This window comes from Streptomyces sp. NPDC098781 (assembly GCF_044759995.1).
Lineage (GTDB): Bacteria > Actinomycetota > Actinomycetes > Streptomycetales > Streptomycetaceae > Streptomyces.
Genome location: NZ_JBIWAK010000003.1, coordinates 687905 through 743682, shown reverse-complemented (window position 1 = coordinate 743682; position 55778 = coordinate 687905). Strand labels below are relative to the sequence as shown.

The 55778-nt window shown below is 71.4% G+C and carries 52 protein-coding genes and 1 pseudogene (2 of these 53 running past the window's edge); 27 read left to right on the top strand and 26 right to left on the bottom strand.

Annotated features, from left to right (window positions below):
* The 3 genes in view from ACIQWG_RS15095 to ACIQWG_RS15085 are tightly spaced (at most 50 nt apart) and all read right to left on the bottom strand, a layout consistent with a single transcriptional unit that may run on beyond the window.
* A protein-coding gene (locus tag ACIQWG_RS15095) for a tetratricopeptide repeat protein (protein WP_404095026.1) crosses the window boundary here: on the bottom strand, positions 1–39 show its beginning. It extends 309 nt beyond the left edge of the window; 39 of the gene's 348 nt are visible here — the first part of the coding sequence; it begins with the start codon at positions 37–39; its stop codon lies off the left edge, out of view.
* Between the two features lie 50 nt (positions 40–89).
* The gene (locus ACIQWG_RS15090) at positions 90–536 is read right to left on the bottom strand and encodes a MarR family winged helix-turn-helix transcriptional regulator (protein ID WP_404095024.1); all 447 of its coding nucleotides are present in this window, start codon (positions 534–536) and stop codon (positions 90–92) included.
* Entirely contained in the window at positions 533–1024 is a 492-nt protein-coding gene (locus tag ACIQWG_RS15085) for a MarR family winged helix-turn-helix transcriptional regulator (protein ID WP_404095021.1), read from the bottom strand. The genes ACIQWG_RS15090 and ACIQWG_RS15085 overlap by 4 nt, the downstream gene beginning before the upstream one ends.
* A 134-nt stretch (positions 1025–1158) precedes the next feature.
* Here ACIQWG_RS15085 and ACIQWG_RS15080 point away from each other — a divergent pair, with 134 nt between their 5' ends.
* On the top strand, positions 1159–2124 hold the full coding sequence (locus ACIQWG_RS15080) for a pirin family protein (RefSeq protein ID WP_404095019.1): 966 nt from the start codon (positions 1159–1161) through the stop codon (positions 2122–2124).
* A 27-nt stretch (positions 2125–2151) separates the two neighbouring features.
* Here the strand turns inward: ACIQWG_RS15080 and ACIQWG_RS15075 are convergent, their stop codons facing one another.
* Positions 2152–2796, bottom strand: coding sequence for a GAP family protein (locus ACIQWG_RS15075; RefSeq protein ID WP_404095016.1), 645 nt, complete (start codon positions 2794–2796; stop codon positions 2152–2154).
* Positions 2797–3142: 346 nt separating this feature from the next.
* Complete coding sequence (locus ACIQWG_RS15070; protein WP_404095014.1) at positions 3143–3805, bottom strand: pyridoxamine 5'-phosphate oxidase family protein; 663 nt, start codon at positions 3803–3805, stop codon at positions 3143–3145.
* 274 nt (positions 3806–4079) lie between these two features.
* On the opposite strand from ACIQWG_RS15070, the gene ACIQWG_RS15065 reads away from it, so the two are divergent.
* Complete coding sequence (locus tag ACIQWG_RS15065) at positions 4080–4514, top strand: hypothetical protein (RefSeq protein WP_404095011.1); 435 nt, start codon at positions 4080–4082, stop codon at positions 4512–4514.
* A gap of 169 nt (positions 4515–4683) precedes the next feature.
* On the opposite strand, the gene ACIQWG_RS15060 is transcribed toward ACIQWG_RS15065, so the two are convergent.
* Positions 4684–5475, bottom strand: coding sequence for an endonuclease/exonuclease/phosphatase family protein (locus ACIQWG_RS15060; RefSeq protein ID WP_404095869.1), 792 nt, complete (start codon positions 5473–5475; stop codon positions 4684–4686).
* Positions 5476–5778: 303 nt separating this feature from the next.
* On the opposite strand from ACIQWG_RS15060, the gene ACIQWG_RS15055 reads away from it, so the two are divergent.
* A complete protein-coding gene (locus ACIQWG_RS15055) occupies positions 5779–6366 on the top strand; it encodes a 2'-5' RNA ligase family protein (RefSeq protein ID WP_404095009.1) in 588 nt (195 codons plus the stop codon).
* 19 nt (positions 6367–6385) lie between these two features.
* Here ACIQWG_RS15055 and ACIQWG_RS15050 read toward each other — a convergent pair whose 3' ends face one another.
* A complete protein-coding gene (locus ACIQWG_RS15050; RefSeq protein WP_404095007.1) occupies positions 6386–6850 on the bottom strand; it encodes a winged helix-turn-helix transcriptional regulator in 465 nt (154 codons plus the stop codon).
* Between the two features lie 88 nt (positions 6851–6938).
* On the opposite strand from ACIQWG_RS15050, the gene ACIQWG_RS15045 reads away from it, so the two are divergent.
* The gene (locus tag ACIQWG_RS15045) at positions 6939–7433 is read left to right on the top strand and encodes a PaaI family thioesterase (protein WP_404095004.1); all 495 of its coding nucleotides are present in this window, start codon (positions 6939–6941) and stop codon (positions 7431–7433) included.
* Positions 7434–7497: 64 nt separating this feature from the next.
* Here the strand turns inward: ACIQWG_RS15045 and ACIQWG_RS15040 are convergent, their stop codons facing one another.
* Positions 7498–8421, bottom strand: a complete 924-nt coding sequence (locus ACIQWG_RS15040; RefSeq protein ID WP_404095001.1) for an SDR family oxidoreductase — start codon at positions 8419–8421, stop codon at positions 7498–7500.
* Positions 8422–8531: 110 nt separating this feature from the next.
* Here ACIQWG_RS15040 and ACIQWG_RS15035 point away from each other — a divergent pair, with 110 nt between their 5' ends.
* Together ACIQWG_RS15035 and ACIQWG_RS15030 are read left to right on the top strand one after the other, a co-directional pair.
* Positions 8532–9101 carry a TetR/AcrR family transcriptional regulator gene (locus tag ACIQWG_RS15035; RefSeq protein WP_404094998.1) on the top strand — a complete coding sequence of 190 codons (570 nt, stop codon included), beginning with the start codon at positions 8532–8534 and terminating at the stop codon, positions 9099–9101.
* A 150-nt stretch (positions 9102–9251) separates the two neighbouring features.
* Entirely contained in the window at positions 9252–9998 is a 747-nt protein-coding gene (locus ACIQWG_RS15030; protein ID WP_404094996.1) for an SOS response-associated peptidase, read from the top strand.
* Positions 9999–10109: 111 nt separating this feature from the next.
* On the opposite strand, the gene ACIQWG_RS15025 is transcribed toward ACIQWG_RS15030, so the two are convergent.
* Entirely contained in the window at positions 10110–12860 is a 2751-nt protein-coding gene (locus tag ACIQWG_RS15025; protein ID WP_404094993.1) for a M4 family metallopeptidase, read from the bottom strand.
* Positions 12861–13178: 318 nt separating this feature from the next.
* Here ACIQWG_RS15025 and ACIQWG_RS15020 point away from each other — a divergent pair, with 318 nt between their 5' ends.
* The 3 genes from ACIQWG_RS15020 to ACIQWG_RS15010 all read left to right on the top strand — a co-directional run bounded on the left by ACIQWG_RS15020 (position 13179) and on the right by ACIQWG_RS15010 (position 15393).
* Complete coding sequence (locus ACIQWG_RS15020; protein ID WP_404094990.1) at positions 13179–13904, top strand: transcriptional regulator; 726 nt, start codon at positions 13179–13181, stop codon at positions 13902–13904.
* The gene (locus ACIQWG_RS15015) at positions 13901–14878 is read left to right on the top strand and encodes a threo-3-hydroxy-L-aspartate ammonia-lyase (protein ID WP_404094988.1); all 978 of its coding nucleotides are present in this window, start codon (positions 13901–13903) and stop codon (positions 14876–14878) included. The genes ACIQWG_RS15020 and ACIQWG_RS15015 overlap by 4 nt, the downstream gene beginning before the upstream one ends.
* Positions 14879–15036: 158 nt before the next feature.
* Positions 15037–15393: a cupin domain-containing protein gene (locus ACIQWG_RS15010; RefSeq protein WP_404094985.1), complete on the top strand. Its 357-nt coding sequence runs from the start codon at positions 15037–15039 to the stop codon at positions 15391–15393.
* A 21-nt stretch (positions 15394–15414) separates the two neighbouring features.
* On the opposite strand, the gene ACIQWG_RS15005 is transcribed toward ACIQWG_RS15010, so the two are convergent.
* On the bottom strand, positions 15415–16392 hold the full coding sequence (locus ACIQWG_RS15005; RefSeq protein ID WP_404094982.1) for an NAD(P)-dependent alcohol dehydrogenase: 978 nt from the start codon (positions 16390–16392) through the stop codon (positions 15415–15417).
* Positions 16393–16581: 189 nt separating this feature from the next.
* Here ACIQWG_RS15005 and ACIQWG_RS15000 point away from each other — a divergent pair, with 189 nt between their 5' ends.
* Positions 16582–17286: an SDR family oxidoreductase gene (locus ACIQWG_RS15000; protein WP_404094980.1), complete on the top strand. Its 705-nt coding sequence runs from the start codon at positions 16582–16584 to the stop codon at positions 17284–17286.
* Here ACIQWG_RS15000 and ACIQWG_RS14995 read toward each other — a convergent pair whose 3' ends face one another.
* Both ACIQWG_RS14995 and ACIQWG_RS14990 read right to left on the bottom strand, forming a co-directional pair.
* A complete protein-coding gene (locus ACIQWG_RS14995) occupies positions 17287–18645 on the bottom strand; it encodes a VWA domain-containing protein (protein WP_404094978.1) in 1359 nt (452 codons plus the stop codon).
* Positions 18642–19499 carry an AAA family ATPase gene (locus ACIQWG_RS14990; RefSeq protein ID WP_404095866.1) on the bottom strand — a complete coding sequence of 286 codons (858 nt, stop codon included), beginning with the start codon at positions 19497–19499 and terminating at the stop codon, positions 18642–18644. The genes ACIQWG_RS14995 and ACIQWG_RS14990 overlap by 4 nt, the downstream gene beginning before the upstream one ends.
* Positions 19500–19700: 201 nt before the next feature.
* Between ACIQWG_RS14990 and ACIQWG_RS14985 the strand changes: the two genes are divergently transcribed.
* Positions 19701–20270: a TetR/AcrR family transcriptional regulator gene (locus tag ACIQWG_RS14985; protein WP_404094976.1), complete on the top strand. Its 570-nt coding sequence runs from the start codon at positions 19701–19703 to the stop codon at positions 20268–20270.
* Between the two features lie 1012 nt (positions 20271–21282).
* Here ACIQWG_RS14985 and ACIQWG_RS14980 read toward each other — a convergent pair.
* The gene (locus tag ACIQWG_RS14980; protein ID WP_404094973.1) at positions 21283–22593 is read right to left on the bottom strand and encodes an FtsX-like permease family protein; all 1311 of its coding nucleotides are present in this window, start codon (positions 22591–22593) and stop codon (positions 21283–21285) included.
* A gap of 3 nt (positions 22594–22596) precedes the next feature.
* Positions 22597–23418 (bottom strand): ABC transporter ATP-binding protein, encoded by an 822-nt coding sequence (locus tag ACIQWG_RS14975; protein ID WP_404094971.1) that lies wholly within the window; start codon positions 23416–23418, stop codon positions 22597–22599.
* 164 nt (positions 23419–23582) lie between these two features.
* On the opposite strand from ACIQWG_RS14975, the gene ACIQWG_RS14970 reads away from it, so the two are divergent.
* From ACIQWG_RS14970 to ACIQWG_RS14960, 3 genes are all read left to right on the top strand, one after another.
* Positions 23583–24173, top strand: a complete 591-nt coding sequence (locus tag ACIQWG_RS14970; RefSeq protein ID WP_404094969.1) for a hypothetical protein — start codon at positions 23583–23585, stop codon at positions 24171–24173.
* A gap of 92 nt (positions 24174–24265) precedes the next feature.
* Positions 24266–25195, top strand: a complete 930-nt coding sequence (locus ACIQWG_RS14965) for a hypothetical protein (RefSeq protein ID WP_404094966.1) — start codon at positions 24266–24268, stop codon at positions 25193–25195.
* A gap of 169 nt (positions 25196–25364) precedes the next feature.
* Positions 25365–28484, top strand: coding sequence for a family 78 glycoside hydrolase catalytic domain (locus ACIQWG_RS14960; RefSeq protein WP_404094964.1), 3120 nt, complete (start codon positions 25365–25367; stop codon positions 28482–28484).
* Here the strand turns inward: ACIQWG_RS14960 and ACIQWG_RS14955 are convergent.
* The 6 genes from ACIQWG_RS14955 to rhaI form a co-directional block, all read right to left on the bottom strand.
* Positions 28457–29125 carry a lactate utilization protein C gene (locus ACIQWG_RS14955; protein WP_404094962.1) on the bottom strand — a complete coding sequence of 223 codons (669 nt, stop codon included), beginning with the start codon at positions 29123–29125 and terminating at the stop codon, positions 28457–28459. The genes ACIQWG_RS14960 and ACIQWG_RS14955 overlap by 28 nt on opposite strands.
* Positions 29122–30600, bottom strand: coding sequence for a LutB/LldF family L-lactate oxidation iron-sulfur protein (locus ACIQWG_RS14950; RefSeq protein WP_404094959.1), 1479 nt, complete (start codon positions 30598–30600; stop codon positions 29122–29124). Before ACIQWG_RS14950 ends, ACIQWG_RS14955 begins: the two co-directional genes overlap by 4 nt.
* The gene (locus ACIQWG_RS14945) at positions 30597–31352 is read right to left on the bottom strand and encodes a (Fe-S)-binding protein (protein ID WP_404094956.1); all 756 of its coding nucleotides are present in this window, start codon (positions 31350–31352) and stop codon (positions 30597–30599) included. The genes ACIQWG_RS14950 and ACIQWG_RS14945 overlap by 4 nt, the downstream gene beginning before the upstream one ends.
* 71 nt (positions 31353–31423) lie before the next feature.
* The gene (locus ACIQWG_RS14940; RefSeq protein ID WP_404094953.1) at positions 31424–32872 is read right to left on the bottom strand and encodes a rhamnulokinase family protein; all 1449 of its coding nucleotides are present in this window, start codon (positions 32870–32872) and stop codon (positions 31424–31426) included.
* The gene (locus ACIQWG_RS14935) at positions 32869–34908 is read right to left on the bottom strand and encodes a bifunctional aldolase/short-chain dehydrogenase (protein WP_404094952.1); all 2040 of its coding nucleotides are present in this window, start codon (positions 34906–34908) and stop codon (positions 32869–32871) included. The genes ACIQWG_RS14940 and ACIQWG_RS14935 overlap by 4 nt, the downstream gene beginning before the upstream one ends.
* A gap of 155 nt (positions 34909–35063) precedes the next feature.
* Positions 35064–36224: an L-rhamnose isomerase gene (gene rhaI / locus ACIQWG_RS14930; RefSeq protein WP_404094949.1), complete on the bottom strand. Its 1161-nt coding sequence runs from the start codon at positions 36222–36224 to the stop codon at positions 35064–35066.
* A 283-nt stretch (positions 36225–36507) separates the two neighbouring features.
* Here rhaI and ACIQWG_RS14925 point away from each other — a divergent pair, with 283 nt between their 5' ends.
* The 10 genes from ACIQWG_RS14925 (at position 36508) to ACIQWG_RS14880 (ending at position 47171) form a co-directional block, all read left to right on the top strand.
* Positions 36508–38025 (top strand): sugar ABC transporter ATP-binding protein, encoded by a 1518-nt coding sequence (locus ACIQWG_RS14925; protein ID WP_404094948.1) that lies wholly within the window; start codon positions 36508–36510, stop codon positions 38023–38025.
* Positions 38022–39062 carry an ABC transporter permease gene (locus tag ACIQWG_RS14920; RefSeq protein ID WP_404094945.1) on the top strand — a complete coding sequence of 347 codons (1041 nt, stop codon included), beginning with the start codon at positions 38022–38024 and terminating at the stop codon, positions 39060–39062. The genes ACIQWG_RS14925 and ACIQWG_RS14920 overlap by 4 nt, the downstream gene beginning before the upstream one ends.
* Entirely contained in the window at positions 39055–40047 is a 993-nt protein-coding gene (locus ACIQWG_RS14915; RefSeq protein ID WP_404094943.1) for an ABC transporter permease, read from the top strand. The genes ACIQWG_RS14920 and ACIQWG_RS14915 overlap by 8 nt, the downstream gene beginning before the upstream one ends.
* Positions 40048–40078: 31 nt before the next feature.
* Positions 40079–41158 carry a rhamnose ABC transporter substrate-binding protein gene (gene rhaS / locus ACIQWG_RS14910; protein ID WP_404094941.1) on the top strand — a complete coding sequence of 360 codons (1080 nt, stop codon included), beginning with the start codon at positions 40079–40081 and terminating at the stop codon, positions 41156–41158.
* A 17-nt stretch (positions 41159–41175) separates the two neighbouring features.
* The gene (locus ACIQWG_RS14905) at positions 41176–41496 is read left to right on the top strand and encodes an L-rhamnose mutarotase (RefSeq protein WP_404094940.1); all 321 of its coding nucleotides are present in this window, start codon (positions 41176–41178) and stop codon (positions 41494–41496) included.
* A 31-nt stretch (positions 41497–41527) separates the two neighbouring features.
* Positions 41528–42958 (top strand): BNR repeat-containing protein, encoded by a 1431-nt coding sequence (locus ACIQWG_RS14900; protein WP_404094937.1) that lies wholly within the window; start codon positions 41528–41530, stop codon positions 42956–42958.
* Between the two features lie 84 nt (positions 42959–43042).
* The gene (locus ACIQWG_RS14895) at positions 43043–44068 is read left to right on the top strand and encodes a LacI family DNA-binding transcriptional regulator (RefSeq protein WP_404094936.1); all 1026 of its coding nucleotides are present in this window, start codon (positions 43043–43045) and stop codon (positions 44066–44068) included.
* Positions 44069–44171: 103 nt separating this feature from the next.
* The gene (locus tag ACIQWG_RS14890; RefSeq protein WP_404094934.1) at positions 44172–45473 is read left to right on the top strand and encodes an alpha/beta fold hydrolase; all 1302 of its coding nucleotides are present in this window, start codon (positions 44172–44174) and stop codon (positions 45471–45473) included.
* Positions 45474–45501: 28 nt separating this feature from the next.
* Positions 45502–46245 (top strand): PIG-L deacetylase family protein, encoded by a 744-nt coding sequence (locus ACIQWG_RS14885; RefSeq protein ID WP_404094931.1) that lies wholly within the window; start codon positions 45502–45504, stop codon positions 46243–46245.
* A 29-nt stretch (positions 46246–46274) separates the two neighbouring features.
* On the top strand, positions 46275–47171 hold the full coding sequence (locus tag ACIQWG_RS14880) for a sigma-70 family RNA polymerase sigma factor (protein ID WP_404094928.1): 897 nt from the start codon (positions 46275–46277) through the stop codon (positions 47169–47171).
* Position 47172: 1 nt separating this feature from the next.
* Here ACIQWG_RS14880 and ACIQWG_RS14875 read toward each other — a convergent pair.
* A pseudogene (locus ACIQWG_RS14875) lies at positions 47173–47366 on the bottom strand (DUF5999 family protein).
* A gap of 43 nt (positions 47367–47409) precedes the next feature.
* Here ACIQWG_RS14875 and ACIQWG_RS14870 point away from each other — a divergent pair.
* Complete coding sequence (locus tag ACIQWG_RS14870; protein WP_404094925.1) at positions 47410–48240, top strand: pentapeptide repeat-containing protein; 831 nt, start codon at positions 47410–47412, stop codon at positions 48238–48240.
* A gap of 119 nt (positions 48241–48359) precedes the next feature.
* Here the strand turns inward: ACIQWG_RS14870 and ACIQWG_RS14865 are convergent, their stop codons facing one another.
* Entirely contained in the window at positions 48360–49868 is a 1509-nt protein-coding gene (locus tag ACIQWG_RS14865) for a cytochrome P450 (protein ID WP_404094922.1), read from the bottom strand.
* Between the two features lie 108 nt (positions 49869–49976).
* Here ACIQWG_RS14865 and ACIQWG_RS14860 point away from each other — a divergent pair, with 108 nt between their 5' ends.
* Together ACIQWG_RS14860 and ACIQWG_RS14855 are read left to right on the top strand one after the other, a co-directional pair.
* Positions 49977–50585, top strand: a complete 609-nt coding sequence (locus ACIQWG_RS14860) for a TetR/AcrR family transcriptional regulator (protein ID WP_404094920.1) — start codon at positions 49977–49979, stop codon at positions 50583–50585.
* A gap of 95 nt (positions 50586–50680) precedes the next feature.
* A complete protein-coding gene (locus ACIQWG_RS14855) occupies positions 50681–51406 on the top strand; it encodes a DUF2470 domain-containing protein (RefSeq protein ID WP_404094918.1) in 726 nt (241 codons plus the stop codon).
* On the opposite strand, the gene ACIQWG_RS14850 is transcribed toward ACIQWG_RS14855, so the two are convergent.
* The 4 genes from ACIQWG_RS14850 to ACIQWG_RS14835 form a co-directional block, all read right to left on the bottom strand.
* On the bottom strand, positions 51374–52591 hold the full coding sequence (locus ACIQWG_RS14850) for a lactonase family protein (protein ID WP_404094916.1): 1218 nt from the start codon (positions 52589–52591) through the stop codon (positions 51374–51376). The two genes, ACIQWG_RS14855 and ACIQWG_RS14850, sit on opposite strands and share 33 nt — an antisense overlap.
* Positions 52592–52716: 125 nt before the next feature.
* Positions 52717–53766 carry a hypothetical protein gene (locus tag ACIQWG_RS14845; protein ID WP_404094914.1) on the bottom strand — a complete coding sequence of 350 codons (1050 nt, stop codon included), beginning with the start codon at positions 53764–53766 and terminating at the stop codon, positions 52717–52719.
* Between the two features lie 46 nt (positions 53767–53812).
* Positions 53813–55078, bottom strand: a complete 1266-nt coding sequence (locus ACIQWG_RS14840; RefSeq protein ID WP_404094911.1) for an FUSC family protein — start codon at positions 55076–55078, stop codon at positions 53813–53815.
* A 547-nt stretch (positions 55079–55625) separates the two neighbouring features.
* Positions 55626–55778 carry the end of an ABC transporter substrate-binding protein gene (locus tag ACIQWG_RS14835; protein WP_404094909.1) on the bottom strand. It continues 957 nt past the right edge of the window, so 153 of the gene's 1110 nt are visible here — the last part of the coding sequence; its start codon lies off the right edge, out of view; the stop codon is at positions 55626–55628.

The window sequence follows — 55778 nt, the reverse complement described above, 5'->3', positions numbered from 1 at the left end:
CTCGGCCTGTGTTCCGTGGTCGTAGTACGTCGTGTCCACTCGTGACCTCCTTCGAGGCCGTCAACCGAGCGTGATGGTTCGCTATTCCACTACTCGGTCATGGCGGCGAGCTCCGCGTCGGCCCGCTCGGTGATGAGGGTCAGCACCCGGCCGGCCGCGGCCAGGTCCTCTTCCGGGATGCCGGCGTAGATCCGGGCGCTGATGGGGGCGGTCTCGGTGGACGTGCGGTCGTAGAGCTCCCGTCCGGCGTCCGTGATCCGTACTCCGGACGGGCCGTCAGGGGTCAACAGCCCGGTGGAGAGCAGCTCGTCGACGACGGAGTGGGCCTGCGAGGCGTCGATCTTCAGTGCGCCGACGACACCGCCGACCAGACGGTCCCGCTCCACCGGACCGTCCGCGACGGCGACGAGCCGGAGGGTGACGGACTGCGGGAACGTCGCGCCGTGGCGCGCCAGCACCTGTTCGAGCAGTGCGCGGCCGGCGTAGTGGGCCAGGGCTATGACTCGGGGGTCGAGCAGGGGAGTGGTGGTGGTCATGACTGCTCCTTGTCGCTCTCACTGTCCAGGACGAACGGGTCAAGAGGTGCGTCGAGCAGGGTCGCCAGATCGCGTGTGAACTCCCGTGTGCGCGCGCTGTCCAGCCCGCCCAGCGGTGCCAGCAACTGCTGGAGCAGCCCCTGGACGACCTTGATCGCGCGCAGGGTACGGGCACGGCCTTCCTCGGTCAGTTCCAGCTGCACCGCGCGCGGGTCGCGGGGGTCACGGGTGCGTTCGAGGAGGCCGGCGGTCTCCAGGGAGCGGGCCAGTTTGGAGACGTACAGCGGCTCCAGGCCCGTGTGGTCGGCGAGCCGCCGCTGGCTGGGGCGCTCGCCGTCGCGTTGCATGCCGTACAGCGAGGCCACCAGCGCGTACTGCGCGTGGGTGAGTCCCAGCGGGGTGACGGCCCGATCGACCGCGACCCGCCATTTCGTCGACAGGCGCCACACCAGGAACCCGGGTGTGGCGCTCTCGGAACCCTTGCTCATGGCGAATACAGTACATGGCGACTATATCCATGGCTACTATTTTTATGTCCATGGCTACTATTTTCTCGAACGCTTCGAGACAGCCCCGGGTTACCGACTGACGAGGCGCCCTCGGCGGGGCTAGGTTGGGCGTTATGAGCAATCTTGATCGCGAGGCGGTGCCCTCCGTCTGCGGCGGCCGCGGCTTCGTCGTGGCGGAGCCCGTACGCGAACTCCTCAGCCCGCGCCGCGTCCAGCTCGGCGAATCCACCGAGGTGCGTCGTCTGCTGCCCAATCTGGGCCGGCGCATGGTCGGCGCCTGGTGCTTCGTCGATCACTACGGTCCCGACGACATCGCCGACGAGCCCGGTATGCAGGTGCCGCCGCACCCCCACATGGGGCTCCAGACGGTGAGCTGGCTGCACGAGGGCGAGGTGCTGCACCGGGACTCGACGGGCAGCCTCCAGACGATCCACCCGCGCGAACTGGGCCTGATGACCTCGGGCCGGGCGATCAGCCACTCCGAGGAGAGCCCTAGGTCGCACGCCCGCTTCCTGCACGGCGCCCAGCTGTGGGTCGCCCTCCCGGACGGCCACCGCCACACCGACCCGCACTTCGAACACCACGCCGAGCTGCCGGTCGTCACGGCACCCGGGCTGCGGGCCACGCTGATCCTCGGCGGCCTCGACGGAGCGACGTCGCCCGGCACGACGTACACCCCGATCGTCGGCGCCGACCTCGCCCTGTCGCGGGGCGCCGACCTACGCCTCCCACTGGAACCGGACTTCGAGTACGCCGTCCTCGCCATGTCCGGCGAGGCCCACGTGGACGGCGTGCCGGTACTACCCGGCTCCATGCTCTACCTCGGCTCCGGCCGCACCGAACTTCCGCTGCGCGCGGAGTCGGACGCCGGTCTGATGCTCCTCGGCGGCGAGCCGTTCGAGGAGGAGCTGATCATGTTCTGGAACTGGATCGGCCGAACGCAGGACGAGATCGAGCAGGCGCGCCGGGACTGGATGGAAGGCTCGCGCTTCGGGGAGGTCAAGGGGTACGACGGGGACCCGCTGCCTGCTCCTGAGCTGCCGCCGGTGCCGTTGAAGGCGCGGGGAAGGGTGCGCTGACCTGAGGGTGTCGCCGCGGCGTCCGGGTCAGGCGACCAGCTCGGCGATGCTCCGCGCGGTCAGCCACAGGCCGAGGAGCAGGGAGAGCGTGACGACCAGTTGCTCCTGGTGCCGCTCCAGCCAGCTCCGCAGGGCGTCCAGGCGGGCGTTCGCGACCGCGGGCGCCCGGACCACGTACACCTCCATGGCGATCAGGCTGAGGGTGGCCAGCAGGCAGTAGCCGGTCAGAGTGAGCCAGTCGTTCAGGGTGGAGAGGTCGGCGTCGACGGCGGTCGCGGCGCCGGCGCCGACCAGTGCCCAGGGTTGCAGCACCCATGCCAGGCCGGCCGCCGTGACCGGGGAGAGGTCGTCGATTCGGGCGGTCCAGCGTGGCGGGCTGTGCGGCCGGGGTGGTCGGTGATGCCGGTATGCGCTGTACAGCACCAGTGCCACACCGACGGCGAGTTTCGCGGCGATGGCCGCGGTCGAGGGCGCGCTGTGCCGGGCCGGGGGCTGCCCGCCGGTCAGCAGCGCCACTACGGCGATCACCGCGATCAGGTTGGCCAGCCACGACAACAGGAATGCCAGGCCCTGGCGAACACCGCGTCGCGAGGAGAGCAGCAGAATGAAGGCGCTGTTGTGCAACGGGCCCAGGGTGATGGCCGTACCGATCACAACCAGGTCGAGGACCACGGGATCAGATGCTCCCGGCTGTCACCCGGTGCACCGGGGGCACCAGACGCTCCGCCGGAGAAGCCGGACAGGAGGTCGCGGATCGCGTCGGGAAGGAATCACCGGGAACCGACACCATCCGGCGGGCCGGCGCCTCGGAGGGGCACGGGGCGGTCGTCGTCATGACAACGACGGTGCACCAACGCGGCCGGGCCGCTCCGGCGACACGCCACGGTGACGTCCGCCGGACGCGGTGGCTCCGCGGGCCGTCACCGGTCGGCGGTGGCCTGCGTGGTGCCGGCAGCGCGGCATCGACGCCCATGTCGACGCCGTCGGCGGGAATGCGCGGCCCCCGCTCGTTCGGTGCTCAGCCCCCGCCCGGCAGTGCTCCGCCGGTCGTCGCCGGGGTCTGCTCGTCCTCGTAGGCCGGGGACCGATGTTCGGCGCCGTCGACGAAGTAGTCGGCGTCCTTCGGCCGCTGGGTCGCCGGGCGTGGGCGTGGGGCCGGTTCGAGGTGGGGTATGTGCTTGGAGCAGTGCACATACGCCTCCTCCACCGTGATGTGCACCCAGAACTCCGGCCTGCGTCCCGGGGCGGTGTCCACCGGCAGGTGGGGATAGGCCCGCCGCTGATCCTCGTCCCGGTGGAGCCGAGCCGCGCCATTGACGTGCAGGCCGATGTGGTCGTGGGTGAAGTCGACGAAGAGCAGGCCGATATGCGGGTTCTCGGTGATGTTCCCCGCGCTGGCGAGAACCCCGTTCCCCCGGTACTCGGGGTAGGTGAGGGTGCCGTCGTCCAGCACCGTGACGAATCCGGGAGGGCCGGCACGGAAGGTGACGTCACAGGCTCCGGCGGCGTCCGACGTGGACAGGAACGCCATGGTCTGCCGGCCTATGAAGTCCGCCATCTGCGGGGTCAGACGCGGATGCACCTGACGGTCGTAGAACGTGGCGGCCTGGTCGGCCGTGCCGAGAAGGTGCTGGAGGCGGCGCTCGCCGACGGAGCCGGTGGATTCGTGGGGGTGATTCACGGAACGAGCTGCCTTCCTGTGGCCTTCAGCTGGGCGTTGAGGAGCGACGGCACTCTAACGCTGTACGGCGCCCGGTGTCGTGGTGGGTGTGGGCAGGCGACTCCCGACGGCTTCGCGGCCACGCCGTGAGAAGTCGTTCTCGGGCGTCGGCTCGGACTCGGCGCGACATCAACTCGCGACATCAACTTTCGTGCGGATGAAGGGCTCGGGAGAGGTGCCCTGACGAAGGTGGTCTTGGTCGAACATGTTTGCTGCCGGAGTGAGTGGCTACGCGATGTCCATGAGCCCATCGAACAACGACACCAGTCAGAATTCCGTAGCCGCGAAGGCGGCCGCGTCCAAGGCCCGTGGCACTGCGTCGCGGGCGACTGCTCCGGCGTCGAAGGCGGCGGGCAAGGCCGCCGACAAGACCGGTGACGTGGCGTCAGCCGCAGCCGGTGCGGCGGAGCGGACGGCCGAGGTGACCAACTCGGTCGCCCATACGGCCGCCCGGCGCGTCGAGGCCGGCCGCCAGGCAGTCGTCTCCGCCTCGGGGCAGGCTGCCGCGTTCGCCAAGACGACTTGGACGATCATCGCCAACCGCAAGATCCTCGCCGCGGGTGTGGGCGTGGGGCTGACCGCCCTGAGCGCCATGTCGTTCGCGGCGGGCCGGCGTTCGGGCCGGCGCACGCTGGGTCCGATCACCCGGATGACCGGCGGGCGGATCTGAGCCACGAGGCTGCCCTGTCCGTGGAACGGGCAAGCGCACCAACGGGGTAGGGCGGTGGCGACTTCGTACGGGCCGTGAGGTCGCGTCCGGCGTCGCCGCCGCCCTACCGCATTGGCGCCGACGGCAGACACGCGGTCGGCACGCTCGACGTCGACCGCCCGGTGACCGTCTAGAGGTCCAGGTCGGTGTGCAGCAGGTGGTGGTCCGAGGACGGGGTCGGACGCACCCGGTGGTCGAGCGGGACGATGCCGCGCAGAAAGACGTAGTCGAACTTGGTCTGCCAGTCGGTGGTCGGCTCGCACGTGCCGGTGGCGGACGGGTGGCACTGGGGGTCCGTGTCCGTGGCCAGTGTCCACATCTTGGTGAGTTCCGGGGCGTCCGGCACGGCGTTGAAGTCGCCGAGAACGATCGCGCGGTCCTGCTGGGCGACCTCCTCGGCGAGTACGCCGATCTGCTCGGCTCGGACCGCTTCCTGGCGGCGGTGGGCGAGGTGGGTGTTGAAGACCCGGACGGACCGGCCGTCCACCGTGGTGGTGACCGCCAGATAGCCACGGTCCTCGGATCCGCCGTCGGGATACTCCACGCGGACGGGGTCGGTCATCGGCGCCGCGGAGAGAATCGCCTGACCGTACGCGCCCGGGTTCCACGGCACGCCTCCGCAACGGCCCCAACTCCGGAGAACCGTGCCGTACTCGATGTCGTAGACCAGTCCGTAGAGGTTCTCCAGATGCTCCCGGATCCGCTCGACGTCTCGCACACACGCCTCTTGCAGGCCGATGACCTGGGGTGCGTAGGCGGCGATCTCCGCCGCCCGGTCGACGTCGCTCGTCTCGCAGGGGTTGCAGATGTTCCACGTCATGACCCGGTTCGCCACGACATCCCTGACGGCCTCGACGGGCAGCGGCCCGGCGGCACCGCTCGGCGCACTGGGGCCGAGGAGCACCAGGCACACCGGCGTCATGGCACCCACGAGCAGCCGCGCACCCCGTCCGAGCACCCTCGCCTCCTCACAGCGGAACAGCGGAACAGCAGAACAGCAGAACAGCAGAACAGCGGAATAGCGGAATAGCAGAACAGCGGACACACCTGGCGTCCGGCGTCTCCCTTCACGAGGTTACGAGACAGGGTGGCCGGCAACTCATCGGCGGGTGCATCCAGTTGTATGTGGCGCTGCATCCAAGTGCGCAGGCCCAGCGGTCGGCGCTGGGTCGGCGTGGGGATCGAGGGCACATGACGTCCAGCACTGATCTGGGACCATGAGCTTGTGGACGGCCATCCGGACTTCGGGGCGGCCGAGCCGGTGGATGCCCTCGACGCGGCGCCCACGGCCCGGACGGCGGTGGCGTGGCTGCCGCCGCCCGGACTCTGGCCGGTGATCCAGGACATCCGCTGGGAGCATGATCCACAGGTACGGCGGTGGCCTCCGCATGTGAATCTGCTGTTCGGGTTCGTGCCGGAGGAGACGTTCCCGCGGGCGGTGCCGCTGCACTCCGCCTGGGCGGCGGCAAGCACCGCGTTCACGGCGCGCCTGGCCGGGGTGCGCTACTTCCGGCATCGGCACTACTCGACCGTCTGGCTCGATCCGGCCGCGGCCGACCCGGCGCCCTGGGCCCGCCTCCAGCGGGAACTGCGCCTGAGGTTCCCCCTGTGTCGCGGACGCGGCGACCGCTTCACCCCGCATCTGTCCCTCGGCCGCACCCAGACCCCCGAGGGCCTGGCAGCCGAGTGTGCCGCCCGGCTGGGCACCCTGTCGGCGGCGGTCGAGGAGGTGGTCGTGCTCGCCCGTCGCGGGGAAGCGCCCATGGAGCCGAGGGCCGTGATCCGACTGGGCACGGGCGAGGTCCGGCACTGACCTGCCCGCGCGCCCTCGGTCACAAGGCGTGCGCCGCCTTCCCCGGCCGTGTGTAGGCCTGCCGTGGATCGAGCGGTCCATGATCGCCCGTGCAGACGACGACCGTCTCCACCGGTTCACCGCAGTCACGGTGACGCACCTCCAGCGGCGGTCCGGCCGGGTCCGCCGTGTACCGGTCGCCCCACTGCTTGAGAGCGAGCATCACCGGCCACAGATCCCAGCCCTTGGGCGTGAGCCGGTACTCGTGACGAGTGCGGTGGCCCGGCTCCCGGTACGGGACGGTGTCCAGGACCCCCGCGGCGACCAGCTTGCGCAGCCGGTCGGCCAGTACCGCCTCCGACAGTCCCACGTGCCGACGGAAATCGTCGAAGCGGCGCACGCCGTTCATGGCGTCGCGCAACACCAGCAGCGACCACCTCTCGCCGATCAGGTCGAGGGTGCGCTGCACCGTGCAGTTCTCGGTGCTCGTCTCCAGCCAGGTCATGCCGCCATCGTAGGCTGGCTTCGTCATTGACAGCCAGCCTCGCGCATGGCTAACTTCGATTGTTGAAGCCAGCCGGGAGGAAGAGCACATGACGAGGTCACGCACGTACGAGTGGCAGGATCCGAGCATCTCCGCAGCCGATGTCGGCCAGGAGAGCGGCCTCGCCTTCCTGCGTGGCGTGCTGAGCGGGCGGCTGCCCGCCGCGCCCATCGGTGCGACCCTCGGATTCCAGCTGGAGCAGGTCGAGTTCGGTCACGTGGTCTTCCTCCTGGAGCCGGGGGAGGAGCACTACAACCCCATCGGCAGCGTCCATGGCGGCGTGTACGCCACCCTGCTCGACTCGGCGGCGGGCTGTGCCGTGCAGTCCGTGCTGCCGGCCGGCATGGGGTACACCTCGCTGGACCTGAGCGTGAAGTTCCTGCGTCCGATCACCGTCGACACCGGCAAGGTCCGGGCCGTCGGCAGCGTGCTCAACCACGGCCGCCGCACGGCCCTGGCGCAGGCCGAGTTGTTGGACTCCGAGGACCGTCTGCTCGCCCACGCCACGAGCAGCTGCATGCTCTTTCCCGTCTCGCCGAGCTGAACTTCGGTGTTCCGGGCGGCGGGCCCCCGGCTCCAGGAGAATCCGGGACCGGCTCCGGCGTCGGTCAGCCGGTGGTTGCGGGGGTCCGGAAGTAGTGCCCCTTGTCGAGGTCTTCGATCAGGCCGGGGTGCGTGGGCTCCCAGCCCAGGAGTTCGCGGGTCCAGGTGCTCGATGCCGGGACGTCGAGGGCCAGGAAGCCGCCGAGCCAGGTGAAGTGGCCGGCTGCGGCCTCGGGGGCGATGGGGGCGACCGGTAGGTCCAGGTGGCGGCCTATCGCTTCGGCCATGTCCCGGATGGTGACGCCCTCCTCGGCGGCCCCGTGCAGCACGGCTCCCGCGGGAGCCTTCTCCACCGCGAGACGGAACAGTTTCGCGGCGTCCAGGCGGTGGGTGGCCGGCCAGCGGTTGGCGCCGTCGCCGAGGTAGCCGGAGACCCCCTTGGCGCGGGCGATCGCGACCAGGGTCGCCATGAACCCGTTGTCTCCGTCGCCGTGGCAGGTCGGGGCCAGCCGCACCACCGAGGAACGCACCCCGCGTGCGGCGAGCGCGAGAGCGGCCTCGGCGGTGGCCGAGCGGACGGACGCCGGGGAGCCGTCGACCGTGGGCCGGTCCTGCTCGGTCGCGACCTGCCCCGGCTTGAGGCCGGCCAGCCCGGAGGCGAGGACGAAGGGGCGGCCGGTGCCGGCGAGGGCGTCGCCGAACGTGTCGACGGCGCGGCGGTCCGCCTCGGCGGCGCCCCGGAAGTCGCCGGTGAAGGCGAGGTCGTGCTTGAAGGCGAGGTGGATCACGGCGTCGGACGCGGCGGCGGTGGCGCCGAGGACGTCGAGGTCGTCGACGGTGCCGCGGACCACTTCCGCTCCGGCGGTGGTGAGGTCGGCGGCGGAGCTGTCCGAGCGGGCGAGGCCCACGACCTGGTGGCCCGCGTCGATGAGTTCGGGAACGAGGGCGGAACCGATCCAGCCGGAGGCGCCGGTCACGAAGATGCGCATGGGAGTGTCCCTCAACGATTGATGTCAGTGACTGTCATCGACCCTAACACCTGATGTCAGTGACTGTCATCGACCGGATGTCAGTGACTGTCATCGCGTAGGATCTGCGCATGGGCAGATGGGAGCCGAACGCGCGCGAACGCCTGGCGACAGCCGCGCTGGACCTTTACAGCGAGCGCGGCTACGAACAGACCACGGTGGCGGAGATCGCCGGACGGGCCGGACTCACCGAGCGGACCTACTTCCGGCACTACGCCGACAAGCGGGAGGTGCTGTTCGACGGCTCCGGCGCCCTACAGGAGCTGTTCGTGAACGCCGTCGCCGAGGTTCCCGAGTCCGCCCCGCCGATCGACGCCGTGACGGCGGGACTCGACGCCGTCTCCACCGTGTTCGTCGGCCGTCGCGAGCACGCCGTGAGGCGACAGGCCGTCATCGTGGCCAACGCTGAACTGCGGGAGCGCGAGCTGATCAAGCTCGCCTCGCTGTCGGCCGCGCTCGCCGACGCCCTGCGGCTGCGCGGCGTCACCGAGCCGGCCGCGAGCCTGACCGCGGAGGCCGGAGTCGCGGTGTTCAAGGTCGGCTTCGAGCGGTGGATCGCGGCGAACGAGGAGCGCACCCTGGCCGAGCTGATGCGGGAATCGGTGGGGGAGTTGAGGGCTGCCATCGGAGTGGGCAGCTAGGACGGCGACGGCGGGGGGAGCAAAACGACGGTGGCGCGCTGGAGCCCGACCCCGCCGCCGAGGCGAGGAGGCGTCCGGGGCCGCAGCCGTACGTCACTCCGCCCACCACCTCACCAGGTCCGCCCCGCCACCCCGTGGCACAGTGGCCGTATGTGCGGCCGTTACGCGTCCACCCGTAGCCCCGAGGATCTCGCCCAGCTGTTCCAGGTCTCCGAATGGCACCCGGAGGAGACCCTGGCGCCGAGCTGGAACGTGGCCCCGACCGACGAGGTGTGGGCGGTCCTGGAGCGCAGGCCGCGCGGCGCCGACGAGGACGCCCCGGTGCGGCGTCGTCTGCGGCCGCTGCGGTGGGGACTGGTGCCGTCCTGGGCGAAGGACATGAAGATCGGGGCGAGGCTGATCAACGCGCGCGTGGAGACCGTGCACGAGAAGCCCGCGTTCCGCCGCGCGTTCGTCAAACGCCGCTGTCTGCTGCCCGCCGACGGTTTCTACGAGTGGGACCAGGTCACGGACCGGAAGTCGGGCAAGGTGCGCAAGCAGCCCTACTTCATCCACCCCGAGGACGGCCAGGTCCTGGCCCTCGCCGGCCTCTACGAGTTCTGGCGCGATCCGACGGTCAAGAACGACGACGACCCTGCCGCCTGGCTGCTGACCTGCACGATCATCACCACCGACGCAACCGACGCGGCCGGCCGCATCCACCCCCGTATGCCGCTCGCCCTCACTCCAGAGCACTACGACGCCTGGCTCGACCCCCGTCACGAGTCGACCGACGACCTGCGCGCCCTGCTCGTCCAGCCGGCGGACGGCCACCTGGGCGCCCGCCCCGTCTCGCCCGCCGTCAACAGCGTCGGCAACAACGGCCCTCAGCTCCTGGACGAGGTCCCCGCGCCCTGATCAGGGGACATCCGTCTTTTCAAGGCTCGTACCCGCCGTCCCCCGTAGTGGCCGGGGCCGTCGGCAGCCCGGTGGGGCGGCCGACGGCCCGGGTCACTCCGCTTCTCGGGGTCAGCCGCAGCGGCCCGCCGGTCTGGTGCGGGTCACCACGTTGGTGATGCCGGTCGTCGAGTCCAGCCACACCACCTGGGCGCCCGCGACCGCGGCGGCCGACGACTGCTCACCCCGGTTGCAGGAGACGCGGCCCTTGCGGGTGCCCGGGGCGTCGGGCGAGCCGGTCGCCGCGAACTGGTGGAGCTTGGGCAGCGATTCATTGCGGATCTCGGTGTCCGGGGCGTACGCGCCGACCGTCACCGTGTCCTCGGACGCCGTCAGGGCGTAGGCGTTCAGCGCGTCCGGCCCGGTCTCCGGGCTGAGGTCGACCACACCGGTGCCGTCGAGCGCGGCCCGGCGCACGGTCGTCGTCCCGTCCGCCGTGTCGGCGTCGAGCAGCCAGAAGACATGCGTGCCGTTGACGGCCGTCGGGCCGAGACTCGAGCCGTCCGCGGCCGGTTGGATCTGCCGGTTCTCGCCGGTCGCGACATCGATGACCCGCGTACCGACCGCGTACTCGGCACGCACCCGACGCCGCTCCTGGTAGGCGACCCTGCCATGGCTCACCGACGGGGCCCAGGCCCGGTAGTAGGTGCCCCCGCCGATCGTCTCCACGTTCGCCGGGTCCTTGATATTGAGATAGGCCACCGCCCGGCGCCCGCCGTAGGTCACGTAGTCGAAGGCCACGAGGTCCCCGTCGACGTCGACCGAACTGCCCGGGTTGCTGCCGTGCCAGAGCTTTTTCACCGGGCCGCCCGCGAGCGGCCGGGCCAGGACGTCGACGCCGCCGGCGCCGTACGCCTGCCACACCACCGTCCTGCCGTCGGTGGCCGGATTGACGTGAAAACGGCCGTCGTTGGGGCTCATCAGCTTCGGGGAGCCCTCGCCGTCGGCGCGGCCCGCCCACACCGAGTACGGCTCCGAGCCCTCCTCGTTCGACTTGGACGCCGCCCACCAGCCGCCGCCCCCGCCCAGGTCCGTCCTGCTGGTGTTCACCCGGTCGAGGAGCAGGTCGGAGTCCACGCCGAGGGCCGACTCCCAGCCCGGCACTATGCCGTGGGCCGTGAACGCGCGCTGGAGAGCACGCCGGCCGGCGGCCGGGATCCCCAGGTCCGCCGCGGCCGCGAGCACCGCGGCCCGTGCCTCGGTGAAGCCGTCCAGCGGTGTCATGTACTCGGTCAGCGCCCGGTAGACGATCCGGTCCGTCACATCGGCGCCCAGGTCCTCGCGGGCGTCCCACAACGCACCGCCGAAGATGGTGGAGTTCAGGTGGACGCCGCCGTTGTCGGTGGCGAACCCGACGCCGAGGAACGACTTGGCCGTGGTCCGTCCGTCGGCCAGGTCGCGCAGCGCGCACTCCCGGGGGGACTTCGTCCGGCACAACCGCTCGCCCAGCAGGCCCGAGTCGGGATCCGTCACCGGGACGCCGTACACATCCGCCTCGATGGCGTTGCCGAAGTAGTCGGCGACGGCCTCGTTCACGGCGCCGGGCTGGCCGGCGTACACGAGATTCGCGGTGTGCTCGATCACGCCGTGCGTCATCTCGTGGCCCACGACGTCCATGGCCGCCGACAACGGACGGTACTCGGCGTCGCCGGTGCCGTACACCATCTTCTGGCCGTCCCAGAAGGCGTTGACGTACGGCTGCCCGTAATCGGTCACGCCCACCAGGGAGTTCACCGTCATGCCACGGCCGTCGAGGCTGTCGCGGCCGTGCTTGTCCCGGAAGTAGTCGTAGACCTTCCCGGCGGCCCAGTGCGCGTCCACGGCGCCCGAATCGGTGGCCTCCGGGCCGAACGCGGGGGTCGGCGAGCCGAACTCCTGGAGGCCCTCGGGCCACTGTCCCGCCACGTCGGTGTACCACCGGCCGCGGGCGTCCCAGGTCGACAGGGCGGCCTCGTCGGAGGGTATTCGGGAGCGGTCGCGCAGCACGTACAGGCCGCGGTCGGCGTCGTGGTCGACGGCGAGGCCGACGGACGTGCCGTCGAGCCGGAGGCCGGTGCCCTGCTCGGCCGCGCCCGCCGCCCTGGCGGTGGTGTCCGGCGTCGACGTCGCGGTGGGCGTGCGGGGTGTGCCGAACGTCTGGACAGCGCTGTACTGAAGGACCGGGTATCCGGCACGGGCGTCGACGTAGACCTCGCGGCGCACGGGTTCCCCGCTCGCCGGGTCGCTGCCGTGCACGGTGACCTGCCGGGTGAGGACGCCGCTCCCGGCGGGCAGCACGACCGGTCCGCGTGCGGTGCCGGTGAGCTCGGGCTCCTCGTCATGCGACCGCGGCGCGGTGAAGCGGCGGTCGCCGAGCTCCGTGCGTACGGCGTTCACCGCGCGCTCGACGGCGAGCGCCTCGCTGATCTCGGGCGTCGTGCCGGTGCTCAGCCCGGTGAAGTACTTGCCGGAAGTGCCCGTGACGACACGCTCGCCGCCCTCGCGCTCCATGCGGACGACGTACTGGCCGCCCAGGACGGGCACGCCCCGGTGCCGCTGCTGGAGCCGGACGGTCTCACGGCCGTCGGCGGCCATGGTCCCGGCGGGCACCAGGTCGCGCTGCGGGTCCGCGATCCGGTACCGGCTCTGCCTGGTGTCCAGATGGGCGCGGGCCGCGGCCGCCGCGCTGCCCGAGGCGGGTGCCTGTTCCCGGATGCCCCGCACCAGTGCGGGAGTGTCCGTCTGCTGCCCCGGGATCACCTCGGCCGGGCCGGGTGCCGGTGGCGCCGTCCGTGTCGCGGCGTCGGCGGGAACCGCTGAGACGACGAGTGCGACGACGCTCAACAGCGCCGCCGCACCCGGTAATCCGCTCAGTTGTGTTCTGCCGCCGGTTCTGGCTCTTCCGTCTCTTCTGGGGTGACGCACGGTCTCCCAAACCCCCCTCGGTCGCGGTGCCGGGAGTGGAGCGCCGCCCGGCCAGGGGCCATCGAAGCGGCGATGCGCCGTTCCATCAACGGGGCCGCCGCGCCGACGGACGACTTCAGGCCCCCGCTGGGGATGCGTCGAAGAGGTTCATTGGACATTCAGTACAGACTCTGGACGTGTAGTCTAGATATCGAGCCGGTGGTGGTCGCCGGGACCGGACCGACACGGGAGTGCGCCATGGCCGCCGAACAGACCCTGGAATCGGAGCGGGACGCGATCGTCGCCGCGCTGAGGCCGGTGGTCGACGGGCTCGCGGCGACGTTCGGGCCGATGTGCGAGGTGGTCCTGCACGACTACCGGCGGCCGGACGAGTCCGTGGTCGCCGTGGCCGGTTCGGTGACCGGGCGGGCCGTGGGCGGGGCGATGAGCGAGATCGGCATGCGGATCGTCGCGCGCGGCGACGAGGCGGACGACGAGCTGAACTACGTCACCCGGGCCCGGGGCGGCAAACTCGTGAAGGCCTCCACGATGGTGCTCCGGGACTCCACGGGCACCGTGTTCGGCGCTCTCTGCGTCAACGTCGACGTCACCGCGGTGAGCGACGCCCATGCCCTGCTCGGCGCGCTCGCCGGCTTCGGCGCCGCCCCGGCCGACGTTCCGGTCACCACCTTCGGCAACGACATCGACTCCGTGGTCGACGCCATCCTCGACGCCCACCAGCTGCGGGGGAACGGGAGTTGGGCCGCTCTGGACCGCGCCGAGCGGCTGGAGCTGTTCCGGGGCCTGGACGAGCGGGGCGTGTTCGCCGTGCGGCGCGCGATCGAACAGGTCGCGGGCCGACTCGGCATCTCCCGTGCGTCCGCCTACAACTACCTGGCGCAGTCGCGGGCCGGAGCCGGGACGACGGCGAGCGCGACGGACCCGGCGGCGACCGCCAAGACATCACCTGGAGGAAACGCGTGACGACCACCACCCCACCGGTCACCCTCGACGACGTCCGTGACGCCGCCGCGCGTCTCAAAGGCGTCGCCCACCGCACCCCGGTGCTGCGCTCGCGCACGCTCGACGAGCTGGTCGGCGCCGAGGTCTTCCTCAAGTGCGAGAACTTCCAGCGCGTCGGCGCCTTCAAGTTCCGCGGCGCCTACAACGCGGCGTCCCGCCTCACGCCGGAGCAGCTCGGCCGAGGCATCGCCGCCTACTCGTCCGGGAACCACGCCCAGGCCGTCGCCCTGGCCGCCCGTGAACTGGGCACCACCGCTGTGATCGTCATGCCCGAGGACGCGCCGCCGTCGAAGCGCGCGGCGACCGAGGGTTACGGCGCCGAGATCGTCACCTACGACCGTTACACCGGCGACCGGGTCGCCCTCGCCGAGGCCCTCGCCGCCGAGCGCGGACTCAGCGTGATCCCGCCCTACGAGCATCCGCACATCATGGCCGGACAAGGCACCGCCGCGCTCGAACTCCTCGAAGAGGTGGGGGAGTTGGGCGCGCTGCTGACACCGGTCGGCGGGGGCGGGCTCATGGCCGGCAGTGCCACCGTCGCCAAGGGCCTGCACCCGGACATCCGGATGATCGGCGTCGAGCCGGAGGCCGGGGACGACACCAAGCGCTCCCTGGAGGCGGGACGGCGCATCACGATCCCCGTGCCCCACACCATCGCCGACGGACAGGCCCTGCACACACCCGGCGAGCTGACCTTCTCCGTGAACCGGCGGCTCGTCGACGAGATCGCGCTCGTCAGCGACGACGAGATCCGGGACGCGATGCGGTTCGCCTTCGAACGCCTGAAGATCGTGGTCGAGCCGAGCGGTGCCACGCCGCTCGCCGCACTGCTCAACGGCCGGACGGGTGCGCTGCCCCGCCGGGTCGGAGTGATCGTCTCCGGCGGCAACATCGACGCCGGACGATTCGCCGAGCTGTGCGGGAACGGCGGCTGAGCGAGTCGGCCCTCCCGTACGAGCGTCCCCCGGTTGGCGCCCCTGGTTGGCCGGGCGGACGATTGAGTGGTAGGAGGCCGGCCGCCGACGACGGTGACCAGGGCCGCCGGGGAGACCGGCTCCGGCCGCGGTGAGGCGCGGCCGGAAGGGAGCGCGTCATGTTGGAAGTGAAGACGCTCGACAAGCCCGACGAGCGGCGTGATTTTCCCCGCGGCCACCTCGAAGCGATCCACATGACGGACCTCGACTTCGCCGTCGCGACTTTTGAGCCGGGCTGGCGCTGGACGGAGTCCGTGGCCCCGATCGCGGGAACCGAGACCTGCCAGATGCACCACAACTGCTACATGGCCCAGGGCCGAATGCACATCCGCATGGACGACGGCGGAGAGAGCGAGGTCGGCCCGGGCGATGTCTTCGTCTGCTCCCCGGGGCACGACGCCTGGGTCGTCGGCGACGAACAGGCCATCGTCTACGACTTCCAGGGACAGACCGCCAGGGAGTACGCGAAGGAGTGACGCCCGGCCGGTCCGCGCCCGTCACACGGTGACGACGACCTTCGCGCGGGCGTGCTCCACCTCCAGGTACCGGATGGCCTCGGCCGCCTCCTTCAGGGGATACGTCCGCTCGACGACCGGGGCGATCCGCCCGGACTCGGCCAGCTCCCGCAGCGCCGCGAGGTTCGCCCGGCTCTGCCGCGCGGATATTTCGAGTAGTCGCTGGTGGCGCGCGAAGGGCGCCACCAGCCGCCGCTTGATGAACAGCGCCATCGGACCGACCAGACTGCCGCCCTCGTACACTCCGCCCCCGGACAGCACGAGCGTCCCGGTGGGCTTCAGCACGCGCCGGAACTCGGCGAGGGAGTGGTTGCCCACGAGATCCAGCACCACGTCGTACCGCGTGCCGTCCAGGGTGAAGTTCTCCTGCGTGTAGTCGATGACCCGGTCCGCGCCCAGTGAGCGGACCATGTCCGCGTTCCGGGGGCTGCACACCCCCGTGACCTCGGCGCCGTACGCCTTGCCGAGCTGTACGGCGAAGGTGCCCACTCCGCCCGACGCGCCGTTCACCAGCAGCGTCTGGCCGGGCTGGACCCGCGCCACGTCGCGCAGGCCGATCAGGGCGGTGTTGCCCGCCAGCGGTATCGCCGCCGCCTGCTCGAACGTGAGGTTGGCCGGCTTCGGGCCGACCTCGCCGTCCCGCGCGCAGACGTACTCCGCGAACGCGCCGTCGGCCTCGCCGTACACCTCGTCGCCGGGCTTGAGCCCCGTCACTCCGGAGCCCACCGCCTCCACCACGCCCGCGAAGTCCCTGCCGCGCACCGGCGCCTTGGGCCTGCGGAAACCCATCATGGTGCGGCCGATCACCGGGTCGCCGTGCATGAGATGCCAGTCGTACGCGTTGACCGAGGCCGCGTGCACCCGCACCAGCACCTCGTCGGCCGCCGGCACCGGCCTGTCGATGTCCCTGAACTCCAGGACATCCGCCGAGCCGTACCGATCCTGAACCACTGCCTTCATGGGATCCCCCTCCGCTCTCGCCGAGCGTAGGAAATCCCCGCTGTGCGGACCATCCGGGACGAACCCTGATTTTCGCCGGGGTCCGGCCCTCCCCTTGCCCTGAGGAAACCGATCGGTTTACGATGCAGGCGCTGAAACCGATCGGTTTCCGTGTCTTGTGAGACGTAGCGCATTGCGAGGGAGAGTCCCATGACCGCCATCGAAGGTTCCGTTGCCCTGGTCACCGGCGGCAGCCGCGGTATCGGCCGCGCCCTGGTGGAGGCCCTGTACGAGCGGGGCGCGAAGAAGGTGTACGCCACCGCCCGCGACCCGCGCACCGTCACCCATCCCGACGCCGTGCCGCTCGCGCTGGAGGTCACCGACCCCGCCTCCGTCGCTGCGGCGGTCGAGCAGGCGCAGGACGTCACCCTGCTGATCAACAACGCGGGCGCCGCGGTGAACGCGAACTTCCTCGACTCGCCCGTCGACGACATCCGGCGCGAATTCGAGACCAACTTCTACGGACCGCTGCTGGTCACGCGGGCTCTCGTCCCCGTCATCGAGCGCAACGGCGGCGGCCACATCCTCAACGTCCACTCCGTGCTGTCCTGGATCGGCCTCGCCGGCTCCTACAGCGCGTCCAAGGCCGCCTTCTGGTCCCAGACCAACTCGCTGCGACTCGACCTGAAGCCGCGCGGCATCGACGTCACCGGCCTGCACGTCGGCTGGGTCGACACCGATCTGGCCGCCCATGTCGACGGGCCCAAGGCCACCGTCGAGAGCGTCGCGGCCCAGGCCCTCGACGGGATCGCGGCGGGCGCCTTCGAGGTGCTGGCCGACGATGTCTCGCGGCAGGTCAAGGCCGGTCTTGCGGCCGACCTCGGCGCCCTCTACCCGCAGCTCGACGCCGCCTGATCACACCGGCAGCAGCCGCGCCACCAGAGCGCCGAGCTGCCGGGCGGTGCGGCACTCGTGCATCTCGACCAGCTCGGCGTAGGCGGGCGCGGCGGAGTCGCCGGTGCCCCAACTGGAGCGCTGCTCCGGGTTCAACCAGTAGACGCGGCGCGCCCGTTCGGTGATCTGCCGGACGGCCGGCAGGTTCGGGTCGCTCATGTTCGTCCGCGCGTCGCCGAGCACGAACACGGTCGTACGCGGGCCGAACGTGTCGCCGTACCGCTCGGCGAACTCGCCCAGCGCCAGGCCGTAGTCGCTGCTGCCGTGATAGCCGGTGACCGTGGCCTCCGCCTCGATACGGGCACTGAGCCCCTCCGGGTCCGCGGTGCCCCGTCGGAGCAGGCCGGTCACCTCGTCGATCCGGTTGACGAAGGCGAACACACGCACCTTGCTGAACTGGTCGTGCAGCGCCTGCACCAGCAGCATCGTGAAGTCCGAGAATCCGGAGACCGACCCCGACACATCGCACAGCAGCACCAGTTCGGGACGGACCGGACGCCGTCTGCGCAGCACGGGCTTCATCGGCACCCCGCCCGTCGACAGCGACCCGCGCAGGGTCCGCCGCAGGTCGATCGTGCCTCGGGAGGCGCGGCGGCGCCGGGCGGCGAGCCGGGTCGCCAGCTTGCGGGCCAGCGGCTGAACCGTTCTGCGGAGTTCGGCGAGTTGGGCCTTTCCCGCGAAGAGGAAGTCGACCCGGTCGGCGGTCGGGGCGACCGCCCGCCGGGCGATCTCGTCCCGGCCCCTGCGTTCGGCGACCCGGCGCCGAGCCTCGGCGGCCACCAGCGCGCGGAAGCTCTCGATCCGCTGTCGGATCTCGTCCTCCAGAAGCCGGTCCGCGAACCCCGAACTCCCGCCCCGCTGCCGGACGTCGTCCCGCACCCGGGCGAGCAGCGTCTGCGGACGCAGCCGTTCCAGCGTCTGGTACGACGACCAGCCGTCCGACTCCGGCGAGGAACCGTACCCGCCGAACCCGTCGACCGCCTCGACCGCGAGCCGGCCGAGCAGCGCCTGGTCGTCGGCGGCCAGCGCGGCCGCCAGCCGGTCGCGCAGGTCGTCCCGCCCGGCGGCCTGCTCCTGCGGTGCGCCCACCCCGCGCGGGAAGTAGAGGTCGAAGACCGGGTCGAACACCTGGCGTTGCCCGGTGCCGTGCAACAGTGTCGCCGCGAGCCCCTCGCGCAGTAGATCGCGGTCCGCGAGGCCGAGCGCCTCGACGGCGTGCGCCGCGTCGACCGTCTCGCCGGTGCCGATCCGTACGCCGTGCGCGCGCAGCGCCCCGACGAAGGAGGTCAGCCGCTCCGGGAGGCCCACGGGCGTGGTCACAGGGCGTCCAGGTCGAGCTTGGCGGCGGCCTTGAGGACGTCGTCCTGGTGCTTGAGGAGGACGCCGAGCGTGTCCCGTACGACCGTCTCGTCCAGCGAGTCGGCGCCGAGCGCGAGCAGGGTGCGCGCCCAGTCGATGGTCTCGGCGACCGACGGCACCTTGCGCAGGTCCATCGCCCGCAGCGCGCCCACGACCCGGACGACCGAGCGGGCCAGCGCCTCGTCCAGTCCCGGCACCTTCAGCCGCACGATCCGGCGCTCCAGCTCCTCGTCCGGGAAGCCGATGTGCAGGAACAGACAGCGGCGGCGCAGCGCCTCGGAAAGCTCCCGGCTGGCGTTGGAGGTGAGGACGACGAACGGGCGGCGCGTCGCGGTGATGGTGCCCAGCTCGGGGACCGTGACCTGGAAGTCGCTGAGCACCTCCAGCAGCAGCCCCTCCACCTCGACATCGGCCTTGTCGGTCTCGTCGATCAGCAGCACCTTGGGGTCGTCGCCCCGGATGGCCGTCAGCAGCGGGCGGGTGAGCAGGAACTCCTCGCTGAAGATGTCGGTGCGGGTCTCGTCCCACGTCTCGTCGCGGCCCGCGCTGATGCGCAGCAGCTGCTTGGCGTGGTTCCACTCGTACAGCGCGCGGGACTCGTCGACGCCCTCATAGCACTGGAGCCGTACCAGCCGTGCCCCCGCCACCTCGGCGACGGCTTTGGCGAGCTCCGTCTTGCCGACCCCGGCCGGGCCCTCCACCAGGAGCGGCTTGCCGAGGCGGTCGGCGAGGAAGACGGTGGTGGCGACCGCGGGCGAGGCGAGATAGCCGGTCTCGGCCAGGCGCGCGGAGACATCGTCGACGGATGTGAACAACGGGGCCTCCAGCTCGGCGGCGACGCTCGGAGCGCTCGGGGCGTAGCTGCCCCCTGCGGCCGTGCGGTCGTTGGGTCGTACGGTCATGGCGGGCAGCTTTCTAAGCGCTTGTTCACCGATGATGTCACGAACGTTCCCGGAACCGGAAGGCGGTAGACCGATCGGTTTCCTCTCGTCCCGTCGCGCGGTAACCTCGCCGGTATGGCCACCACAGACAAGACGTCCACCAGGGACCGGCTCCTCGACGCGGCCGGTGAGCTCTTCTACCGCGAGGGCGTCTCCATCGGCGTCGAGGCGCTGTGCCGGACGGCCGGGGTCTCGAAGCGGTCCATGTACCAGCTCTTCACCAGCAAGGACGAGGTCCTCGCCGCCAGCCTGGCCCGCCGGCTGCCCGCGTACGAGGCCCAGCTGGTGCCGGACGCCCTGGAGGCCGCCACGCCGCGCGAACGCATCCTGCACGTGTTCGAGCGACTGGAGAAGGCGGCCGCCGAGTCGGCCTACCAGGGCTGCCCCTACTTGGCCGCGCTGGTCGAGCTGAAGGACCCCGAGCACCCGGCGAGTGTGGTCGCCGGCGGCGCGAAGGCGGGGATGAAGGAGTTCCTGCGCGCCCGCGCCGAGGAGGGCGGCGCACGCGATCCGGACCTGCTCGCCCGCCAGCTGATGGTGGTCTTCGACGGGGCCAGCGCGCGTGCGGGCGCCCGCATCGAGACCCTGGACGGCCTGACCGTCACCACGGCGACGACACTGCTGGACGCGGCGGGCATGAACTGACGTAGGCGTCACCGGCGACACTCCGCCGCTGCCCGGACGACGATCGCCAGGGGGACCGAGGCGCGGGCATGGACGGAGGAGACGGCCACCGAAGCGACGGCCTCCGTCGGGGGCCGGGCTGAGGACGCCGGCGCGAGGGCCGCGACGGCTGGGGTGCGTGGCATCCGCCGGCCGTGGCTCGTGCCGGGCGTCACTGTGGCCGAGGCTGCTGGACCGACCGGGATGAGATGAGGGGCCGGCCGACGAAGTGACCGCCCCCACCGTCGGCCCAGGCTCAGGACGCCGCGCGAGCGATCCGACGGTCGGGGTACATCGGCTCGGCGGTGGGGAGGCCCGCGCCCGGTCTCACCGTGGCCGGACGCCGTAGACCGCTGCGTGGCTGACGGCCGTGACCGCGACCGAGGCTGCCGGACGCGACGGGGATGAGATGTGGGGCCCGCTGCCGCAGCGACCGCCCCCGTTGGCAGCCCGGCTCAGGATGCCACCGGGACCCTCAGGACGGCCGGGGCACCCGGCACCCCGCTGGCCGTGGCCCGCGCCCGGCGTCACCGTGGCCCAGGCTGCTGGACGCGACCGGGATGAGATGAGGGGCCGGCCGCCGAAGCGACCCGCCCCGTCGGCACCCCGGCTCAGGACGCACCGCGATGGCCCCACCGCCGGCTCGGCTCAGGACGCCGCCCCGAGCGCCGCGGTGGCCGGGGCACCCGGCATCCGCCGGCCGTGGCTCGCGCCCGGCGTCACCGTGGCTGAGGCTGCTGGACGCGACCGGGATGAGATGGGGGGCCGGCCGCCGAAGCGACCCGCCCCCGTCGGCACCCCGGCTCAGGACGCCACCGCGATGGCCCCACCTCCTGCCCGACTCACCACGCCACCGCGATGGCCCCACCTCCTGCCCGACTCACCAGGCCACCCCGACCGCCGCACCGCCGACCCGACTCACCACGCCACCGCGATGGCCCCACCTCCTGCCCGACTCACCAGGCCACCCCGACCGCCCCACCGCCGACCCGGCTCACGACGCCACCGCGACCGCCCCCACCGCCGGCCGTCGCAGCATCCGCCGTGCCGTGGCCAAGCTCGTGCCCAGGGTCACCGTCGCCGCGACCGTGACGACCGTCGCCGCGATGCCGTAGACCTCACCCGGGAGTACTCCGTCGCTGCGGACCACCGTGAAGGGGACGATCCCCGCCAGTGCGGCCAGCATGCCGAAGAGGGCGCCGGTGACTGTCAGCACCAGGCTCTCGACGGCCACCGTCCCGAGCACCTGGCCCGGGGTCGCCCCGGCCAGGCGCTGCTGTCCGAACTCCCGGGCGCGGTAACTGGTGGCCGCGTACAGCGAGTTGACCAGCATCACGCAGACGAAGACGACGATGATGCCGACGACCGTGAAGTTCAGGGTCTCCAGCGTCTTGTCGTCGACCGACTTGGTGATGCCCAGGGCCTCGACGGTGTCGCTCTCCACCGCCTGCATGGTGAGGGTGGCCGTGGCCACCGCCGTGAACAGGATCAGCGACATCAGGATCCCGGCCAGATGACCGGCGCGCTGCCGCAGATTCCGTACCGCCAGCCAGCCGCTCGCTCCGTTCAGCGGCAGCCGGTCCAGCACCCCCTCCAGCAGCCGCGGCGACATCAGCGCGAAGCCTACCGACAGCAGGATCGCCCCGTAGGCCGGCGGCGCCATGAGGGCCGCGTCCGACGCCGAGAACACGAAGGTGGAGGTGACGGAGACCGCACCGGTGAGGAGGGCACCGTACGTCAGGAACCTGCGTGCCCCACCGCGTCGGCGGTTCCCGCGCGTCGCACGCCGTACGGCGAGGAAGGCGGCGCCGGCCGAGGCTAGCAGCGTGATGTCGAAGCCCGTGAGGAGCGCGATCGGGCCGAAGGAGTGGCCGACCGATTCGGCGACCTGCCCGCTGTCCTGGAACACCTCCAGCAGGGCCCGCCCGCCGAGCAGCGCCGGGCCCGTCGCCAGGGCCGCGCCCACCAGGGCGACCACCACCGCCTCACCGACGACCATCCGCTTCAACTGTGCCGGAGTCGCCCCCGAGCAGCGCAGCAGCTCCAACTCCGCGGCGCGCTGACGGACGTTGACCGTCAGGGTCGAGGCGACGGCGAAGAACACCAGCAGGGTGCCGTAGCCGCCGACGACGCCCGCCGCGGTGGACAGCGTCTCCGCGCTGATGGCGTCGACGCCGTCCTGCCCCGCCGTGTCGTGCAGCGAGTTGAACGTCATGATGATCGCCGCACCCAGGAACGCGGACAGCAGTGTCGCGAGGAACCGCCCGGGGCGGTGTCGGATCGACCGCATGGCCAGCATGAACATCGCTCACACCCCCGCTGCCACGTCGTCGCCCAGATGTGCCAGCCGCTCGGCCACCGCGTCCGGGGTCGGCGCGTCCATCCGCCCCGCCAGCCGACCGTCCGCGAGGAACTGCACCGAGTCCGCGTAGGAGGCGGCCACCGGGTCGTGCGTCACCATCACCACGGTCCGGCCGTGCACCCGCACCGCCTCCTGGAGCAGCCGCAGCACCTCACGCGCGCTACGTGTGTCCAGGGCCCCCGTCGGCTCGTCCGCGAAGATCACCCGGGGTTCGGTCACGAGCGCCCGCGCGATGGCCACCCGCTGCCGCTGGCCGCCGGACAGCTGGTCCGGGCGGTGCCCGAGCCGGTCGCCGAGGCCCACGGACGCCAGGACCTCCCGCGCCCGCCCACGGTCGACACGCTGCCCGGCGAGCTTCAGCGGCAGCACCGTGTTCTGCGCGACGGTCAGCGTCTCCAGCAGGTTGTACTGCTGGAACACGAACCCGATCCGACCTCGCCGGAACCTCGTCAGCTCCGCCTCGCCGCCCCCGGTCAGCTCGGTGCCGTCCACCCGCACGATGCCGCTGTCCGGCCGGTCGAGCCCGGCCGCGCAGTGCAGCAGCGTGCTCTTGCCGGACCCCGACGGCCCCATCACCGCGGTGAAGCTGCCGCGACCCAGGCCGAGCGTGATCCCGTCCAGCGCGGTCACGGCAGTGCCGTGCGCACCATAGGACTTCGTTACCTTGACCAGCCGGAGCGCCTCGGCGGCGGGTCCCTTGTCGTGTGTACGCCGCGAGCCTGCTCGATTGTCGTGCGTACGCCGCGAGGCTGCTCGGAACATCGTCATCACCCCTCCGTCCGGCACTCCCTGTGCCCTGCCGACGAAGCTACGGAGCCGCAGCCGGGACCACATTGGGCGCAGAACCCCTATCGCCGGGTGTACTTGGCGACACCCCCGGCGGGGGCCGGCAGCCGGAGGCGATGTCAGTGGCGGGCGGTACCTTCCGAGACATGGGGATCTATCTGGTGAGTGTCGGTGCGCGGGAGTGGTTCGGCGACGGCGAGGAGGGACGCGGGGACGTCGCCGCCGGGCTGAACGAGGAGTTGGAACGGCGTGGGCTCGCGCCGTACACGAGCGTCCCCGAGGAGGCGGAGGTCGTGCGCGGTTCCGGGACCGCCTTCGAGGAGAAGCTCGCCCCCGCGATGGACGGCTTCGTGGCGCTGTGCCGGGCGCACCTGTCGAGAGCGGAGGAGGAACTGCTCCTCGGCTGGACGGTGCTGGTGCCGGTCTCGCTCGACGCGACGGTCGAGTTGCCGGTCGAGTCCGCCTACGACGTGACGACGACCGTCGCCGGTGCCCCACAGGTGCTCGCCCTCGCGGAGCGGCTGGCGGCGGCCGTGGAGCTGCCGTGCGACGCGCTGCCGGCGACGTCGGACAACCTGGAGCTGACGATGTGGTTCCTGGAAGGCGCGGCGAAGCGGACCGCGGCGGTGCGGTCGGGACCGTGGAGCGAGGACCTCGACCGGGCCTTCTACGTCGCGGTGTATCTGCGCGCCGCGCAGCACTCGATACGACGCGGCTGCCCGATCGTCCATTCCTGACGGGCGACGCCGTTCGGCCTCCGGAATCGGTTACCGGACTGGTGCCTTGGGAGACTTCCCCGCGAGGGCCCGGGGCCGGTACTGGTTGGCCCATGACGGAAAACGGGGGAGGCCGCCGGACCTGGTGGCGGGGCATGCGGGAGTCGGTCCAGGGGGCGGACACCGAGCTGTGGCCCGAGGGCCTGATGGAGATCGTGCCGGACGGATTCGACCGTGACTATGTGCAGTTCGGCGAGCTGTATCCGGAACAGCAGCTTCAGTTACAGCTCCTGTACGGCGCCTCGCAGCGTGCCTTCGAGCGCCGGACGCGGGTCTCGGCCCGGGTCACCGTGGTGCGGGTGCTGGGGAACGCGCTGAGCGACGCACGGCTGCGTGAGGCGAAGCCGAACGAGCATCTGACGGAGTATCTCGACCAGGAGATCGCCGACCTGAGAGGCCGGCTCGCGCAGGACAGCGCGACCGCGGTCAGCCGCGGCCTCAACCTCGGGCTCGCCATGGGGTCGGCCGCCGGACTGGCGCTGCTGATCGTGCCGTTACTCTGGGGTGTCGGTCTGCTCGGCGCCCTGGGCGTGACGCTGAACTGCACCAACCGCTGGAGCCTGCTGGGCGCGGTGGTGTGCGGCGGAGTGGGCGCGTTCGGGGCGGTGCTCAGCGTGCTGGTGCGGCTGCGGGGGAGTGCCGACCAGTTGGCGCGCAGACAGACCAACGGGCGGGAGGGCATCGTCGTGCCCGGCCAGATGGCCCGCAGTATGCGCCACGAGGGCGTGTACCGGGTGTTCGTCGGCTGGATCCTCGCCCTCGCCGTCTACTTCCTGCTCAGCGGAGGCATCGTCACGGTCTTCGATCCGCCGGCCACCACGACCGAGATCTGCCCGGCCGCGGGGCGTGCGGGGTCGGACTCCGCGGGCACCGAGTTCTGGGGCTTCTGGTGCGCCATCGGCTTCGTGGCGGGCTTCAACGAGCGGTGGGCCTTCGGCATCCTGAGCCGCGACTCGACGAAACGGCCGAGCAAGAGCGGCTGATTCCGCTTTTGAACGGTTTCAATTCCCCTTCTGTCATTGGGGAGTTCTGTTGGAAACTGCACGCTATTCGTCCTGATCCAACCATGGACACCTCTCACTTCTGCCACTAGCTTCACCAGTCGTTCGAGCTGAATCGTTACAACTCCGAGCAGCCGAAAGGGACTACGGCATGAACGACGGAGTCGACAGCACGAAGGGCCGAGGGGTGCGCCGCAGGACCGTGCTCACCACGGCACTGAGCGCGGCGCCACTGGCCGTGGCGGGCGGGATCATCGGCGGCGGACCAGCGACCGCCGCCTCCGTCCCGCATCGCGCGGCGGTCGAGGGCCTCACGGTCGAGCACAGAACGAACCCCCTCGGCGTGGACGCCGAACGCCCGAGGTTCGGCTGGCGCACGGCCTCCCCGGTGCGCGGCCGCCGCCAGTCGGCGTACCGCATCCTGGTGGCCACCGCCCCCGACCGCCTGACCCCCACCCGGGCCGACGTCTGGAACAGCGGCCGCGTCACCTCACCGGACTCGGTCGCCGTGCGCTACGCAGGTCCCGCCCTGCGCCCCGCCACCCGCTACCACTGGACGGTGACGGTCTGGGACGAGACCGGCCACGCCGTCCCCGCCGCCCCCACAGCCCATTTCGAGACCGGCCTGCTCAGCACCGACGGAGTCGCCGGCTGGGACGGCGCCCAGTGGATCAGCATGGCGGGCAAGCAGCCCAACACGCCCGGCGCCCCGCTGCTGCGCCGACAAGTGGACCTGACGAAACGTCAAGTACGTGACGCCCGGCTCTACATCACTGCCCTCGGCGTGTACGACGCCTACGTCAACGGCCATCGCGTCGCCCTGCCGCACGGCGACGGGACCACCCACGAGCTGCTGACCCCGGGCTGGACCAACTACGACAGCACCGTCAACTACTTCACCTACGACGTCACGGACCTGGTCGCGGGGGAGCGACGGCAGGGGCAGGTCACCCTGGCCGCCGTGCTCGGCAACGGCTGGTACAACGGCCGTGTCTCCGAGAACAGCGCTTACCGCTCGGCCGACGGCAATCGCCTCGCCCTCAAGGCGAAGCTCCTGATCCGCTACGCCGACGGATCCGAGCAGACGGTCGTCACCGCGGCCGGCGACGACTGGAAGGCCACCGACTCCGGCCCCTACCGGGCCGACGACATCTACGACGGCCAGACCTACGACGCCCGCCAGGAACTCCCGGGCTGGACGGCGAACGGATTCGACGCCTCCGGCTGGTCGGCCGTGACCGAGCACGACCACTCGACCAGGTTCCCGGACGCGAAACTGGTCGCCTACCCCGGCGACAGCGCCCGCCTGATGCCCGAGTGGGACCGCCGACCGCACTCCGTCACCGTCTACACGGGTGTGTCGGGCCGGTCCGGCAGCCCCAACGGCAAGGGCCGCGTCGTCATCGACCCCGTCCGCACGATCACCGACCCGGCCACCGCCGCCACCGCCCCCGTGACCCTGCGCCCCGGCGACACGGCCGTGATCGACCTCGGCCAGAACATGGTCGGCGTCCCCCGCTACACCCTGCGCGGCCCGGCGGGCACCCAAGTCGTCCTCAAGCCCGGCGAGATGCTCAACGACGACAGCGAGGGCGCCGACGGCCCCGTCGGCTCGGTGTACCGCGCCAACCTGCGCGCCGCCAAGGCCACCAGTACCTACATCCTCAAGGGCGACCCCGACGGCGAGACCCACCAGGACTCGCTGACCTTCTACGGCTTCCGCTACGTCTCCGTCACCGCGACCGAGACCGTCACCCTCACCCGGTTCACCGGCCGGGTCGCGACCTCCGCCCTGCGCGACACCGGCACCATCACGACCGACGACACCGACGTCAACCAGCTGATCAGCAACGTCCGTTGGGGCCAGCGCGGCAACTACCTCTGGGTCCCCACCGACTGCCCGCAGCGCGACGAACGCCTCGGCTGGACCGGCGACACCCAGCTCTTCTCGGGCACCGGCCTCTACAACACCGACGCCGTCAACTTCCTCAGCCACTTCGAGGACATCCTGATCGACTCCCAGAAGACCTACGGACAGGACGGCGGGCAGTTCACCTGGGTGGCCCCCGGCAACCGCTACAACCAGCCCGTCCCGGCGAGCGGTTGGGCCGACTGCGGAGTCGTCGTGCCGTGGACGGTGTGGCAGATGTCCGGCGACACCACCGTCATCGAGCGCGGCTGGGCCGCCATGAAGAAGTACATGGACTGGATCCGCGCACGCACCGGCGACACCTACGCCGGGCAGGGCGCGATCTTCGGCGACTGGCTGGCCTTCCAGGACACCAGCACCCAGCTCATCAGCGACGTCTACTACGGCTACAGCGCCCGCCTGATGGCGGACATGGCCCGCGCCACCGGCCGCACCGCCGAGACCGGCGCCTACGAGGACCTCTTCGCCCACATCAAGCGGGCGTTCGTCTCCAAGTACCTGGCCACCGACGCCCAGGGCCGGGTGACCGTCCGCTCCAGCCTCGGCGACGCCCCGCCGACGGGCGGAAAGACCGAGGACAACAGCCAGACCGCCCTGCTGTGGGTCCTCAAACTCGGCTTCTACGACACCGAGGCCCAGCGCCGCCAACTGGTCGAGCTGCTCGCCGCGAACATCGGCAACGACGAGGCCTACAAGGAGGCCCACCCCGACAGCACCCGTGTGAAGTACGCCGAGAACACCCTCTCCGTCGGCTTCCTCGGCGTGAACGTCCTCGCCCCCGTGCTCACCGCCGAGGGCCGCGTCGACCTCGCGTACCGGCTGCTCCACCAGGACGCCATGCCGTCCTGGCTGTTCTCGGTGCGCAACGGCGCCACCACCATCTGGGAGCGCTGGAACTCGTACTCGAAGGAGGACGGCTTCGGTCCGGTCGACATGAACTCCTTCAACCACTACTCCTACGGCGCGATCATGGAGTGGATGTACGAGAGCATGGCCGGCATCGCCAGGGACCCGGCCCACCCGGGCTTCCGGCACTTCTTCCTGCGGCCCCATCTCGATCCGACCGGCAAGGTGACGCGGGTGCGGGGCGCGCATCTCTCCCCGTACGGCGAGATCGTCAGTGAGTGGCGGCAGGAGGACCGGAAGCTGACGTACCGGGCCGAGGTGCCCGCCAACAGCTCCGCGACCCTCGCCGTCCCCACCGCCGATCCGGCCACCGTCCGCGAGGGCCGGACGCCCCTGTCCGAGGTCGAGGGCGTCGAGTACCTGGGCTTCGCGGACGGCGTCGCCTCCTACCGGCTGCCGTCCGGCCGTTACGCGGTGACGTCCGCGCTCGACTGACCGCCCACCAGCACCACCTCCAGGGTGCGCGGACCGTGCACCCCCTCGACCCGGTCCAGCTCGATGTCGCTGGTCGCCGACGGACCGGAGATCCACGTCAACGGGCGGGCCGGGTCGAGGCGTTCGAGGGCCTGTGGGACGGACGACACGACCTGGTCCGGGACCCGTACGACACAGATGTGGTGGTCGGGGACGAGGGTGATACGGCGGCGGCCCTGGTCGGGGGAGGCGTCCAGGACGATGGTGCCGGTCTCGGCGATGGCGAGTGCGCAGCCGGTGACCACGCTCTCGACCTTGTCCAGTTCGTGGGGCGTGCTCACGGCACGGTCGTGCACCCGGGTGGGATCGGCGGCCGACATCCAGGCCGGTGGCAGCTCAGGGGGTACGAGCACGTACTGGGGCCCTCGCTGGGCGAGCAGCCGCATGATGAGGTACGGCAGCTCCTCCTCGTCGGTGCGATGCACGATCGCCCGGTAGTCCGCCAGATTCTCGGCCAGCAGTTCGACCGTCTCCGCGACACCGCGCGCCCCGTGCTCACGCAGATAGTCACGCGAAACCGCCTGCTCGTACGGCGTGTCGTCGCGCGGCACGTCGGCGAGGGCGCGCCGCACCCGGCCCAGGACCCGTTCCCTGCTGCTCACTTGGCGCCGTCCTTTCCACCGTTCGTGCGCTGCCACCAGTCCCGGAACGGTTCCGCCGGCACCTCGGGAAGATCGCGGCTGCCGCTCCATGCCTTGCCGGGGCCGGGCAGCGACCGGGGATGCAGGCGCCGGGTGCGCGAGGCGAGCCGTTGCCCGGCGCGCAGGGCGCCCGGACGGCTGAACGCCCAGCGCGCCGCCCGCATCGCGGCCCGCTCGGCGGCATGTCCCTTCGCGGGCTTCAGCACCACCTTGTTGCCGTCCGTGGTCACCGGGCCGCCCTCGACGACCCGCTCCCGAAGGTGCACCAGCACCTCGGGGATGTCGATGGCGACGGGACACACCTCGTAGCAGGCGCCGCACAGCGACGAGGCGTACGGCAGTGAGGCGTCGATCTCGCTGGTCACACCCCTCAGTTGAGGGCTGAGGATCGCGCCGATGGGGCCCGGGTAGACCGAGCCGTACGCGTGTCCGCCGGCCCGCTCGTACACCGGGCACACATTGAGACACGCCGAGCACCGGATGCAGCGCAGGGCCTGCCGGCCGACCTCGTCGGCGAGGGTGTCGGTACGGCCGTTGTCGAGCAGGACCAGATGGAAGGAGCGCGGCCCGTCGCCGTCCGTCGTACCGGTCCACATGGTCGTGTACGGGTTCATGCGCTCGGCGGTGGAGGAGCGGGGGAGGGTCTGGAGGAACACCTCCAGGTCCCGCCAGGTCGGCAGGATCTTCTCGATGCCGACGACCGAGATCAGCGTCTCGGGCAGGGTCAGGCACATCCGCCCGTTGCCCTCGGACTCCACGACCACCAGGGTGCCGGTCTCGGCGACCATGAAGTTGGCGCCGGAGATGCCGACCTTGGCGCGCAGGAACTTCTCGCGCAGGTGCAGCCGCGCGGCCTCGGCGAGTTCGGCGGGCGTGTCCGTCAGACCCTCGGGCGCCGGTCGGCCCCACTCGCCCATCTCGCTCCGGAAGATGTCGCGGATCTCGCCCCGGTTGCGATGGATGGCCGGGACCAGGATGTGCGAGGGGCGGTCCTTGCCCAACTGCACGATCAGCTCGGCCAGATCGGTCTCGTAGGCGCGGATGCCCTCCGCCTCCAGGGCCTCGTTGAGCCCGATCTCCTGCGTGGCCATCGACTTGACCTTGACGACCTCCGACTCACCGGTCGCCTTGACGAGATCGGCCACGATCCGGTTCGCCTCGTCGGCGTCGGCGGCCCAGTGGACCGTGCCGCCCGCCGCGGTGACCGACTCCTCCAACTGCACGAGATACCGGTCGAGATGACGCAGCGTATGGTCCTTGATCCGCTTGCCCGCCTCGCGCAGCGCCGCCCAGTCGTCGACCTCCGCGACGGCCTTCGCCCGCTTGGCGCGGATGGTGTGCGTGGCGTGCCGCAGATTGCCCCGCAGGGTCGCGTCGTGCACGGCCTCGTGCGCCGCCTCGGGAAAGGCCGGCATCCCCAGATACGTCCCGCTCATACGGCCGGCTCCTCCTCCGTGCTCGCCAGGATCTCCGCGATGTGCACGGGCCGCATCCCCGTCCGCAGCCGGGTCATGGTCCCGCCGATGTGCATCAGACAGGAGTTGTCCGCCGCGCACAGCACCTCCGCGCCCGTCGACTCGGCGTTGCGCACCTTGTCCGCACCCATCGCCGCCGAGACATCGGAGTTCTTCAGCGCGAAGGTCCCGCCGAACCCGCAGCACTCGTCGGCCCCGGGCAACTCGGCCAACTCCAGCCCCTTGACGGCCTCCAGCAGCCGCCGCGGCCGGTCGCCGAGCCCCAGTCCGCGCAGGCCGTGACAGGTGGGGTGATAGGTGACCCGGTGCGGGTAGTACGCCCCGACGTCCGTCACGCCGAGCACGTCCACCAGGAACTCCGTCAGCTCGTACGTCTTCGGCACCACGGGCGCCAGCGTCGCGGCGAGGGTGTCCCCGCGCCCCTCGGCCCGCGCCCGCTCACCCATCCGCGGATACAGCTCCCGCACCATCGCCCCGCACGACCCGGACGGCGTGACGATCGCCTCGTACCCCCCGAAGACATCGGAGAAATGCCGGGCCAGCGGCTCGGCCTCATGGCGATAGCCGGTGTTGTAGTGCGCCTGCCCGCAACAGGTCTGGTCCATCGGGAAGTCGACCTCGACGCCCAGCCTGGTCAGCAGCTTCACCACGGCACGCCCGGTGTCCGGATAGAGCGTGTCGTTGACACAGGTCAGGAACAGGGCGACACGCATCGCGGCTCCTTGTGATCGATCATCCGATGAGTGCAGGGTAATGCGGCCGCGCGGACTGGGGGAGACCCCGCTCACACCCCGGCGAGCCGGGCCTCGGCCGCACGCCAGACCTCCGCGTTCCCTCGCGGCTCGTACCGGGTCAGCTGCTGTGTACGGGTGAGCAGGCGCCGCCCGTCGGCGAGATCGCCGGCCTGCCCGTGGGCCCGCGCCTGGACGAGGACGTTCCCGAGAGCGGCGGCCTCGGCCGGACCGGCCACCACCGGCAGCCCGCAGGCGTCGGCGGTCAGCCGGCAGAGCAGGGCGTTGCGCGCGCCGCCCCCGACGACATGCACGACGTCCACCGGATGGTCGGCCAGCGCCTGCGCCTCGCGGACGGCACGGCGGTGGGCGAGGGCGAGCGAGTCCAGGATGCAGCGCGTGATCTCGGCCGGTGAGGCGGGCACCGGCTGCCCCGAGGCGCGGCACGCCTCGGCGATCCGCTCCGGCATCCGCCCCGGCGCCAGGAACGCCGCGTCCCCGGCGTCCACGACCGACCGCAGCGCCGGCACCGCGCCCGCCGCGCTCAGCAGCGGGTCCAACTCCGGCTCGCCCCAGGCCCGTAGGCACTCCTGGAGCAGCCACAGCCCCATGATGTTCCGCAGATACCGGACCGTGCCGTCCAGCCCCAGCTCGTTGGTGAAGTTGGCGGCCCGGCTCTCCTCGGTGAGCACGGGGGCGCCCAGTTCCAGGCCGACCAGCGACCAGGTGCCGGTGCAGATGTAGGCGAAGCGCTCGCCCTCGGCCGGAACGGCGGCGACCGCCGAGGCGGTGTCGTGCGACCCGACCGCCGTCACCGGCACCGGCCCGGCGAGCCCGGTCTCCGCCAGCACCTCGTCCCGCAGCAGCCCCGCCGGATCGCCCGGCCGGCGCAGGGGAGCGAACAAGCCCAGGTCGATGCCCAGCCGGGAGGCGATGTCGTACGACCAGTCACGCGTGCGGGGGTCGATGAGCTGGGTGGTGGAGGCGTTGGTGAGCTCGGTGCCCTGCTCGCCCGTGAGCCAGTACGTCATCAGGTCGGGGATGAGCAGCAGCCGCTCGGCGTGGGCCAGTTGGGCGGTCTCGCGGGCCGCGGTCAACTGGTACAGCGTGTTGAAGGGCGCGTACTGCAACCCGGTCGCGGCATACAGCTCCCGCGCGGGGACGGTCGCCCACACCTTCTCGGCCACGCCCTCCGTCCGGGCATCCCGGTAGTGCACGGGATTCCCCAGCAGCGCCCCGTCGCCGTCCAGCAGCCCGTAGTCCACGGCCCAGCTGTCGATACCGACGGAGTCGACCCGCCCGGCCGCCCGCAGTCCCTCCAGCACCCCGGCGTACAGCCCGAGCACATCCCAGCGCAGCCCCTCGGGCACCCGCACCGGCCGGTTGGCGAACCGGTGCGCCTCGGTGAGCTCCAGCCGGTCGGGGCCGACGCGGCCGACCATGACCCGCCCGCTGGACGCGCCGAGGTCGACCGCGGCGTACGACTTCACGCCCGTGCTCATCGCAGGAAGGCGGCGGCGACGCCGGCGTCCACCGGGATGTGCAGGCCGGTGGTGTGCGTCAGGTCCCCGCCGGTCAGGGCGAAGACGGCGTTCGCGACATGCTCGGGCAGTACCTCCCGCTTGAGGATGGTCCGCTGGGCGTAGAACTCACCCAGCTTCGCCTCCTCGACCCCGTACACGGCGGCGCGCTGGGCACCCCAGCCACCGGCGAAGATGCCCGACCCGCGCACCACACCGTCCGGGTTGATCCCGTTGACCCGGATGCCGTGCTCGCCCAGCTCGGCGGCCAGCAGCCGTACCTGATGGGCCTGGTCCGCCTTGGTGGCGCCGTACGCGATGTTGTTGGGACCGGCGAACACGCCGTTCTTGGAGGCGATGTAGACGATGTCGCCGCCGAGCCCCTGCGCGATCATCACGCGCGCGGCCTCCCGTGACACGAGGAACGAGCCGCGCGCCATGATGTCGTGCTGGAGGTCCCAGTCCCTGGCCGAAGTCTCCAGCAGCGGCTTGGAGATGGAGATCCCGGCGTTGTTGATGACGAGGTCGACCCCGCCGAACGCCAGCACGGCCGCCCGGAACGCGTCGGCGATCTGCTCCTCCGACGTGACGTCCACGGTCACCGCGACGGCCTTGTCGGGACCGCCCAGTTCCTCGGCCACGGCCTGCGCGTTCTCGGTGTCGAGATCCGCCACCACGACACACGCGCCCTCGGCGACCAGCCGATGCACGATGGCCCGGCCGATCCCGCTGCCCGCCCCGGTCACCAGCGCGATCCGGGTCGCGAGCGGCTTGGGCCTCGGCATCCGCTGGAGCTTGGCCTCTTCGAGCGCCCAGTACTCGATGCGGAACTTCTCGGATTCCTCGATGGGCGCGTACGTGGAGACGGCCTCGGCGCCCCGCATCACGTTGATGGCGTTGACATAGAACTCACCGGCCACCCGGGCGGTCTGCTTGTCCTTGCCGAAGCTGAACATACCGACACCCGGCACCAGCACGATCGCCGGGTCGGCGCCCCGCATGGCGGGGGAGTCGGGCAGGGCGTGCCGCCGGTAGTAGGCGGCGTACTCCTCGCGGTACTCGGCGTGCAGTTCGGTCAGCCGCGCGACGGCCTCCTCCACCGGAGCGGTCGCCGGCACGTCGAGCACCAGCGGGCGCACCTTGGTCCGCAGGAAGTGGTCGGGGCACGACGTGCCCAGGGCGGCGAGCCGCGGATGCTCGGCACGGGCCAGGAAGTCCAGCACGACCTCGGAGTCGTCGAAATGCCCGACCTGGGCCTTGTCCTGCGACGCCACGGCACGCACATAAGGCGCCAGCGCCGCGGCCCGCTCCCGACGCTCGGCCTCGGGCAGTGCCGCGTACCCCTCGAGGACGGGTCCGAAGGGCTCGGCCCTGCCGCGCTCCGCCAGGAACTCCTCGGCGGTGCGGATGATGTGCAGCGAGTTGCGCTCGCACTCCTCGGAGGTGTCACCCCAGGCGGTGATCCCGTGCCCGCCGAGCACGCACCCGACGGCCTGCGGGTTGGCCTCCTTGACGGCCGCGATGTCGAGTCCGAGCTGGAACCCGGGGCGCCGCCAGGGCACCCACACCACGGTGTCCCCGAAACACTCGGCGGTCAGCTTCTCACCGTCGGCGGCACAGGCGAGCGCGATCCCGGAGTCCGGGTGCAGATGGTCGACGTGCGCTGCCTCGACGAGCCCGTGCATGGCCGTGTCGATGGAGGGGGCGGCCCCGCCCTTGCCGTGCAGGCAGTAGTCGAACGCGGCGACCATCTCGTCCTCGCGCTCGACACCGGGGTAGACCTCGACCAGCGCGCGCATCCGGTCCAGCCGCAGCGCGGCCAGCCCGGCCTCGGTGAGCGTCCCGAGGTCACCACCGGACCCCTTGACCCACATCAGCTCGACGTCACCTCCGGTGACGGGGTCGGTGCCGGTGCCCTTGGCGGAGGCGTTGCCGCCGGCGTAGTTGGTGTTGCGGGGGTCGGAGCCGAGCCGGTGGGAGCGGGCGAGCAGGGCGGCGGCTTCGGGATGGGGAGCCATGTGGTCTCAGTCCTTCGGAAGATGAGTTCGGTGACAGGCGCCCTCAGGGGCGCGGAAGCGGTCAGGCGCGAAGCGCCGATTCCCACGGGCGCGGTGAACTGCGCGACCAGCCACAGACGGTCCGCAGTCCGAGGACAACCGATCTGGGCGGACGCCTACGCCCCCCACCCGGCCTGCTGCCCCCCGACTCGCTCGGCCACGATCTTCTCGGCCCACCCGGACCGGGCGTACGCGGACATCGGGTCGGCGTCGAGACCCATCTCCTCCCGCACCTCGGCGAGAAGCGGCCGCACATCCGTGTTGTACGCGTCCATCAGCACGGCATTCGCGTCCAGCACGTCCCCGGCGGCCTGCGCCGCGGCCAACGCCCCCCGGTCGACGAGCAGCGCCTTCGCCGTGGCCTCCTGCACGTTCATCACCGACCGGATGATCGCCGGAATCTTCGCCTCGATGTTGTGGCACTGGTCGAGCATGAAGGCCACGTCGGAGGTGAACCCACCCCCACGCACGACCTCGTACATGATCCGGAACAGCTGGAAGGGATCCGCCGCCCCCACCATCAGGTCGTCGTCCGCGTAGAAGCGCGAGTTGAAGTCGAACCCGCCGAGCTTTTCTTCCCGCAGCAGCGTCGCGACGATGAACTCGATGTTGGTCCCCGGCGCGTGATGTCCCGTGTCGACGACGACCTGCGCCTTCGGCCCGAGCTTCAGACAGTGCGCGTACGCCGTCCCCCAGTCCGGCACGTCCGTCGTGTAGAAGGCCGGCTCGAAGAACTTGTACTCCAGCAGCATCCGCTGCCCGTCCCCGAGCCGCTCGTACACCTCGGCCAGCCCCTGAGCCAGCCGGTCCTGCCGCGCCCGGATGTCGTCCTGCCCGGGGTAGTTGGTCCCGTCCGCGAACCACAGCTTCAGATCGGCGGAACCCGTCGCGTCCATGATGTCGACGCACTCCAGCAGATGATCAAGAGCCTTGCGGCGCACCACCGCGTCGGGATGACAGATGCTGCCCAGCCGGTAGTCGTCGTCCTGGAAGGTGTTGGAGTTGATCGCCCCCAGCCGCACACCGCGCTCCTCGGCGAACTTCGCCAGCGCCGCGTAGTCGTCGACCGTGTCCCAGGGGATGTGCAGCGCGACGGTCGGTGCGACGCCGGTGAACTCGTGCACCTTCGCGGCGTCCTCCACCTTCTCCCGCGGTGTCCGTGGAACACCCCGCTGGGCGAAGACCTTGAAGCGCGTCCCCGAGTTCGCGTACGCCCACGACGGCGTTTCGACGGCCTGGGTCTTGAGTGCGGCCTTCACCGCGGCGAGCTCGGTCACTTCGGGGCTCCTGTGACGTCGGGACGGAAGACGGACGGTGGACGTCTGAAACGCTTCACTGTGAAACGATTCAAGACCGGAACGTAGGGGCCTCCCGAAGGGGTGTCAAGCCCCATGACCAAGGCTGTTGCTTGTGACTCCGCCGTGACCTTCGTTCATCGAAAGTTTTTCGACACGGACCCATTGACGCGACATCGGCTCCGTGTCTAACGTCCCGGCAACCGAGTTGAAACCTTTCACGACGCCGAGAGGCCCGTCCCGCCGGCGTCGTCGAGGAGCCCCCATGACCCACCCGTCCACCACGGGTCCGGCCCCGGTTCTGGCGCTCAGGGACGTCTCCAAGTCCTTCGGCGCGGTCCGCGCCCTGCGGGACGTCTCCCTGGAGCTGTTCCCCGGTGAGGTGCACGCCCTCGCCGGCGAGAACGGCGCGGGCAAGTCGACCCTGATCAAGACGCTCGCCGGCGTGCACCGGCCCGACACGGGCCAGGTGCTGCTCGACGGCGCGCCCGTCGTCTTCCACGGCCCCGGCGACGCCCGCGACGCCGGCATCGCCGTGATCTACCAGGAGCCGACCCTCTTCCCCGACCTGTCGATCGCCGAGAACATCTTCATGGGCCGTCAGCCGCGGCGTGCCCTCGGCCGGATCGACCACAAGGCCACGCACGCCGCCACCCTGGCCCTGATGACCCGGCTCGGCGTCGAACTCGACCCCGACCGCCCCGCGCGCGGCCTGTCCATCGCCGACCAGCAGATCGTCGAGATCGCCAAGGCGCTCTCCTTCGACGCCCGCGTCCTGATCATGGACGAGCCGACCGCCGCCCTCACCGGCAGCGAGGTGGCCCGTCTCTTCGGCGTCGTACGCACCCTGCGTGAACAGGGCGCCGCCGTCCTGTTCATCTCCCACCGGCTGGAGGAGATCTTCCGGATCTGCGGGCGGGTCACCACCCTGCGCGACGGCGCCTGGATCGCCACCGAGCCGCTGGACGGCATGACCGAGGACGACCTCGTGCGCCGGATGGTCGGCCGCGACCTCGACGAGCTCTACCCCAAGCAGGACGTGCGGCCGGGTGAAGTCGCCCTGAGCGTACGCCGGTTGACCCGCGAGGGCGTCTTCACCGACGTCTCGTTCGACGTGCGGCGCGGTGAGATCGTCGGCCTCGCGGGGCTCGTCGGCGCGGGCCGCACCGAGATCGCGCGAGCCGTGTTCGGCATCGACCGCCGGGACGCGGGCGAGGTCCTCGTCGACGGCAAGGCCCTGACCAACGGCGCTCCGTCCACGGCGATGGCCGGCGGACTCGCCCTGGTCCCCGAGGACCGGCGCGCGCAGGGCCTGGTGATGGACATGTCCATCGAGCGCAACATCGGCCTGACGGGTCTTCGTACGACCGTCAGGGCGGGGCTGATGGACCGCGGCGCCGAACGCAGCCGGTCCCTCGACTGGGCCGTCAAGCTCCAGGTCAAGTACGCGCGGATAGCCGACACGGTCAACACCCTGTCCGGCGGCAACCAGCAGAAGGTCGTCCTCGCCAAGTGGCTGGCCACCGGCCCCAAGGTGCTGATCGTCGACGAGCCCACCCGGGGCATCGACGTCGGGACGAAGGCCGAAGTGCACCGGCTGCTCGGCGAGTTGGCGGCCGACGGGGTGGCCGTCCTGATGATCTCCTCCGACCTGCCCGAGATCCTCGGCATGGCCGACCGCGTGCTCGTGATGCACGAGGGCCGCCTCACCGCAGAGATCCCGCGTTCCGAAGCCACCGAGGAAACCGTGATGGCCGCAGCCACCGGGAGGGCCGCCGCATGACGGTCGTCACTCCCAAAGAGGCAACCGTGACCGACGTACCCAAGTCCAGCGGCACCCGCCTGGTCGACCGCGTCTTCAAGATGCGCGAACTCGCCATCCTGGCCGTCTTCCTGGTGATGATCGTCGTCACCCAGCTGGGCAACAGCGAGTTCCTCACCGAGCAGGGCATCAAGGACCTCCTCCTGAACGCGACGATCCTCGTCCTGGTCGCCACCGGCCAGTCCCTGGTCGTGATCACGAGGAACGTCGATCTGTCGGTCGGCTCCACGCTCGGGATCAGCGCCTTCGCGGCCGGCACCTATCTCCAGGGCGGCGGCAACTCCGCCGTGGCCCTACTTCTGGCCGTGTTGACGGGCATCGGCTTCGGCCTGCTGAACGGCCTGCTCGTCAGCCTCGGCCAGGTGCCTGCCCTCGTCGTCACCCTCGGCACGCTCTACATCATCCGCGGCATCGACTCCATCTGGGTCGGGTCCCGCCAGATCACCGCCGCCGACCTCCCGGACGGGTTCGTCGACTTCGGCTCCGGCGGCCTGTCCGCGGTGCCGTGGCTGGCGTTGATCGCCCTCGCCGTGCTGGTGGCCACGGCGTACTACCTCAAGCACTACGGCAGCGGACGCGAGCTGTACGCCCTCGGCTCCAACCCGGAGGCCGCCCGTCTCGCCGGCATCCCCGTCCGTAAGCGGATCCTCGCCGCGTACACCTTCTGCGGTGCTCTCGCCGGCCTCGCGGGCGCCCTGTACCTGGCCCGGTTCGGCAACGTCGACTCGGGCACCGGCAACGGCTACGAACTCACCGTCGTCAGCGCGGTCGTGGTCGGCGGTGTCGTCTTCACCGGCGGCTCCGGCAGCGTCTACGGCGCCGCGCTCGGCGCGCTGCTGCTGACCTCCATCAACAGCGTGCTGCCCGCCCTCGGCGTCAGCTCCGTCTGGGTGCTCGCCATCAACGGCATCCTGCTCATCCTCGCCATCGCCGTGGACCGCGTGGTCGCCCTGCGCGTGGCGTCCGCCCTGAAGAAGAGGAACGCCCGCCATGGCTGACTTCTCGCTCGCGCGCGCCGTTCGCTGGGACACGGTGGTCGGTGCCCTCCTCATCGTCGTTCTGCTGCTGTCCTTCGGCTTCGTCGACGGCTTCGGCAACGCGCTCAACCTGTCCTTCCTGATCGGCAACACGCTGCCCATCGCGCTGATCGCCCTTCCCATGACGCTGCTCGTGGTCTCGGGCGAGATCGATCTGTCGGTCGCCTCCACGGCCGGGCTGTCGGGTGCCGTCATGGGCGCGCTGTGGAACCAGGGCATGACCATCGAGACGATCATTCCGCTGTGTCTGCTGCTCGGTGCGGTGTGCGGACTGATCAACGGGCTGCTGGTGACCCGGCTGGGGCTGCCCTCGCTCGCCGTCACCATCGGAACGCTCGCCGCGTACCGGGGCATCGCGCAGATCGTGCTCGGGTCGGACGCGGTGACGGACTTCCCGTCCCAGTACCTGGATTTCGCGGCCGGCCGGATCGGCGACACGTTCGTCCCGTACGCCTTCCTGCCCTTCCTCGTGCTGCTGGCCGTCGCCGTGGTCGCGCTGCACGCCACGCCGTTCGGGCGGTCGCTGTTCGCCGTCGGGGCGAGCGAGGAGGCGGCGCGGTTCGCCGGGGTCCGGGTGAAGCGGCAGAAGCTGATCCTGTTCACGGTGACGGGGCTGATGGCCTCCCTGACCGGGATCTTCTGGGCGCTGCACTACGCCAGCGCACGCTATGACAACGCCACCGGGCTCGAACTCTCGGTCGTGGCCGCCGTGTTGCTCGGTGGGATCGACTTCGACGGCGGCAAGGGCACCCTGGGCGGCGCCGTCGCCGGAGTGTTCCTGCTGGGGGCGTTGCAGAACGTGATGAGCCTCCAGGACGTCTCCGCCCAGTCGCAGATCGTCGTCACCGGCGTCCTACTCGTCCTCTCCGTGCTCGGCCCCCGGGTCGCGCGCCAGATCTCCGTAGCGAGGACGGGCCGTAGAGCCGCCTCGACTTCGACCCCGTAACTCAGCCCTTCCTCGTAAAGGACCCCTCGCCATGCGCAAGTCATCCCTCCGCCGTACCTGCGCGGCCCTCGCCGCCGTCACTTCCCTCGCGCTCGCGGCCACCGCCTGCGGCGGCACCACCAAGGAGGACGTCAAGAACGAGGGCGCCTCCGCCGCCACCGCCGGCAAGGCCGACCCGAACGCGGAGCTGAAGAAGGGACTGACCGTCGGCTTCCTGCCCAAGCAGGTCAACAACCCCTACTTCACCTCCGCCGACAAGGGCGGCGAGGCCGCGCTGAAGGAGCTCGGCTCCAGCTACAAGGAGGTCGGTCCGTCCAGCGCGACCGACACCGCCGGACAGGTCAGCTACGTCAACACGCTGACCCAGCAGCAGGTCGACGCGATGGCCGTGTCCGCGCAGGACCCGGGCGCGCTGTGCACCGCGCTGAAGCAGGCCATGAAGAACGACATCAAGGTCGTCACCTACGACTCCGACACCACCGCCGACTGCCGCAACGCCTTCGTCTCCCAGGCCTCCGCCGAGGACCTCGGCCGTACCGAGGTGCAGTTGCTCGCCGAACAGATCGGCTACAAGGGCGAGATCGCGATCCTGTCGGCCGCGCAGACCGCGACGAACCAGAACACCTGGATCGACTTCATGAAGGACGAGCTCAAGGACCCCAAGTACAAGGACATGAAGCTCGTCAAGATCGCCTACGGCAACGACGACGCCCAGCAGTCGTTCCAGCAGACCCAGGGCCTGCTCCAGGAGTACCCGAACCTGAAGGGGATCATCTCCCCGACGACGGTCGGCATCAAGGCGGCCGCCCAGTACCTCTCCGGCTCCAAGTACAAGGGCAAGGTCAAGCTGACCGGCCTCGGCACCCCCAACGACATGCGCAAGTACGTCAAGAACGGCACCGTCGAGGCCTTCGAGCTGTGGGACCCCGCCAAGCTCGGCGACCTCGCCGCCCGCGCCGCCGTAGCCCTGGTCTCCGGCCAGATCACCGGCAAGGAGGGCGAGACCTTCAAGGCCGGCGAGACCACGTACACCATCGGCAAGGACGGCGTGATCAGCCTCGGCAAGCCGACCGTGTTCGACGCGAAGAACATCGACCAGTACAACTTCTGACCTCCGGCGAGCTGTTGATGCAGCGCGTGTGCTTCCTGCTGAAGGTCAGGGCCGACCGCATCGCCGAGTACCGCGAACGCCACGCCGCCGTGTGGCCCGAGATGCTCCGGGCGCTCTCGGCCACCGGCTGGCACAACTACTCGCTCTTCCTGCGCGACGACGGTCTGCTCGTCGGATACCTGGAGACCGAGGACTTCGAGGCGGCCAAGGCCGGCATGGAGGCCACCGAGGTCAACGCCCGCTGGCAGGCCGAGATGGGGGAGTTCTTCGAGTCCCTCGACGGCGCCCGCCCCGACGAGGCCATGAAACCGCTCACCGAGGTGTTCCACCTCGCCTGACCCGCACCTCGCCGACCCTGGAGCCCCCGAGATGAAGAGACGCACCCTGCTGGGCGCGGCACTAGCCGGAGCCGTCGTGACCCCCGCCCTCACCTCCGGCACCGCCCGCGCCGCCGACCCCGGCCCCTCCCTCACCGCGACCGGCACGACCACCCTCGACACCCAGGCCGTCTACTTCGTGTCGTACGACGGACTGGTCAACAACAACGCCTTCCAGAAGAACGGCCTGCTGACCTACAAGGGCCACCAGTACGCCGCCTGGTACACCGCCGACCGAGGCGCCGTCGTCGGCCGCCGCGCGCTCGGCGCCACCACCTGGTCCACCGTCAAGGTCGGCCACACCCTGCGCTACGACGACTCCCACAACGTCATCTCCATGGGCCTCTCGAAGATCGACGGCCGGCTCCACCTCAACATGGACTCCCACAGCGACGGCTTCACCTACATCAAGTCGGTCGCCGGCCTGATGGACGACCCGGCCGGCCTGAGCTGGACCGCGAGCCGCTTCGGCGCACCGCAGTCCACGATGGACGGCCTCGCCCTCACCTCGCAGTTCACCTACCCGCAGTTCGTCTCGACCCCCGAGGGCAGACTCCAGCTCAGCTACCGGGTCGCGGTCTCCGGCAACGGCCGCAACGCGCTGGCCGAGTACGACGGTTCGACCTGGACGGGCCTCGGCGAGTGGAGCAGCTCCGCCGGGACGTACACCAGCGAGCACGGCTCCTCGACCGCCCGCAACATGTATCTGCACGGCATCGACTACGACCGCAACGGGCGCCTGCACGCCCTGTTCACCTGGCGCGAGCAGAACGGCGCCGTGATGTGCTCCGGCGGCGGCATCACCAACCACGACACCGGCTACGTCTACTCCGATGATCGCGGGCGCACCTGGCGCAACAACGCCGGCACCGTCGTCGGCACCACCGGCGGCTCCGACAAGGTCGCCGTCACCGACAGCGGACTGGTCGTCGACGCGCTCAACCCCGACCACTCCCTGATGAACCAGGAGAGCCAGTTCACCGACTCCGCGGGCCTGCCGCACGCGATCATCAGCTACGTGCCCGGCCGCTTCGGACAGTGCACCACGAACTACGTCGCCGACCGCACGGCGAACGGCCGCGCCTTCCACGTCCGCAGGAACTCCTCGGGCACCTGGCACAAGACGGAGATCCCGGTACCGCTGAACTCCAGCCAGCGCACCAAGCTGATCCTCGACAAGTACGACAACGCCTACGCGATCTTCCCCTTCTGCCGGATCGCGGGCGCCTCCAAGGCCTCCGGACACACGGACTGGACCATGCTGTACGACGGCGTCGCCGCCGGTCTGAACGCCTTCGGCGAGGTCGTGATCGACGAGACGCGGGTCGGGCAGGACAACTACCTGTCGATCATGTACCAGGAGAAGTCCAGCGGCACGACCCCGTCGGCGCTGCGTAACCTCAACTTCCGCCTGCCTGCCTGATCGCAGCCGTTGTGGGCGGCTTGACGGTAATGTTCCGTCCCGCCGTCCCCGCGCTCTTCGAGTCTTCCTGGAGGTCCCTGACCGATGACCCAGTCGGTGGGTATCAAGGACGTCGCCCGCGCCGCCGGAGTCTCCGTCGGCACGGTCTCGAACGTCATCAACCGTCCGGACACGGTCGCGACCGAGACCCGGGCGCGGGTGCAGTCCGCGATAGACCGGCTGGGCTATGTCCGCAGCGAGTCCGCGCGCCAGCTGCGCGCGGGCCGCAGCCGGATCATGGGCCTGCTCGTGCTCGACATGGGCAACCCCTTCTTCGTCGACGTGGCACGCGGCGCCGAGCGGACCGCGCGGGACGCCGGACTCGGCGTGATGGTCTGCAACAGCGCGCAGAGCCCGAGCGAGGAGGCCGACTACCTCTCGCTCTTCGCGGAGCAGCGGGTGCGGGGCGTCCTGCTCACCCCGGCCGACGCCACCGGCCGCAACATCGAGACGTTCCGGCGGCACAACATCCCCTTCGTCCTCGTCGACCGGGTCGCCGAGGGCACCACCGAGTGCTCGGTCTCCGTCGACGACGTCGCGGGCGGCGCCCTGGCCGTACGCCATCTCGTGGACGCCGGGCACCGCTCCCTCGCGTACGTCAGCGGACCGCCCGGCCTCAACCAGGTCCGCGACCGCCGCACCGGCGCCCTGAACGCGCTCCAGGAGGCCGGCCTCGGCCCGGGGAACCTGCGGGAGCTTCCCACCGAGCGACTCGACGTCGCCGCCGGGAGGGACGCCGGCGCCCGCCTGCTCGGTCTCGCCGAGCGCCCCACCGCCGTCTTCTGCGCCAACGACCTGCTCGCCCTCGGCGTGCTCCAGGCCATGTACGCGGCCGGCGTCGGCGTCCCCGACGACCTCGCGATCGTCGGCTACGACGACATCGAGTTCGCCGCCGCCGCGGCCGTCCCGCTCACCTCCGTACGGCAGCCCGCGGTCACCATGGGCACCCTCGCGGCGGAGATGCTGCTGGAGGAGACCGAGGCGGAGACCGGCGGGAAGCGGCACGAGCACCGGCGGGTCGTGCTCCAGCCGGAGCTGGTGGTCCGGCGCTCCAGCCTCGCCGCCCGCTGATCGGCGGTTCAGTACGATTTCATGATCCTGGGGCTCGGTCGGCGGACGAACATGTGCTGAACTGGGACGCGGTCCGAAGAATCCATTCGTCCCGGGAGCCCTGTTGACCGTCAGCTACCGCCAGCCCGGCGTCGCCCTCACCGACCGCCACTTCACCGTGCCCCTCGACCACGACGACCCCGCGGGGGAGACGATCGAGCTCTACGCGCGTGAGGTCGTCGCCGGCGACAAGGTGCACCAGGACCTGCCGTGGCTGGTCTACCTCCAGGGCGGCCCCGGCTTCGGGGCGAACCGTTTCGTCGGAAAGGGCGCCTGGCTCGGCCGCGCGCTGCAAGAGTTCCGCGTCCTGCTCCTGGACCAGCGCGGCACCGGGCACTCGACCCCCGCGAACCGCCAGACGCTGCCGCTGCGCGGCGGCCCCGAGGCACAGGCCGACCACCTCACACACTTCCGCGCCGACTCGATCGTCCGGGACTGCGAGGCGATCCGCCGTGAGCTGACCGGCGGCGCCCCCTGGACCGTCCTCGGCCAGAGCTTCGGCGGCTTCTGCACGGTCAACTACCTGTCCACCGCCCCCGAGGGCCTGACCGCCGCGCTCGTCACCGGCGGTCTGCCCGCCCTCGACGCGCACGCCGACGACGTCTACCGGGCCGCCTACCCGCGCATCGAGCGCAAGGTCGCCGCGCACTACGCCCGCTACCCGCAGGACATCGAGCGCGCCCGCCGAATCGCCGACCACCTCCTCGCGCACGACGTGGTCCTGCCGAACGGCTACCGGCTCACCGCCGAGGCCTTCCAGTCACTCGGCATCCTCCTCGGCGGCAGCGAGGGCAGCCACCGGCTGCACTACCTGCTGGAGAACGCCTTCGTCCGCACCGCGCAGGGCCAGGCCCTCTCGGACGCCTTCCAGGAGGAGGTCCAGGGCCTGCTGTCGTACGCGAGTCACCCGCTGTACGCCCTCGTCCACGAGGTGATCTACGCCCAGGACGCCCGCCCCACCGCCTGGGCCGCCGAGCGGGTGCGCACCGAGTTCCCGCAGTTCGACGCGGCCAAGACGCTCGCGGGCGACGGGCCGCTGCTGTTCACCGGCGAGACGATCCACCCCTGGATGTTCGACTGCGACCCGGCGCTGCGCCCGCTGCGCGAGACCGCCGAACTCCTCGCCGCCCGAACCGACTGGACGCCCCTGTACGACCCCGCGCGCCTCGCCGCCAACGAGGTGCCGGTGGCCGCGGCCGTCTACCACGACGACATGTACGTCGACACCGCCCACTCCCTGGTCACCGCCCGCGCGATCCGCGGACTGCGCACCTGGGTCACCGACGAGTTCGAGCACGACGGCGTGCGGGCCGGCGGCCCCCGGGTCCTGGACCGGCTGCTCGCGCTCGCCCGTGACGAAGCGTGATGTCGGTGTCACGCGTTAGGGTGCGGACATGACCGAGCCGACGATCACTCAGCTCCAGCCCATGCCCGACGACTGGCAGCGCGCGCTGGCGGTCGTCGCCCACCCGGACGACCTCGAGTACGGCTGCTCGGCGGCGATCGCCGCCTGGACCGACGCCGGCCGCGAGGTCAGCTACGTCCTCGCGACCCGCGGCGAGGCCGGGATCGACACCCTCGACCCGGCGCGGTGCGGCCCACTCAGGGAGCGCGAGCAGCGGGCCAGCGCCGCGGTCGTCGGGGTGAGCGCGGTGGAGTTCCTCGACCACCGCGACGGCGTGATCGAGTACGGCACGGCCCTGCGCCGGGACATCGCCGCCGCCATCCGCCGGTACCGGCCCGAGCTGGTGATCACGCTCAACCACCGCGACACCTGGGGCGGCGTCGCCTGGAACACCCCGGACCACGTGGCCGTCGGCCGAGCCACGCTGGACGCGGCCGGCGACGCGGGCAACCGCTGGATCTTCCCGGAGCTCGTCGAACAGGGCCTCGAGCCCTGGAACGGCGTCCGCTGGGTCGCCGTCGCCGGCTCCAGCTCACCCACCCACGCGGTCGACGCGACCCCGGGCCTGGAGCGCGCGGTGCACTCGCTGCTCGAACACCGCACCTACATCGAGGTGTTGACCGACGAGGACCCGGAGACCTACGTCCGCGGCTTCCTCACGGCGCACGCCGAGACGACGGGGGAGCGGTTCGGCGGGAAGCCGGCCGTGGCGTTCGAGCTGTTCAGCAGGTAGATCGAGCGGCCGGCGGAGGGGACGGGGGCATGGCGCAGGACACGGAACTGCTGGCTGACCGCTTCGAGGAGCACCGCGGCCGGATCAAGGCGGTCGCCTACCGCATGCTCGGCTCACTGGCCGAGGCGGAGGACGCCGTACAGGAGACCTGGCTGAAGCTGAGCCGGACCGACGCGGACGGCATCGGCAACCTCGGCGGCTGGCTGACCACCGTCGTCGGCCGGGTCTGTCTGGACATGCTGCGCTCCCGTGCGCGACGCCACGAGGAGCCGCTGGACGACACCTTCGTCCCCGACCCCGTGATCCGGCCCCTCTCGCAGATCGACCCGGAGCAGGAGGTGCTCCAGGCCGACTCGGTGGGCCTGGCCCTGCTGGTGGTGCTGGAGACGCTGGAACCCGCCGAGCGGATCGCGTTCGTGCTGCACGACATGTTCGCGGTGCCGTTCGACGACATCGCGCCGATCGTGGAGCGCTCCTCGGCCGCCACCCGGCAGCTCGCCAGCCGGGCCCGGCGGCGGGTGAAGGGTGCCACGCCGTCGACCGAGCCCGACCTCGGCAGACAGCGGCAGGTCCTCGACGCCTTCATGGCCGCCTCCCGCGCGGGCGACTTCGAGGCGCTGCTCGCGGTCCTCGACCCCGACATCGTGCTGCGGGTCGACTCCGGACCGCTGGTCGGTGGTGCGGCGGCGTCCAAGGTGGTGCGCGGCGCGAAGCCGGTGGCCGAGCAGGCGATGCTGTTCCGGCAGTTCGCCCCGTACATGCGGCTGGTGTCGGTCAACGGCGCGGTCGGGGTGCTCAGCGCCCCGGAGGGAGCACCGCAGTCGGTGCTGGGTGTCACCGTCGCGGACGGGCGGATCACCGAGATGTACATCCTGGCCGACCCCGAGCGGCTCGCCCGCCTCGACCTGCCGGACCTCGACCGCTGAGTCAGGCGGCCACGGCCGGCGGGCCGAGAGTGCGGTGCGGGCTCATCACGCGGCCGTCCGGGAGGAGTTCACGGGTGTCGTCGAGGACGATGACGCCGTCGCACAGCAGGCTCCAGCCCTGTTCGGGGTGGGCCGACACGATCACGGTGGCGTGGTGCTCGGGGCGGTGGGGCACGGGGGCTGGTGGCGGCACACGACCGGTGAGTCTTCGCTCCGGGCGGCGATTAGGCTTGACGTCATGCAAGATCACCCAGGCGACCTCATGGACCTGCGCGGAGACTGTGCCAACTGTTTCGGGCTGTGCTGTGTGGCGCTGCCCTTCACCGCCTCGGCGGACTTCGCGCTCGACAAGGCCGCCGGGACGCCCTGCCGCAACCTCCAGGACGACCACCGCTGCGGCATCCACGCCCGGCTCCGGCAGAGCGGCTTCAGCGGCTGCACCGTGTACGACTGCTTCGGCGCCGGTCAGAAGGTCTCGCAGGTCACCTTCGCCGGGCAGGACTGGCGCACCGGCTCCCCCGAGCAGGCGCGCCGGATGTTCGACGTCTTCCCGGTCGTCCGCCAGCTCCACGAGCTGCTCTGGTACCTGACGGAGGCGCTCACCCTGCCCGCCGCGAGCACTCTGCACACCGAGTTGCGCGGGCTCCGGGAGCGGACCGATGCGCTCACCCGCCGCACCCCGGAGGACCTCGCCTCGCTGGATGTGGCCGCGCACCGCCAGGAGGTCAACGTCCTGCTGCTGAAGACCAGCGAGCTGGTGCGGGCGGGTGTGAGCGGCCGCAAGAAGAACCGCCGGGGCGCGGACCTGATCGGCGCCCGGCTCAAGGGCGCCGACCTGCGCGGCGCCAACCTGCGGGGCGCCTACCTGATCGCCGCCGACCTCACCGGCGCCGACCTGCGCGGAGCGGACCTCATCGGCGCCGACCTGCGCGACACCGACCTCACGGACGCCGACCTGACGGACGCCTTCTTCTTGACCCAGCCCCAGCTGAACGCGGCCAGAGGCAGCGCGGACACCCGACTGCCTGCCTCGGTCGAACGCCCTGTGCACTGGGCAGCGGGGCTCTGAGGCGGTTCCTCGGGGCGGGTCGTTGTGTGGTGTGGGTGGGGGCCATTTCAGCGTGAGCCGCGGCCTGTCAGGTATCGCGAGTGCTATCCGGTGGCTGAGCGGCGCCGGACTGTCCGGCCTCAGTCGGCCGTCCCGTGCACTGGGCAGCGGGGCTCTGAGTGGGGTTCCTCGGCGGCGGGGCGTTGTGTGGTGGGGACGTGGCGGCGTTCCAGGCCCAGCCGCAACCCCTCCGGCATCAGGGTCAGTCGCTCGGTCACCCGCAGCCGATAGGCCGGGTCGCTCGTGAACTCGTAGCGGCGGAGCAGCAGGCCCAGCACCAGGGTGGCCTCATGCAGGGCGAACTGGCGTCCGATGCAGGCCCGTGCCCCCGTTCCGAACGGCTTGAAGGTGTGCGGCGCGCGGGTGCGAACCGCCTTCGGGTCGAAGCGGTCCGGATCGAACCGTTCGGCGTCGGCGCCCCACACCTCGGGGTCGCGGTGCAGCATCGCGGTGAGGACCAGCGCCCAGGCTCCGCGCCGCATCGGGTGGTCGCCGCCGAGCACGGTGTCCTCGCGGGCCTCCCGGGCGAACGCGGGCGCCGTCGGCCACAGCCGCAGCGACTCGTCCAGTACCCGGCGTACGTACCGCAGCCGCGCCACCTGGTCGTAGCCGGGGGCCTCCGTGTCGCCCCAGACCAGGTCGACCTCGGCGCGGGCGCGGGCCGCGACGTCCGGGTGCCGGGAGAGATAGTGCAGGGCGAAGGAGAGCGCGCCCGAGGTGGTCTCGTGGCCGGCGACCAGGAAGGTGATCACCTGCCGGCGGACGTTCTGCGCGGACAGCCGTTCGCCCGTCTCGGGATGGGCGGTCTCCAGCATCCGGTCCAGCAGGTCGCCGTCCCCGGGCCCGTTCGCCCTGCGGGCGCGGACCAGTTCGTCGACGGTCCGGTCGAGGTAGGCGATGTCGGCCCGGTTGCGACGCGCCGCACCCCGGAGCAGGAACGGCACCGGCATGGTGTTGAGGCGCTGCGCGTAGGTGAGCGTGCCGACCATCGCCGACACGAAGGGATGCGGACGGGCCCGCTCGAAGGAGCCGAAGTCGTGTCCGAACCCGGTGCGCGCGATGGTCTCCAGGGTCAGCTTGGTCATGTCACCGGGCACGTCCACCGTCCGGCCCGCCGACAGGGCCCGGTCCCAGTGGTCCATGAGCCGGTCGGCGACGGCCAGCATCATCGTGTGGTAGCCGGCCATGGCCTCCCGGCTGAACCCCGGGGCGAGCACGTCGTGCGCCAACTGCCAGTTCGGCTCGTGGTTGTACGCCGTGAACAGCCCGTCCCCGACCACCGGCCGCAGATTGGCGATGCCGAGCCCCACATGCTTGGCGAAGCGGGCCTCGTCCGCCATGTCGGCCGCGAGTCCGGCGCCCCACACGAACACGAACTCCTTGTCGAACGCCCGGCGCCGGAAGATCGGCCCCAGTTCCCGGGCGAACCGCAGGGAGTCCTGCAACGGCGTACGCCGGTTCGCGCCCAGCACATCGCCGAGCAGCGGCAGCCGGTGCGGCGGGTGCGGTATGCGGAACAGCTCCGGCCAGCCCTGCTCGGCGCTGCGGAACCCCTTCGGCAGTCCGGTCCCGGTCATCGTCTCCGCCATGACGCGATCTCCCTTGCACCAGCGGCAGGTTGAGCTCGTTGTACGTGGGTTCAATAACGCGCCTCAGTCTGGTCCGGCTGTTGAACTCACGTCAAGTAAAGTGCGGACATGGCCGCGAACCAGGGTGAGCGCACACGCCGCCGGCTCAGCACACAGGAGCGGCGGGAGCAACTCCTCGCGGTCGGGGCGCGGCTGTTCTCGGAGAGTCCGTACGACGACGTGTGGATCGAGCAGGTCGCCGAGATAGCGGGGGTCTCACGCGGGCTGCTCTATCACTACTTCCCGACCAAGCGTGACTTCTTCGCGGCCGTCGTCGAGCGCGAGAGCGAGCGGATGCTGCGGATGACGGCCGCCGTGCCCGGCGTCCCGGTGCGCGAACAACTCGGCGCGGGCCTCGACACGTTCCTGGAGTACGTCCAGGCCCATGCCCACGGCTACCGCGCCTTCCATCGCGCCGACGCCGCCGGCGACCAAGCCGTGCGCAAGGTCTATCAACGGGCCCTGGCCGCACAGGAGAAGCAGATCCTGGCGGCGATGGCGGCGGACCCCGAGTTCGGCCCGGACTTCGAGGGGCGGGCGGACGTGCGGCTGGCCGTGCGGGGCTGGCTGGCCTTCACCACCGCCGTGTGTCTGGAGTGGCTGAGGGGCGCCGACCTCTCCCGGGAGCAGGTGCGCGATCTGTGTGCCCGCGCCCTCCTGGGTGTCATCGGGCCCTGAGCTCGAGCAAAGAGATCGCACAGTATCGACAGCGCTGGTTGGCGTGCGCCTCGATCTTCGGTAGGTTAGGCAAGGCTTACCTAAGGAGGTATGGGATGGGCGACAGCCAAGCCTGGACGGCGGCACCTTCCGCGGCGGAACGAGCCCGGTCGGTGCTTGCCGGCGCGTGGTCCTGCGGAGTGACCGCCGAGAGCTGCCGCGAGGAGCTCGTGGGCGCGCACACCGTGACCGAGGACGGTCGGATCCTGCTGGAGGTGCCGGACGACAGTGTGCTCGTCACGGCGGCGATCTGCGCGCCGCGCGGAGAGCCCTCCGCGGTCCTGGAGTTCGCCGACGTCGCGCCCGTCCCCGTCCGCAGGCGGATCCGCACCCGGCTCTGGCTGTCCGGCTGGTTCACTCCCGAGGAGGGCAAACTCGCCTTCCGGCCCACGCGCGTGGTGCTGCGGCAGCCGTCCGGTGCCGTCGTGGTCGACCTGGACGAGTTCGCCGTCGCCGCGCCCGACCCGCTGGCCACCGCCGAGGCCCGGCTGCTCACCCACCTGGCCGACTGCCACCCGGACGCCGTGGAGCGGCTCACCCGGCTGGTCGACTCCGACAGCCTGCACGGCGCCGTCCGCGTCCAGCCGCTCGCCGTCGACCGGCACGGACTCACGCTGCGCATCGAGCGCGCCCGCTCGCACGGCGACGTACGGCTGGCCTTCCACCGGCCCGCCGACGACGTCGCGCAGCTCACCGAGCGCATGCACATCCTGCTCTCCCAGGCCAGCGCCGCCTCCTGCCCGCGCGCCCTACAGCGGCAGCGCACAGACGGCGACGGGTGACGCGAACGGCTCGCCCGCGAGCCGCAGTTCACCGCTCCTGGCGTCGACGTGGAAGACGCTGACGGTGCTCGACCGCTGGTTCGCCGCGAACAGCAGGGACCCGTCCGGCGAGAGGGCGATCTGCCGCGGGAAGTCCCCGGACACCGGCACCGTGCCGAGCAGCCGCAGCCGGGCGCCCTTCGCCTCGACCGCGTAGCGCGCGAGGCTGTTGTGGCCCCGGTTGGCGAGGTAGGCGTAGCGGCCGTTCGGCGTCACCACGATCTGCGCCGGATAACTGGTGCCCGACCCCGTACCCGTGTCCTGCTCGGCGCCGATGGTCACCCGGCCCGTCTCGGGGTCGTACGCGCAGACCGCGACGCTGTTGTCGACCTCGTTGGCCAGATACGCGTACCGGCCGCCGGGGTGGAAGGTGAGATGACGCGGTCCCGCACCCGGCTTCGCCTGCGCTCGCGAGACCTCGCCGAGCGTGCCCGCCTTCTGGTCGAGCCGATAGGTGTACACGGTGTCCGTGCCCAGGTCGACGGCGAGCACATGGCGGCCGTCGGGGCTGGTGACGATCTGATGGGCGTGCGGACCCTCCTGGCCGGGACCGGGCGCCGGATCGGTGTGGGTCACCAGGTCGGTGCGCTCGCCGAGCGCGCCCGAAGCGTCGATCGGATGCACGGCCACACTGCCCGTGCCGTAGTTGGCGCTGAGCAGCCAGCGTCCGCTCGGATGCACCGAAAGATGGCAGGGCGCCGCCCCGCCGGTGCCACGGCTGCCCAGAACCTTGCGGTCGGCGAGGCGCACGGCGGTCACGGCGCCGTCCTCACGCTCGTCGACCGCGTACAGCGTCCGGCCGTTCGGGTGCAGCGCCAGATACGACGGGTCGGCCACGTCCCGGATGGTTCCCGTGCCGACGATCGCGCCGGAGACCGGGTCGTACGTGGCGAGACCGATGCCCTCGCCGCCACCCTCGACGGAGGTGTAGGTGCCCAGGTACAGCGGGCGCGGGCCGGACGGCTCACGGCTCTCGCTCTGGGCGCTCGGACGGCTCTCGGCGCCGGTGGCCCCGGAGGTCGCCGAGTCGGCCCGGTCCGCGGAGGGGGCGCTGTCGCACCCCGTGGCCGCCGGGAGTGTCACACCGGCGGCCGATCCCGCGAGGGTTCCGACGAATCGGCGCCTGCTCAGCCCACCACTGCCCATGTCCACACCTCAGGTCGTCGGTCGTCGTGGTCGCGACAGCAACCTTGGCGTGGACCACCCGCCGAGCGCAAGAAGAGCAACGGGCGTTGCAATCTGCGCAACGGAGGCAGGGGTTCCGGGGTCGCCTACCAGTCACCGTCCTCCACCGGCTTGCCCTGTGCGTCCTTCAGCGGCTTCACCTGGCCCGGCGTCGGTGCCTGCCAGGGCTCGTGGTCGTCGCCGAGCCAGTCGCCCACCGGCTTCACCGACCCCAGCCTTTCGGTGGGAGCGAGATCCTCGGCGTCCTGGTCGTAGTAGTCGAACCAGGGCAGCCCCGCGCGCGTGTACGCCGCCCGGTCCACCGGCGACGGCGGGGGAGCCTCGCCGGTGATCCGGCGCCACTCCGGCGGCGTCACCAGATGGACGAAGACCCGGCCGCCAGGGGTGTCGGCCCAGTCCGACAGCGGCCGGTCGTCCTCGTACACCTCCTGGCGCATCGAACCCCCGACGCCCAGCCCCATCGCCGGGGCGGACCGCCCCGCCGGTGCGGCGGCGGGCGCCGGGACCGCGCCCGGCGCGGGCGGGGCCGCCATGGGCATCGCGGCGCCGTAACCACCGAACTGCGGCATCACCCTCGCCCGCTCGGCCCGACGCCGCTCCTCCTCCCGCCACCGAGCCAGCCGGTCCTCCTTCAACGCGAAGGACTGAAGCTGTACGCCGCCCCAGACCTCCTCGCCGGTGACCTGACCCTCGACGGTCGCGCCCAGCCCCAGCGGCACCGCCACGAACTGGCGGACCGTGCCCTTCCCGGAGTTGATGCCGTCCAGCCACGGCTGCCGGGGCAGCGCCAGGTAGTTCTGCGGCTCGCGCGCCAGCCGGTCGCTCCACGGCTTGCCGGAGACCGCGCACACCTTCCCCACGCCCACCTGCAACGCGGCGGGCTCCGTCGTCCCCGCGAAGCTGAGCCACATCGCCTCACGCAGATAGACGGGCAGCATCACACCACCGCGCGCCCGCCACTCCCGCGGAACCGTGTCCGGGAAGTCCGCCACCCGCCGCACCGGGAACTCGCCGAGTCCCGGCGGCAGCGCGTGCGTCCCCGACTCGGGCAGCCGCAGAGTACGGATGAACCGCACCGCCACCCCGCCCGGCAGCCGCAGGGTGTTTCCGTCGATCCGTACGGTCGTGTCGGCCATCGGCGCGCTCCCTCTCGTCGGACGCCGGCCCCGTCCCGGCGTTCTGCTACCGAGAACGTCCGCCCATCCCCGTACGGTTCCGCCACAGCTGCTCCTGCACGCCCATCCGCTCGCGCATCCGGTTCAGACGCGGCATGCGCACCCGCTGCTCCTGCGACACCCGGTCCAGCTCCTCCAGCAGCCGCCGCGAGCGGTGCTCGGTGTCGAGCTCGTCGATCATGCGGTTCACCTCGGTCAGCACGGCACCGAGCAGCTGCCAGTGCTCCACCTCGCGGTCGGCCTCCTCGCGCAGCAGCAGAGCGAGCTTGTCGCGGGTGCCCGCCGCCGTGCGCAGCTCCGCCGACAGCCGGGTCTCCGCGGCGTCGGCGTTGGTGCTCACATGGGTGGTGACCAGCACCGAGAAACTGACCACCGCGTCCGCGATCTCCGAGAGCTGCTGCTCCAGCACGGCGCCCGTCTCCTTCGCGAACAGCGCCTCGGGCTCCCGCTCCTTGGCGAGGTCGGTGAGGGTGCGGGCGAGCACCCGCAGGACGACCGTGCAGATCTCCAGCGTGTCCAGTCCGGTGCGCAGCACCACGCGGTGCAGCAGGCTGTCGCGCACCCGCGGATTGAGCCGCAGGCTGTCCTCGGCCTGTCTGAGCGCCGCGTCCACCTCCACGATGTCGTGGTCGAGCCGGCGCGCCTCGTGCAGCCGGGCCGCCGCCTGCTCGAAGGGTTGCCGGCCGGCCGCCTCCTCGCCGATGCGCAGCATCAACTGCCGCAGCCGCCGCGCCAGATCCTCCAGTGACTCACCGGCCTCGTCCACCCACACCGGCGGTGCGAGCAGCAGATTGAAGCCGAGCCCCACCACCGCGCCGATCAGCGTCTCCAGCACCCGCGCCCACGCGGTGTCGCCGACGGTCGTGACCCCGAGGACCAGCATCGCGCTGATCGCCACCTCGGGAACGTACTCGTTCACGCGGACGAGATGCCCGACCCCGAGCGCGGCCACGATCAGCAGGGCCAGGCTCCACCAGGTCAGGCCGACCAGCAGGCTGAAGGCGATGGCCACCAGGACGCCGGCCACCACGGAGTTCACCCGGCGGATGCCGTTGGTGAGTGTGGCGTAGAAGGTGACCTGGACGACCAGCAGCGCGGTCAGGGGCGCGGTCAGCGGCGCGGCCTCGGGGCTGAGGCGGAGTGCGATGACGTACGCGATCGTCGCGGCGGCCGCCGACCGCAGCGTCTGCACCACGACCGGGTCCCGGCGCAGCTTCGCCATTCGCTCCGCCAGCCACTCCCGGGCCGGCGTCCCCTCACGTGCCTCTCGCATCCTCGGGCTGTTCCCTTTCCACCGATGCTTTCCGCACACCACTTGCGGAACGTAACAGTCCGCAAGAAACCCCAGATTGAACGCCGCGGCCACGGTACGACAAGGGGCCGGGCCGGTGATCACCGACACCCGAGCGAGTCAGGGCGGCCGACGGGGTCCGGTGCCGCGCGACCGGGGGCGGTGAGAAAGGCCCCCGCCGTCACCCCGTGGTCGTCCGCACCCGGGGACTGAGGACCGCCGGATGGTCCCCGTCCGCCCGGGGCGCAGGCCTTGGATCATGAAACGGCATCGGGCCGGATTAGTACTGACCCTGTTCATCATCCTCGCCGCGCTGACGACCGGCATCCCGGCCACGCGGGCAGCGACGTCCTGGAGCGCCTCGATCGCGCCGCCCAGCCCATGCGCACCGTCGAAGGGCGCGGGCCGCCGTACGGGCGAGGCGGTACGGCTGCTCGGGCGCACTGCCCCGCGGTGCCGACCGCACGGCGCACGACCGGGCGGTCCGGCGGGGCACCTCCCAGAGGCCCCCGGTGCCCCCGGTGCCCGCTCAGCCGGAGTGGAGGATCCGGAAGCGGTCGGGCTGCGCCGGGTCCCGGTCGACGACCTGGATCGGCGCCCAGGTCCATTGCCGCACACCGATGCCCGGCGCCCGGGAGAACCGGATCGGCCCGCGCGTGCCCTCGACCGCCACGCGCGGCCA

What these genes read in the sequence shown, in the direction of transcription:
- ACIQWG_RS14840 (WP_404094911.1), bottom strand. Translation starts at nt 55,078, where the DNA reads ATGCGAGAGGCACGTGAGGGGACGCCGGCCCGGGAGTGGCTGGCGGAG.
- ACIQWG_RS14975 (WP_404094971.1), bottom strand. Translation starts at nt 23,418, where the DNA reads ATGACGATGTTCCGAGCAGCCTCGCGGCGTACGCACGACAATCGAGCA.
- ACIQWG_RS15040 (WP_404095001.1), bottom strand. Translation starts at nt 8,421, where the DNA reads ATGCGCATCTTCGTGACCGGCGCCTCCGGCTGGATCGGTTCCGCCCTC.
- ACIQWG_RS14960 (WP_404094964.1), top strand. Translation starts at nt 25,365, where the DNA reads ATGAACGACGGAGTCGACAGCACGAAGGGCCGAGGGGTGCGCCGCAGG.
- ACIQWG_RS14905 (WP_404094940.1), top strand. Translation starts at nt 41,176, where the DNA reads ATGCAGCGCGTGTGCTTCCTGCTGAAGGTCAGGGCCGACCGCATCGCC.
- ACIQWG_RS14985 (WP_404094976.1), top strand. Translation starts at nt 19,701, where the DNA reads ATGGCCACCACAGACAAGACGTCCACCAGGGACCGGCTCCTCGACGCG.
- ACIQWG_RS14980 (WP_404094973.1), bottom strand. Translation starts at nt 22,593, where the DNA reads ATGTTCATGCTGGCCATGCGGTCGATCCGACACCGCCCCGGGCGGTTC.
- ACIQWG_RS14870 (WP_404094925.1), top strand. Translation starts at nt 47,410, where the DNA reads ATGCAAGATCACCCAGGCGACCTCATGGACCTGCGCGGAGACTGTGCC.
- ACIQWG_RS14935 (WP_404094952.1), bottom strand. Translation starts at nt 34,908, where the DNA reads ATGGCTCCCCATCCCGAAGCCGCCGCCCTGCTCGCCCGCTCCCACCGG.
- ACIQWG_RS15020 (WP_404094990.1), top strand. Translation starts at nt 13,179, where the DNA reads ATGGCCGCCGAACAGACCCTGGAATCGGAGCGGGACGCGATCGTCGCC.
- ACIQWG_RS14925 (WP_404094948.1), top strand. Translation starts at nt 36,508, where the DNA reads ATGACCCACCCGTCCACCACGGGTCCGGCCCCGGTTCTGGCGCTCAGG.
- ACIQWG_RS15010 (WP_404094985.1), top strand. Translation starts at nt 15,037, where the DNA reads ATGTTGGAAGTGAAGACGCTCGACAAGCCCGACGAGCGGCGTGATTTT.
- ACIQWG_RS14880 (WP_404094928.1), top strand. Translation starts at nt 46,275, where the DNA reads ATGGCGCAGGACACGGAACTGCTGGCTGACCGCTTCGAGGAGCACCGC.
- ACIQWG_RS14940 (WP_404094953.1), bottom strand. Translation starts at nt 32,872, where the DNA reads ATGAGCACGGGCGTGAAGTCGTACGCCGCGGTCGACCTCGGCGCGTCC.
- ACIQWG_RS14920 (WP_404094945.1), top strand. Translation starts at nt 38,022, where the DNA reads ATGACGGTCGTCACTCCCAAAGAGGCAACCGTGACCGACGTACCCAAG.
- ACIQWG_RS15000 (WP_404094980.1), top strand. Translation starts at nt 16,582, where the DNA reads ATGACCGCCATCGAAGGTTCCGTTGCCCTGGTCACCGGCGGCAGCCGC.
- ACIQWG_RS14855 (WP_404094918.1), top strand. Translation starts at nt 50,681, where the DNA reads ATGGGCGACAGCCAAGCCTGGACGGCGGCACCTTCCGCGGCGGAACGA.
- ACIQWG_RS15035 (WP_404094998.1), top strand. Translation starts at nt 8,532, where the DNA reads ATGGGCAGATGGGAGCCGAACGCGCGCGAACGCCTGGCGACAGCCGCG.
- ACIQWG_RS14900 (WP_404094937.1), top strand. Translation starts at nt 41,528, where the DNA reads ATGAAGAGACGCACCCTGCTGGGCGCGGCACTAGCCGGAGCCGTCGTG.
- ACIQWG_RS15085 (WP_404095021.1), bottom strand. Translation starts at nt 1,024, where the DNA reads ATGAGCAAGGGTTCCGAGAGCGCCACACCCGGGTTCCTGGTGTGGCGC.
- ACIQWG_RS14860 (WP_404094920.1), top strand. Translation starts at nt 49,977, where the DNA reads ATGGCCGCGAACCAGGGTGAGCGCACACGCCGCCGGCTCAGCACACAG.
- ACIQWG_RS14970 (WP_404094969.1), top strand. Translation starts at nt 23,583, where the DNA reads ATGGGGATCTATCTGGTGAGTGTCGGTGCGCGGGAGTGGTTCGGCGAC.
- ACIQWG_RS15090 (WP_404095024.1), bottom strand. Translation starts at nt 536, where the DNA reads ATGACCACCACCACTCCCCTGCTCGACCCCCGAGTCATAGCCCTGGCC.
- ACIQWG_RS14945 (WP_404094956.1), bottom strand. Translation starts at nt 31,352, where the DNA reads ATGCGTGTCGCCCTGTTCCTGACCTGTGTCAACGACACGCTCTATCCG.
- rhaS (WP_404094941.1), top strand. Translation starts at nt 40,079, where the DNA reads ATGCGCAAGTCATCCCTCCGCCGTACCTGCGCGGCCCTCGCCGCCGTC.
- ACIQWG_RS14885 (WP_404094931.1), top strand. Translation starts at nt 45,502, where the DNA reads ATGACCGAGCCGACGATCACTCAGCTCCAGCCCATGCCCGACGACTGG.
- ACIQWG_RS15030 (WP_404094996.1), top strand. Translation starts at nt 9,252, where the DNA reads ATGTGCGGCCGTTACGCGTCCACCCGTAGCCCCGAGGATCTCGCCCAG.
- ACIQWG_RS15065 (WP_404095011.1), top strand. Translation starts at nt 4,080, where the DNA reads ATGTCCATGAGCCCATCGAACAACGACACCAGTCAGAATTCCGTAGCC.
- ACIQWG_RS15005 (WP_404094982.1), bottom strand. Translation starts at nt 16,392, where the DNA reads ATGAAGGCAGTGGTTCAGGATCGGTACGGCTCGGCGGATGTCCTGGAG.
- ACIQWG_RS14850 (WP_404094916.1), bottom strand. Translation starts at nt 52,591, where the DNA reads ATGGGCAGTGGTGGGCTGAGCAGGCGCCGATTCGTCGGAACCCTCGCG.
- ACIQWG_RS15080 (WP_404095019.1), top strand. Translation starts at nt 1,159, where the DNA reads ATGAGCAATCTTGATCGCGAGGCGGTGCCCTCCGTCTGCGGCGGCCGC.
- ACIQWG_RS14965 (WP_404094966.1), top strand. Translation starts at nt 24,266, where the DNA reads ATGACGGAAAACGGGGGAGGCCGCCGGACCTGGTGGCGGGGCATGCGG.
- ACIQWG_RS15050 (WP_404095007.1), bottom strand. Translation starts at nt 6,850, where the DNA reads ATGACCTGGCTGGAGACGAGCACCGAGAACTGCACGGTGCAGCGCACC.
- ACIQWG_RS15060 (WP_404095869.1), bottom strand. Translation starts at nt 5,475, where the DNA reads ATGACGCCGGTGTGCCTGGTGCTCCTCGGCCCCAGTGCGCCGAGCGGT.
- ACIQWG_RS14845 (WP_404094914.1), bottom strand. Translation starts at nt 53,766, where the DNA reads ATGGCCGACACGACCGTACGGATCGACGGAAACACCCTGCGGCTGCCG.
- ACIQWG_RS14895 (WP_404094936.1), top strand. Translation starts at nt 43,043, where the DNA reads ATGACCCAGTCGGTGGGTATCAAGGACGTCGCCCGCGCCGCCGGAGTC.
- ACIQWG_RS15045 (WP_404095004.1), top strand. Translation starts at nt 6,939, where the DNA reads ATGACGAGGTCACGCACGTACGAGTGGCAGGATCCGAGCATCTCCGCA.
- ACIQWG_RS14950 (WP_404094959.1), bottom strand. Translation starts at nt 30,600, where the DNA reads ATGAGCGGGACGTATCTGGGGATGCCGGCCTTTCCCGAGGCGGCGCAC.
- ACIQWG_RS14915 (WP_404094943.1), top strand. Translation starts at nt 39,055, where the DNA reads ATGGCTGACTTCTCGCTCGCGCGCGCCGTTCGCTGGGACACGGTGGTC.
- ACIQWG_RS14865 (WP_404094922.1), bottom strand. Translation starts at nt 49,868, where the DNA reads ATGGCGGAGACGATGACCGGGACCGGACTGCCGAAGGGGTTCCGCAGC.